Raw genomic sequence first — 57,047 nt, 5'->3', positions numbered from 1 at the left:
TCCGCGGGGCTCGGCGGCGTGTTGTCGAGCGCCTGCTGGCGAAGGCGCGGATAGGCATCGAAGGGATGCTCGTCGCGCTTGAACTTCTCCTGGTCGGCGAGCTTCTTGCCTGCCGCGATGACCTTGTCCTGCGCCTTGATGTGCACGGCATCTGGGCCGGTCGGCTCGGCATTCGCCTTGCCGCCGCCGCCACCAAGGCCGCGGCCGACGCGGCTGATCTGCAAGCCGGTCGTGAAGCCTTCGAGATAGCGTTTCTGCTCGTCGGTAAAGTCGACTGAGACCGTATCGATTTTCATGGTCGGTAACGAAGCTCCTGCGGCCACCTCGGTGGTATCGACGGAAAATTGCGCGACCCGCGGGAAACTCAGCTGGCTCTAGAGCCTGCTTCGCAACCCGACGGTCCAATCAGCTTCGTTGCTGCGGGACTTGGCTCAGCAGGCACCAATGACAAGCTGGCCGCAGTGCAACATACAAGTTGCGTGCCAGCTTTCCTGAAAGAGAAACTCTTGATCTTTCAATGGAATAAAGGCGGCCCCGGAAAATGCCGATCCCGGAGCTCACTCGAAATTCGAGCACTCGGCCCAAAATTTAGCCGCTGCCGCCCATTGCTCAAAAACGATGCAGGGGACGAATCAGGCCTTCCAGCGGCCGACCTCGAAGGCCTCGAGGTGCCCCCGGATGTTGTCGGGATCGAAGACGGGTCCAGCGAACGCGCCGAAGGCTGTGGGAGCCTCGGCGGGCGGTTGGCGGCCGACGGCTGCGTCGTAGAGATCCGGCCTGAACACGGCCATGGCGGTCTTGACGCCGTCCGGCGTCAGCGCCGTCTGCCCCCAACGCACCATCTGGGCGTAGAGCCAGGCGGCCTGCACCGGCTCGGGGCGCCCTGCTCCTTCGCGCCCAACGAGGAGATAGCGGCCGCTTTCGCGGAGCGTGCCATCGGGCGAGATCTTCAGGCGTCCCGTGAGGGTCCGCTGGATGACCTCGGCATCGACGCCGATCCGCTCGGGCTGCGCCAGAATCTGCGCCGCCTCGGTGAGGTTCGCAGGCTGCTCGATGAACTCGGCGCCCTTCACGGCCGCACGCACCAGGGCTGCGACAACGTCCGGATTCTTGTCGGCCCAGACCTGACGGACCGCCAGTACCTTCTCCGCCGCGCGCACCAGGATATCGGAGACAAAGTGCAGAATGTGCCCGATGCCGAGATCGACCGCGACCGAATTCCAGGGCGCACCGACGCAGAATGCGTCAACATGGCCGCTCTTGAGGCTCTCGACCATATAGGGCGGCGGCAGCACGACGAGACGCACGTCCTCGTCGGGATCGACGCCGGCCGCCGCCATCCAGAACCGCAGCTGATAATTGTGGGTCGAGAACGGGAAAGTCATGCCGAAGGTCAGCGGATCGGCACCTGTCTTGCGGCGCTTGGCAACGACCTTCGCCAGCGCCTTCGCGGTGACAAGCGGATCGAAGCGGTCGCCGTCGATTTCCTCCATCAGCGCCGCATGGAGCGTCGGCGACACCGTAATCGCATTGCCGTTGATGCCGAGGTTGAAGGGCGCGGCGATCGGCACCTTGACGTGGCCGAGCCCGAGCGAGGACGCGATCGCGACGGGCGCCAGCAGATGCGCGGCATCGAACAGGCCGATATTGAGCTTGTCGCGCACGTTGGACCAGGACACCTCGCGCACCAGTTCGACGTCGAGCCCCTCGGCGGCAGTAAAGCCCTTGTCGACGGCAACGATCAGGGCTGCGGCATCGACCAGCGGGATAAACCCGATGCGGAGCGGTGCAGTCATTTCAACATCTCCGATGCGGTGATGATCGACTGGGCGATCTCGCCGATTTTCTTCTTCTCGCGCATCGCAGTCGAGCGCAGCAGCACATAGGCCTCGTCCTCGGTGAGGCCCTTCACCTTCATCAGGATGCCCTTGGCGCGCTCGATGATCTTGCGGTCCTCGAGCTGCGACTTGGTGCGCTCGAGCTCCTCCTGGAGTTTCGCGAAGGCGTTGAAACGGGACACGCAAAGGTCGAGGATCGGCTTGATACGCTCCTTCTTCAGCCCGTCGACGATGTAGGCCGATACCCCCGCCTCGACCGAGGCCTGGATCGAGGCTGAATCGCTCTGGTCGACGAACATCGCGATCGGCCGCTTCACGGCGCGGCTGACCTGGAACATCGCCTCCAGCACGTCGCGGCTGGGGTTTTCCAGATCGATCAGGATGATGTCGGGGTCCACCGCATAAATACGGGCGAGCAGGCTCTGCATCTCGCGGATATGGACGACCTGGGTGAATCCGGCCTCCCGCAACCCCTCCTCGAGGATCGCAGCCCGGATCGGGCTCTCGTCGACAATCACGATTTTGGGCGACTGTTCGGCGCTCATGGCTCACTCACGGCAGGTGATTCATCCATAGCACGCCGGGGGGCGATGCAAAGGGTTGTAATTATGGGCAATTGGGACTAGCTCAGGCCGGTCAATCAGGCAGATCAGATATGGATCAGACGGCTGCGCCCAAGGTCAGCTTCGTGTCGCTCGGGTGTCCCAAGGCATTGGTGGATTCCGAGCGCATCATCACGCGCCTGCGCGCGGAAGGGTACGAGCTCGCCCGCAAGCATGACGGGGCCGACATCGTCATCGTTAACACCTGCGGCTTCCTCGACAGCGCCAAGCAGGAATCGCTGTCGGCGATCGGCGAGGCCATGGCCGAGAACGGCAAGGTGATCGTAACAGGCTGCATGGGCGCGGAACCCGAGCAGATCGAGCAGGCCTATCCGGGCGTGCTCTCCATCACCGGCCCGCAGCAATATGAGAGCGTGCTCGACGCCGTGCACCGCGCGCTGCCGCCGGCGCACAATCCGCATCTCGACCTGGTGCCGCCGCAGGGCATCAAGCTGACGCCGCGCCACTACGCCTATTTGAAGATCTCCGAGGGCTGCAACAACCGCTGCACCTTCTGCATCATCCCGAAGCTGCGCGGCGACCTCGTCTCGCGCCCGGCCAATGACGTGCTGCGCGAGGCCGAGCGCCTGGTCGGCGCCGGCGTCAAGGAGCTCTTGGTGATCTCGCAGGACACCTCGGCTTACGGCGTCGATCTGAAATATGCCGAGAGCCCGTGGAAGGACCGCCAGGTCCGCGCCAAATTCCTCGACCTCGCGCGCGAGCTCGGCGAGCTCGGGGCCTGGGTCCGGCTGCAATATGTCTACCCCTACCCGCATGTCGACGAAGTCATCGCGCTGATGAATGAGGGCAAGGTGCTGCCCTATCTCGACATCCCGTTCCAGCATGCGAGCCCCGAGGTGCTGAAGGCGATGAAGCGTCCGGCGGCGCAGGACAAGACGCTGGCGCGGATCAAGCGCTGGCGCGAGGAATGTCCCGATCTTGCCTTGCGCTCCACCTTCATCGTCGGCTTCCCCGGCGAGACCGATGCCGATTTCGCCTATCTGCTCGACTGGCTCGATGAGGCCGAGATCGATCGTCTCGGCTGCTTCAAATACGAGCCGGTTGCGGGCGCGACGTCGAACGCGATCGAGAATCCCGTGCCGGAAGAGGTCAAGCAGGAGCGCTACAACGCGCTGATGGCGCGCCAACAGAAGATCTCGGCGCGCCGGCTCAAGCGCAAGGTCGGCACGCGCCAGCAGATCATCATCGACGAGGTCGGCCCGACCGTTGCGAAAGGCCGCTCCAAGGCCGATGCGCCGGAGATCGACGGTGCGGTGTACCTCACGAGCCGCCGCCCGTTGCGCGTCGGCGAGATCGTCACCGCCAAGATCGAGCGCGCCGACCAGTACGACCTGCACGGCAGCGTCGCGGGGTTCTGAAGCACTCCGTCATTGCGAGCGTAGCGACGATAGCTCCATCACCGTCATCCTGATGCGCTCGCTCTGCGGCGCAACCGCGCCGTAGAGCGAGCCTCGAAGGACGACGGCCCCCGGCTGCATCGCGGCCGCTCATCCTTCGAGGCTCAGCTTACGATGCTTTCGCATCGCAAGCCTCGCACCTCAGGATGACGGGGGATGGATTTGCATTCGCTGCACCCGCAATGACGCTGTGGAGGCAATCACGCCCACTATTTCGGCACCCAGCGCTCCGGCCTGGATGCGCGGGCGAGATCGGCGCGCTTCGTCATCTCGCTTCTCGCGCGGAAAACACCTCCTTGGCTGCGAACAGCCCGTTCACCGCCGCCGGGAAGCCCGCATAGACGGCCATCTGCATGATGATCTCCACGATCTCGCCGCGAGACAGCCCGACGTTCAGACCCGCATCGATATGCACTTTGAGCTGAGGCGCGGCATTTCCGAGCGCCGTCAGCGCGGCGATCGTCGCGATCTCTCGATCGCGCAGGCCGAGGTCCGGTCGGCTGTAAATGTCGCCGAAGGGAAACTCGATCACGTAGCGTGCGAAATCCGGAGCGATGTCGGCGAGAGAGGCGACGACCTTTTCGCCGGCTCTGCCGTCAATGCGTGACAGGGCCCGCTGGCCGCGATCGAAGCGGCTTTCGGCTTGTGTTTGGGCGTGCGTCATTTTCCTTCGTCCTCTGTTCGTCGCCGGCATAGCCGGCGATCTTGGTATCAAGGACGAGCAGGCATTCCTGGAGTTCGGCAATCTGCGTGCGAACCTGTTCCCGGTGGATTTCCAGCATCTGCCGCCGGGCTGGCCCGGTGGCTTCGCCTTCATCACGAAGCGCCGCATAACGCAGCATGTCCCGGATCGGCATTCCCGTGGTCTTGAGCCGACCGATGAATGTGATCCATGTGAGGATCGATGCGTCAAAGTCACGCTGGCCGGAACGATCCCGGTCTGCGTATGGCAGCAGCCCGATGCGCTCGTAATAACGCAACGTGTGCGTCGACAAGCCGGTTCGTTTTGCGAGGTCGCCGATCTTCATGTGTGCCCGTTCTCGTACTGACGCACGTACAGATACCCCTTCGAGCGCACTCTAAGTCAAGGGGGATCGAAGGTGCCGTGCCCGAGAGGTCAAGATGGCACGACAGCCGAAGATTTCGGCGCGCCGGCCGGGCGGCAGCATCGGGGGATTCCAGGCTTCAGGATGCCGCCAGCCATTTCGGCACCCAGCGCTCCGGCCTTGGTGCGCGGGTGAGATCGGCCTTGGCCTCCGACAGCTTCGCCGGTTCGCCGTCGATGGTCGGGCGCAAATCGTACTCGAAGCTCGGCATGACGCGGCCATCGGCATAGAGTCCGAAATTCATCACGTACCACAGGCCAAGCTCGGGCTGCGCGCGGCGCATCTCCTCGCGCAGATCGCGCAACAGGGATTCGATCGAGGCGGCTTCCTCGAACGGCTGCGGTCCGCGCGTCAGCACGCGAGCCTGGTATTGGCTACCGACGATCGCGATCTCGAAACGCGTCTTGTCCCAGGGATTCTTGCCCTTGGGCAGATGGGCGGCAAGCCGCCAGCCGAGCTCGGCCATCAGCCGGTGGTTGGCCCAATAGTCCTCGCGATCCCGGCTCCATTTCTCCACGAAGCCCCGGAAGTCGGGCAGCTCCGATGCGCCGTCGTCCAGCGCAACCGTCTCGCCGATCGGCCGTTCGGCCAGCCATTGCGCGAGCTCGACCGTCTGGCACTCGACCTCTTCGTGCGGCTTGAGATCGCTCCAGGCCTTGTCGAATTGCTGCGACGTCAATTTTGCGAGCAGCCCGTCGAGGCTCGGTGCGAGCAGCTCGTAATCGCCCTCCGATCCCAGTCCGACGATCGGCGGGTTGTCGCGGTCGAGACCGGCGCCATACCAGCCGCCGACGGCCGAGCCGTCGGGCAAGCGCATGAAAAGCGAGAACCTGTCGCGCAACGGACTGCCGTCGACGATCGGCGCGGAATCGGAGAACTGGCCCTGCAGGGAGAAGCAGCCGACGCTGCCCCAGGGACGCCCCTTGAGCCAGGTGGCAAAGTCGACCAGCAGCGTCGGCGCTTCAATTCCCGGCGGAAACGCGCCGCGAATGCTGTCGAGATCAATCGGGTAAGGGGTATCGGACAAGGCTGAAAACTGTCTGGTTGGTCCCGTCTCCCTTGGTCTGAGCCGAGTCGCGTTCGGTTCGAACCAATTGGCGTCCGTTGATCACAAACGCGCTAGAGGCTCAATGGTTTCTACGCGGTGATCGATGAAATACAATCACAAGGCTGGTATCCGGAGCGGGCTGTACGCGATTGGCACAGCATTGATCCTGCTCGCGCTTCCCGCCGCTGCCCAATCCCCGTCACCCACGCAGGCGCGGCAATGGTGCTTTGCCACCGACGAGGTCAGCGACGAGCAGCGCCTCGCCGGCTGCTCGGCGGTGCTGCGAACCAACCCATCCCATGCGCGGGCGCTTGCCAACCGCGGCGAAATCTTCCGGCGCAAGGGGGACAGGGAGCGCGCTGTGGCCGACCTCAACCGCGCCATCGACCTCGATCCGAAGGACGCCATCGCCTGGTATAATCGCGGCATTGTCTATGACGATCTCGGCGATCGCGACCATGCCATCGCAGACTATACGAGCGCGATCCGGCTCGAGCCCAATGACGCGCAATACTACAACAACCGCGGCAATTCATACTCCGGCAAGGACGATTACGCGCATGCGATCGCCGATTACGATCGGGCCATCAAGCTCGATCCGAAATTCGCGCTGGCTTATTACAACCGCGGCTCGACCTATCGCGAGCACGACAAGGCCGATCAGGCGCTCGCCGATCTCGACATGTCGATCAAGCTCGACCCGAATTACGGCCCGGCCTACGGCAACCGTGCACGCGTCTATCGTGACCGCGGCGACCGTGCCCGCGCGCTGGCCGATTTCGACAGGTCGCTTCAACTCTCTCCCAACAACGACCTCGACGCCTACGCGCGCGCGAGCATGTATTTCGAGACGCATGATTACGCGCTGGCGCTGGAAGATTACGACCGCGCGATCAAGGCCAATCCGATCTATTCCGGCGTGTTCAATTCGCGCTGCATGACGCGCGCGATCCTTGGTCGATTGCAGGAGGCGCTGGCCGATTGCGAGCAGTCGCTGCGGATGGCGCCCAACGACCCTGATACGCTCGACAGCCGCGCCCTCACTTATCTCAAGCTCGGCAATCTCGACGCGGCGATTGCCGACTATGACGCAGCGCTGAACGCAAGGCCGCAGTTCGACAGCTCACTTTACGGCCGCGGGCTTGCGAAGCGGAAGAAGGGCGACAACGAGGCCGCCGAGCGCGACATCGCAGCGGCGAAAGCGGTCAACGCCGGCATCGCCGATGTGTTCGCGCATTACGGCGTTCAGTGAAGAACTTCGACATCGCCGATGCAAGCCAAGCGGGCGTTGCGCAAAACGCCCGCTTGACAAGTCCTGCCATTCGGCTGTAGGCACGCGCCCCATGATCAACTCTCGGACCCATCTGCGCCAGGCCATGCGTCGTCGCTCCCGCGACGATGATGGGTTGCGCCATGTCCGACGACGCCGCTGAACACCTGAATTCAGCACAGTTTTCGAGAAGGCCGCACCCGCAAAGTGCGGCCTTCTTGCTTTTTGCGTCCCTTCTCCACCCGCCTCCAGAGGAGTTCGACATGACCACCGCCACCCATCCGTATGACGCGCTGATGGACATCACCGCACGGCCCAAGGCCGTGTTCGTCCGCGGCGCGGGCTCCTACCTCTGGGACGACAGCCGCAAGCGCTATCTCGATTTCGTGCAGGGCTGGGCCGTGAACTGCCTCGGCCACTCCCCGTCCGTCATCGCGGATGCCCTCGCCGCACAGGCAAAACGGCTGCTGACGCCGAGCCCGGCTTTCTACAACGAGCCGAGCCTGAAGCTGGCTGAGCAGCTTGTCGCAAACAGCGCGTTCGACCAGGTGTTCTTTGCCAATTCGGGTGCGGAAGCCAATGAGGGCGCGATCAAGCTCGCGCGCAAATATGGCAGCCTGCACAGGAACGGCGCGTTCGAGATCATCAGCTTCGAAGGCGGCTTCCACGGAAGGACGCTGGCGACGATGTCGGCCTCGGGCAAGAAGGCGTTCGAGCCGTTGTTCGAGCCGAAAGTCGCCGGCTTCAAGAAGGCGAAGCTGAACGACATCGCATCGGTCGAGAAGCTGATCAACGCCAACACGGTGGCTGTGATGCTCGAGCCGATCCAGGGTGAATCCGGTGTGTGGCCGGCGACCGACAAGTTTTTGCAGGAGCTGCGCGCGCTGACCGAGGCACGCGGCCTGCTGCTCATCTTCGACGAGATCCAGACCGGCATGGGCCGGACCGGAAAGCTCTTCCACTATGAGCACGCCGGCATCGCACCCGACATCATGACGCTCGGCAAGGGCATTGGCGGCGGCGTGCCGCTCGCAGCGCTGCTTGCGACCGAACGCGCCTCCTGCTTCGAGCATGGCGACCAGGGCGGCACGTTCAACGGCAACCCGATCATGTGCGCGGCTGGGCTTGCGGTGCTGGAGGAAGTCTCCAAGCCCGACTTCCTGAAGTCGGTCACCGAGACCGGCCTGCTGCTCGAAAGCGAGCTGCAGAAGGTCTCGGCCCGGCACGGGCTCGGCGGCGTCCGCGGACGCGGCCTGCTGCTGGCGCTCGATCTCAAGCTGCCGATCGCGCCAGGGATCGTCGCGCAGGCGTTCGAGGCCGGCGTGCTGCTGAACGCGCCGCATGTCGACACGCTGCGCTTCATGCCGGCGCTGAATGTCACGAAGGCGGAGATCGCCGAGATGATCGATTGTCTCGATGGCATCTTGACCAAGGCCGGCGCGGCAAGACGGGTGGCATAGTGCCGTAGGGTGGGCAAAGCGAAGCGTGCCCACCTTTCAAACCGTCGTTACGAAATGGTGGGCACGGCGCTTTGCGCCTTTGCCCACCCTACGACAGCTGGCCGATGCGATGGACAGCTGAAGTACCAACCCCAATGCGCCCTGCGCACATTGGGGCCATATGGGTTCCGTAGCTCAAGGGATAGAGCACCGCGTTGCGGACGCGGAGGTTCGAGGTTCGAGTCCTCGCGGGACCACCACTCTTACGGCTTCAAGATCGACGCGCCCGTGGTCTTGCGGCTTTCGAGATCGATATGGGCCTTCGCGGCGTCCTTCAGCGCGTAGGCATGGTTGATCGGCACGTGCAGCTTGCCGTTGATGACCGCGGCGAACAGCGTGTCGGCGCCTTCCAGCAGCTCCTTGCGCGTACCGATATAGTCGTTGAGCTTCGGCCGGGTCGCAAACAGCGAGCCGTGATTGTTGAGTTCGGCGATCGAGAACGGCGGCACGGGGCCGGACGCGTTACCAAAAGAAACGAACATGCCGCGCGGCTTCAGGCAGGACAGCGAGCCCGGGAAAGTCGCTTTGCCGACGCCGTCATAGACGACGTCGCAGCCCTCGTTGCGGCTGATCTGCTTGACGCGGGCGACGAAGTCTTCCTCGTTGTAGAGGATGACGTGGTCGCAGCCATTGGCCTCCGCGAGCTCGGCCTTCTCGCGCGAGCCGACGGTGCCGATGACGTGGGCGCCGAGCGCGCTCGCCCATTGGCAGGCGAGCAGGCCGATGCCGCCGGCGGCGGCGTGGATCAGCACGCGATGGTGCGGCTCGACCCTAAAAGTCTTGTGCAGCAGATACCAGACCGTCAGCCCCTTCAGCATCAGCACGGCGCCCTGCTCGTGCGTGATGTGGTCGGGCAGCTTGACCAGCTTCTCCCAGGGGAGGTTGCGCTCGCCGGTATACGCGCCGAGGTTGTGGTAATAGGCGACGCGGTCGCCGGGATGGAAATGCGTGACGCCGGGCCCGACCGCAACCACCTCGCCCGAGGCTTCGTTGCCGGCGATGAAGGGCAGCCCCGGCGCCTTGTAGAGGCCGGTGCGGTAATAGACGTCGATGAAGTTGAGGCCGACCGCGTGCTGGCGGATGCGCACCTCGCCGGGGCCCGGCGCCGGCACCTCGACGCTCTCATAGACCAGGGCTTCGGGGCCTCCGACCTTGTGCACACGGATGGCTTTGGTCATCACCTGACCTCCTCTTCTCCAAGGCTGAGCGAAAGACATCGCGCCCGCCTTGTCAACTCGACGCCGACGGGACGGCTATACCGACGGCTTGCTCGCCTTCCTGCGGTTGCGCTTGGCCAGCACGTTGAAGAATTCGACCGCCGCCGAGAACGCAATTGCGAAATAGATGTAGCCGCGCGGGATGTGGAATTTGAATCCGTCCGCGACCAACGCGACGCCGATCAGCACCAGGAAGGCCAGCGCCAGCATCTTCGTGGTCGGATGCTCCGCGACGAATCGCGACACCGGCCCGGACGAAATGTACATGATCAGGCAGGCGATCACGACGGCCGCGATCATGATCTCGATGTCCTGGGCCATGCCGATCGCGGTGATGATCGAGTCCAGCGAGAACACGATGTCGATGATGATGATCTGGACGATCACCCAGAAGAAGGCACTGCCGCCGGATTTCTCATCGCCGTCCTCGTCATCGACCTCGACCTCGGCGTGGATCTCGTGGGTCGCCTTCGCGATCAGGAACAGGCCGCCGCCGATCAGGATCAGGTCGCGCCAGGAAAACTCGTAATCTGCAAACGAGAACACCGGCGCGGTGAGGCCGATCAGCCAGACCAGCACGCTGAGCAGGATGATGCGGAAGATCAGCGCCAGCGCGAGCCCAATCTGGCGGGCGCGGTTCGCCTGCTGCTCCGGGATGCGCGAGACGATCACTGACAGGAAGATGACGTTGTCGATGCCGAGCACGATCTCGAGCGAGGTCAGGGTCAGCAGCGCGGCCCATGCCTCGGGGCTGGTGATCAGATGCATCATGCGAAGGATCTTGCGAGGCGGATCAAGGCGTCGCTGAAGCTGATCCAGAGTGCGATCGCGCATAGCGCAACCGTCACGCCGGGGCCAACGCGAAAGTCCATGTCCAGCGTGTAGAGGGACAGCAGCGCCCAGATCGCGATCAGCGACATGGTCAGCCAGCGCAGCCGCACGACCCGGACCGGATGCAGCACGTGGAACGGCACGAATGTCAGCACCACCAGCGCCGCGACCAGCAGCGTGGACCACAAAGGCGACCAGTGCAGCAGGAACAGGTAGAACGCCGCCGCATTCCACAGCGCCGGGAAACCGCGGAAATGATTGTCGTCGGCCTTCATGCGCAGATCGGCGAAATATAATGCGCTGGTGACGATGATGGCGACGCCGAGCAAGGGCGCTGCGACCGGCAACAACAGCCCGCTCGCCACGATCGCATAGGCCGGCACGAACACATAGTTGACGAAGTCGACCACGAGATCGAGCACGTCGCCCGACCAGTTCGGCTGCACGTTCTTGACGTCGAGCCGGCGCGCGATCGGACCGTCGATCGCGTCGATGATCAGCGCGACGCCCAGCCACTGAAACATCGCCGCCCAGTGCTCGCGCACGGCCTCCAGCATCGCGAGCAGCGCGATCGCCGCACCGAAGGCGGTGAAGATATGCACCGAGAACGCCGCGGCGCGGATCGCGGGTGTCGGCTTCAGGGAATCCTCTTGGCTGTCCATGGCTTCTGCTACCAGAATGAGACCGGTTTGCACATAAGCCATTGCGGCGCCCGGTCGCACAATTCGCCATAAACCCTAGGAAAAATAGGTGGGCTTGAATTTGCCGCGGGGCGTGTCATTTGTCGTTCCATGACAGACGCATCGACACTTTTTGACGCAGCCGTGATCGGCGGCGGCCCGGCCGGACTGGCAGCGGCGATCGCACTGGCGCAGGCCGGAGCACGGACCGCGCTGGTGGCACGGCGCCTGCCCTATGCCGACAATCGCACCACCGCGCTGCTGGGCGCCTCCATCGATCTCCTGGAAAGCCTCGACGTCTGGCAGCGCTGCAGGGACAAGGCGGCCGCGCTGGAGGTCATGCGGCTCGTCGACGACACCGGGAGGCTGTTCCGCGCGCCGGAGGTCCGTTTCTCCTGTCACGAAATCGGGCTCGACGCCTTCGGCTACAACATCGACAACCGCTCGCTGATGCTGGCGCTGGAAGAGCGAGCGGCGGAGCTGCCCGGGATCGTCCGTTTCGACGGCGAGGCCGAAAGCGTCGTCATCGAAGCCGATGATGTCGCAATCCGCACGGCTTCCGCACAATTCCTCTCGGCCCGGCTCGTGGTCGGCGCCGACGGCCGGCATTCATTGTGCCGGGAGGCCGCCGGCATCGCAGTTGCGCGGCGCGAGCTGACGCAGACCGCGCTCACCTTCAACGTCGGCCACACGCGGCCACATCGCAACGTCTCGACCGAGTTCCACACGCCGCACGGGCCCTGCGTATTCGTGCCGCTGCCCGGCGACCGCTCCAGCATTGTCTGGGTATCGGCGCCCGCGGACGCCGAGCGTCTGCGTGGCCTCAGCGACGAGGAGCTGTCCGCCGCGATCGAGAAGCAGTCGCATTCGATCCTGGGACGCATGACGGTCGAGCCCGGGCGCAACCTGTTTCCGCTGGCGATCGAGCGTCCAAAATCCTTCGGCCGCGACCGTATCGCGCTGGTCGGCGAGGCCGCCCATGTGGTCCCGCCGATCGGCGCCCAGGGCCTCAATCTCGGCCTGCGCGATGCCGCCGACATTGCGCGGCTCGCGGGCGAGGCGATCGCAGCGGGCCATGATCCCGGCGCGGACGAGGTGCTCAAGCGCTACGACCGCGCCCGGCGTCCGGACATCCTGAGCCGGACCTTCGCGATCGACATCGCCAACCGCTCTTTGCTCAACGACTTCCTGCCGCTCCAACCGGTCCGCGCCGTCGGCATGCACCTGCTCGGCGCCATCGGCCCGCTCCGGCGTTTTGCCATGCGCGAGGGCCTGACGCCGACCTGGCGGCGTTAGCTTGGCGGCCCCTCGACCCCGATCAGATCGGGCGAAGGGACCGCTTCAAGCTACTGTTTTAACATAGTTTTTTCGGTGCAACTCGCCGTCAGGCTGCTGCCTTCGGGGCAAGCTGACGTCAGCCCGCGACGCGCAGGATGGAGCGATCGATGGTGCTGAGCGGACGGCAGCCGGTTTCGGTGACGATGACGGTCTCGCTGACGCCGACGGTGAATTGGCCGAAATCCCGCATTGCGACCGGGAGGTGAAACGTCATGCCGGGGCGCAATTCCGTGGTCACGCCCGTGTACAGGCTGAGCACGCCGCCCTCGCCCCAATCGGGCGCGAAGGCGATGCCGATGCTGTAGCCAACCCGCTTCTTGAAGTTCTCGGTGTAGCCGGCGCGATCGATGATCCGCTGACAGGCGAGATGCGGCGCTTCGCAAAGCGCGCCCGGCTTGATCGCCTCGAGCGCTGCGGACAGCCCGTCCTGACAGGTCTTCTCCATGTCGATCGCACGCTGCGGCATGGCGCCAATCCAGGCGCTGCGCATCAGCGCCGCGTGGTAGCGATCATGGCTGGCGGCCATTTCCAGAAACGCAGGATCGTTCGCGCCGATCCGGCCCCGCCGCCAGGTGCCATGGGGCACGCCGGAGCGGCGGCCGACGGAGACCAGCGGCTCCATGCCGACATATTCTGAGCCCGCAGCGATCGACGTTCCCACCATGGCGGAGACGAGATCGTTCTCGCTCGCCCCATACTTGACCGCGGCAAGGCCTGCGCGCATGCCGGCCTCGACATAGGACGCCGCGGTGGCGATCTTCTCGAGCTCAGCCGCCGATTTCACGATACGAAGCTGTTCGATGATGCCGGCGCCATCGTGCACCGTCCCAAGCTTGTCCTGGAGCGCTTCATAGGTCGCCACAGGCAAAAACCAGCCGCGCTTGTCGATTGCGATGCGCTTCGATGCCCAGCCGCGGTCCTTGATGACGTTGACCAGGAAGTTCACCGGCTGGTCGCCGTCCTGGTAGACTTGCGCATTGGCGATGAACGTATTCGCGATGAAGTTGAAATATTCGAGCTGGCGGACGACGAAGGCCGGCTCGCCCTCGACCGGGAGGACCAGCGCCTGAAACGTGTAATAGCCCGGCGTCTGCTGCCCCGTGAGGTAGAAGATGTTTTCGGGCCCGGTGACGACCATGACGTCGATCCCGGCCTTGGCGAGCAGCGCACGCGCACGCGCGACCCGCCCGTCATATTCCTGCTTGGGGAAGGCTGATTCAGAGCCCTGCTGGACGGCGTCGCTAGTCATATCTGTAGTCTCCGATGAGCTTGGTGGTGGCGGCGTCGAACTTCACGCCGAGGCCAGGGGCGCGCTCCGCATGGATTGCCCCGTCGGTGTAGGAGATGCCGGAGACCGGATCATTGACGAGCCCGTCAGCTCCGTAGAGCTCGGCGAATTCAGGGCTGGTCGCGCAAGCGACATGCAGCGCCGCCGCTGTGGCAGCGGCGCCCTCGTTCATCTGACCGATCATGAAGGGCACGCCGGCAGCAGACAGCTTCCGCGCAGCCGCGACGGTCGGCGCTATGCCGCCGAGCTTCACGAGCTTGAGATGCGCAAAGACCCGCCCGCGATAGGTGCACACCTGTGCGATATCGTCGGGCGAGGCGATGCTCTCGTCGAGCATCACGGGAACAGGGCTCTTCCGCGCGAGCTCATCGATGCTTGCCCAGTCGCCGGCCGGCACCGGCTGCTCGACATAAGCGAGATCATACGCGGCGAGCGCCTCCAGCTTGGCCAGCGCCTCATTGGCCGTCCAGCGTCCGTTGGCATCGGCTGCAATCTTCACCCGTCCGCCAAAGCGCTGGCGCAGGGCCGCGACCCGTCGCAGATCCTCGGCAAAATCGCCGACGGCGATGCGCACCTTGAGATCGCCAAAGCCGCGATCGACATAGGCCTGTGCCTTGGCAAGGAAGTCTTCATGCGAGGACCAGAACAGGGTCTGGTTGGTCTTGCAGGTCACATCCTCATTCGGCGCGCCAAGCCAGGCGGCCAGGGTCTTGCGCTCCCGGCGCGCGACGAGATCGTGCAATGCGCAATCGATCAGCGTGCGGACCGGCGCGATGTATGGCACCTCCCAGAGCGTCATCATCGCGATCAGATCGAGCGGATCGCGCCGCCAGTCGACCTCGCGAACAGCGGCGATGATGGCGTCTACCACGGTCCGCTCGTCATAGCCGTTGAGATAGGCGATGTTGGCCCTCACCTCACCGACGCCGACCGTCTCGCCGTCATCGAGCCGCAGATAGACTTCCGCCAGGGACGGAATGCTGCCCGACGATGCCGTGTGCAGGACGAGCCCGCCGCCATAGTGCAGATCGGCCAGATGCAGTGAAACGCGCAAGACGCTCGGTCCTAGTTGCGCAGCATGGCTTTCGCCACGTCGCGATAGATCAGGCTGGACGTGATGAACTCGTCGGTCGGCACGAACTCGTCGGGCTTGTGGGCAACGGCGAGATCGCCAGGACCGATCACGACTCCTTGCGCGCCGACGCCCGTGAAATGCACGAGGTCGCAAGCGCCCTGGAAGCCGAACGGACCCGGCTTTGTCACACCGTGCGCCCGGCTTGCTGCAAGGCTCGCCTGCACGATCGCGCTGTCCTGCGCCGTCTCCGTCGCCCCGCCCGTCGTCGCTTTGTAGTCGACGACCTCGGCGCGCAGGCCGAAGCGTTCGCGCGCCACGACGAGAAGCTCGTCGATCTCGCGCTTCACGGCGTCCTCGTCCTCCCCGGGCACCATCCTGCGATCGAGCAGAAGATCGCACGCGCCGGGCAGCACGTTGTCGGCATGGCCACCGTTGATCCTGGTGACCGTGAGGCTGGCGGCTCCGACCAGGGGATGGTTGCGGTGACGGACGACCTTGTCGTGATGCTCGGCGACGAGGCCCAGCAACTCGCCGGCCCGGTAGATCGCGTTCTCGCCGAGATGCGGCGTCCCGGAATGCGCGGAGACGCCGTGCACCCGCACGACGGGCCGCAGGCTGCCCTTGTGCGCGGAGAAGACGGCATTCGAGGTCGGCTCGCCGACCACGGCGGCGTCGATCCGAGGATGGCTCGCGGCATAGAATTTGGCGCCTTCGCTCGCGATTTCTTCATCCGCGACGAAGACGCCGAGCAGCGTTCCCGACCATGCCGCACGATCGGTCGCGAGCATCCGCATGGCCTCCAGCATCGCCGCCAGCGGCCCCTTGCAGTCGCAGGCGCCGCGGCCATAGAGCCGGCCGTCCTTCTCGGTCAGGCTAAGGGGATCGGAGGACCAGCCTTCGCCGACGGGCACAACATCCATATGGGTGTTGAAGGCGAAGACGGGGCCGGCGCCATTCTCTAGCCGCGCCACGACGTTGACCCGTCCGTGCCTGTACTCCTGCAAGCCGACGTCGAAGCCATCGGTGACCAGCAGGTCGTGCAGATATTGCGCCGCCGGGGCTTCGTGACCGGGAGGATTTTGCGTGTCGATCGCAATGAGCCTTGCGAGCTCCCGCTTCATGCGGGCGACATCGGGAGAAGTGGACATCGAGGGGCTCCGGATATCGGGGTCAGTGAAGGATCTGATCGAGAAAGCGGCGCGTCCGGTCGTTGACCGTGCCGCCGAAGAACTGGTCGCTCGGCGCGCTCTCGATGATCTCGCCGCTTTCCATGAACACAATTCTGTCGGCTGCGCGCTTGGCGAAACCCATCTCATGGGTGACGACGATGCTCGTCATGCCCTCGGCGCTGAGGGTCGTCATGACATCGAGCACCTCGCGGATCATTTCCGGATCGAGCGCGGAGGTCGGCTCATCGTACAGCATCAGCTTGGGCCGCATCGCGAGCGCGCGCGCAATGGCGACGCGCTGCTGCTGACCGCCGGACAGTTCGTCCGGGAAGGCGTCCGCCTTCTCGGGGATCTGCACCTTGCGCAAGAGGTCGACCGCGATGTCATGGGCATCGGCGCGGCTCATTCCCAAAATCTTCACGGGCGCCAGCATGACGTTCTCGGCCGCCGACAGATGAGCGAACAGCTCGAAATTCTGGAACACCATGCCGATCTGCCGGCGCAACAAATGCGCGGTGCGCCGGGCTCGCGTGATGTTCTCGCCTTCGAAGAAGATGTCGCCGCTGTCGACCGTCTCCAGCAGGTTGACGCAGCGCAAGAGCGTCGACTTGCCGGACCCTGATGGTCCGATCACGACGAGCGTCTCCGACGGATCGACCGTCAGCGTGCAGGTCTTCAGAACCTGCGTCGCGCCAAAGCTTTTGTTGATGCCGACGATTTCGAGAAGATGCTGCATCCGCGTTATCGCACCGCCAGCGCCTTCGATGTTCCGAGCATCCGTTCGGTCAGCGTCAGCCGCCGCATCCGCTGCCGCTTCTTCGGGTCGAGCACGGTCTCGAGTAGGATCTGCAGGCCCATGAAGGCCGTGGTCATCGCGAGATAATAGATGCCGGCGGTGGTCAACGCCTCGAAATAGCGGAAGTCGGCGCTCGCCGTCTGGTTCGCGACCAGCAGCAGCTCCTCCACCGCAATCACCGAGACGAGCGCGCTGAGCTTCAGCATGCCGATCATCTGGTTGCCGATTGGCGGCAGCACGATCCGCGCGGCCTGCGGGATCACGACGTAGCGCATCATCTCGGTTCGGGTCATGCCGAGCGCGAGACCGGCGGTACGCTGTCCTTTCTTCACGGCCTGAAGACCCGAACGCAGGATCTCCGCCATGTAGGCGCCCTCGTTCAGCGACAATGCCAGCACCGCGCAGACGAAGGCCGAAAGCCTGATGCCGAACGACGGCAGAACGTTGTAGATGAAGATGATCTGAAACAGCACCGGCGTGCCGCGGAACAGCCAGAGATAGGCCAGCGTCACGACGGTGCCGATCCGGGTCTGGCTCTCCTGGATCAAGGCAAGCACGAGGCCGATCAGGACGCCGAAGATCAGCGAGGCGACCGTCAGCAGCAGGGTCATCTCCGCACCGCGCAGGAAGTTCGGCGAGGTCAGGTACTTCAGGACGAGTTCGATGGACACCGGCAGGCTCCTTTAGTCGAACAGCGACACCGAGGCAGGAAACTTCCAGGTTTCAATCAGCTTCTTGTAGGAGCCGTCGGCAACGATCTCCTTCAGCGCGGCCTCCATCGCCGACTTCATCGCGGTGTCGCCCTTGCGCACGGCCATGCCGATCTGCGTGTTGGCTTCGAACTCCGCCCCCGCCACGGCGTAGACGCCGGGCACCTTGTCCATCAACTCGACCACGCCGGGCGTGGAATTGAACAGGACATCAGCCCGCCCCTGCCGGAGCGTCAGCGCCGAATCCTGCGCGGTCGGCAGCGTCATCACGTTGATGGCGGCAAGCCCCTTGTCGCGGCAGCGCTTGTCGTCCTGCCGCGCATAGGTTTCCTGGATTCCGCCGAGCGTGACGGCGATGGTCTTGCCGCAAAGGGAATCGTCGCGACCGGTGATCTTGGCGGGATTGCCCGCCTGCACCACGACGAGCGTGCCGATCTTGAGATAGGGGACGAAGTCCACCTGGGCCGCACGCTGCTCGTTGATGTACATGGCCGAATTGATGATGTCGGCGCGGCCGCCTTGCAGCGCGACGATCAGCCCCTTGAACTCCATGTTCATCGGCTTGGCCTCGACGCCGAGCTTCTTGCTCAGAAGTCCGATCATATCGATGTCGAAGCCGGAGAGCTTGCCGTCCTTCTGAAACTCGAACGGCGCGAAGGTGCCGGCAACGCCGTAGGTCAGTGCGCCCTTTTCGACCAGCGTGGCCGACGAGAGGTCAGCCGCCATCACCGATCCGGACAGGCAAAGCGACAGGATTCCGCAGGCAAGGCGTAAACGAGACATGGGGTACCCCTGTGGCTTGATTGTTTTATTGTTGGCTAATATACAATCCTTGCCGCCTTTTACGTCAAGCCTGATCCGCGAGCATCCGCTGTCTAAGCTTTAGTCAGATGGATTTTGACCGGGATCTCAGCTCAAGCCATTGTATCGCAAGTAACAACTCGTACTTCAGGACGGATCCCAGAGCCTCCCGCCATGGCGCGGTCAACCCAGCAAACCCGCTTTCGCCTCGCCAACCAGATCCTGGATGTCATCAGGGACGCCAAGCTGGAGCCCGGCCATCATCTGCGCGAGCAGCAGCTCGCCGATCTGATCGGCGTCTCGCGGACCCCGATCAGGTCGGCGCTGGACCTGCTTGCCGAGCGCGGCATCGTCGAGACCAGGAAGAACCACGGCTTCTTCCTGCGCAAGCCGTTCGATTCGCTGCATCGTATCGAGATCGAGGTGCCATCGACGGCGGACGAGAAGCTCTACGCAAGGCTCGTTCGCGACCGGCTCGAGCACCGCATTCCCAGCTCCATCACCCAGAGCGAGATCGCGCGCCGCTATGACGTGGACCGCGTCGCGCTGGCGCGCACCCTCTCCCGTCTTGCCGAAGACGGCCTGATCGCACGCAAGCAAGGGCATGGCTGGGCGTTCCTGCCGACGCTCGACTCCGTCATCTCGCTGCGTGCCAGCTACGAATTTCGCCTGACGATCGAGCCCTCGGCGTTTCTGCTGGCGACTTTCAAGCCGGATCCCGCCGCCATCGAACGAATGCGCCTGCAGCACCTTTACCTGGTCTCGCACCCCGACATCGCATCGGTCTCCAGCACGCAATTGTTCGAGACGGACGCCGCATTTCACGAGATGTGCGCCGAGTTCTGCGGCAACGCATTCTTCGCCCAGGCGGTTCAGTATCAGAACCGGCTGCGGCGCCTGCTTGAATTCGGCAGCTATTTCGACAGCCGGCGCGTCCGCGAATGGTGCCGGGAGCACCTCGCGATCATCGAGGCCATTGCCGACGGTGACGCGCCGCTGGCCTCGACCCGCATGCGCGCCCACCTGGAGCAGGCATTTCTCGCCGCGCGGACCGCAGCATCGTGACGGAAGAACCGCCCGTCAGGTCTTGAACGGCCTGACCACTTCCCTCACGGAAACACGAGCCGGCCGGTCTGGATCGCCCACATCACGCTGGTCAGCGTGACCACCGACGCAAACGTCCCGAGCAGCACGGCGACGGAGGCGGATTCGATCCAGGCATCGTTCTGCCGAGCAATGACGAACACGTTGAGCGCCGGCGGCAGCGAGGCCATCAGCACGGCGGTCGCGGCCCAGGGCTGCGCGAACGGACCGAACGCCAGCATCAAGCCGAACGCCGCGAGCGGATGGATCAGGAGCTTCACCGCGATCACGCCGGGCACCTCCCACGGCACACGGTCGAACGGACGGAGCGCCACGGTCACGCCGAGCACGAACAGCGCGGTCGGCGCAGCCGCGTTCTGGAGGAAGGTGATGGTGCGGTCGAGCGCGACCGGCAGCTCGATGTGGAGCGCGGCCACCGCCGCGCCAAAGCAGGCCGACATGATCAGCGGGTTGAGCACGATCTGCTTCAGCACCACGCCGAAGGCGTGCACGATGGAGGGATGGTCGCGATCGGAGAGCTCGATCAGGAGCGGCACGATCGTGAACAGGAAGATGCTGTCGCAGCAGAAGATCAGCGCGGTCGGCGCCGCGGCCTTGGTCCCGAGCACGGCGAGCGCCAGCCCCGGTCCCATATAGCCGATATTGCCGTAGCCGCCGGAGAGGCCCGCGAGCGTCGCCTCGCGCAATGTCAGGCGTCCCAGCACCTTGCCGACGACCAGCGCCAGGGTGAACGCCACAACCGTCGACAGCGTGGTCGCGACCAGAAACGGCGGGTTGTTCAGCTCCGCGAACGGCGTCTTCGACATGATTGCGAACAGCAGCGCCGGCAGTGACACGTAGAGCAGGAAGAAGTTCATCCAGGCGAGGCCCGATTCCGGCAGGGCCTTGACCTTGCCGCAGGCGAAACCAACGAAGATCAGGCCAAAATAAGGTAGAGCCAGATTGAGGATATCGAGCATTGATGAAGTGTTTTCTGAAGACTTGGGGGCTATCCGCCCCGGACGCGAAGGTTAATTCCAGATAAGGCCACTAGCATCGGCCACAATCCTGGTCTATCGACGGGGGATGATTAAAGCGCGGACAGCCAAATTCCAGATCGGACAGGTCGTGCGCCACCGGATCTTCTCGTTCCGGGGCGTGATCTTCGACATCGATCCGGAATTCAACAACACCGAGGAGTGGTGGCTGTCGATTCCCGAGGAAGTGCGGCCCCACAAGGACCAGCCGTTCTATCACCTGCTCGCGGAGAACGCGGAGTCGGAATACGTCGCCTACGTCTCCGAACAGAACTTGTTGCCCGATGATTCCGGCGAGCCGATCCGGCACTCGCAGGTCGCAGAGATCTTCATCAAGAACAAGGATGGCGGCTACCGCCCCCGCAATCCGTCGCTGAACTGAAGTTTCACCGCCGACATACGACCAGCACAAGCCGACATACGGCTAGCAAAAAAGGCGCTCGAGATGAGCGCCTTTTTCATGCCCGGGATTTGAGCCCCGATTACTTCTGACCGGTCGGCGCCGCACCGGGCGGCGTGCCCTGCTGCTCGAGCTTCTTGCGCTGCTCGTCAGCCTTCTTCTGAAGCTCTTCCTGGAGCTTCTTCTGGGTTTCCTCGAACACCTTCGGATCGGTCGGCGGACCGTCATAGGCCTTCTGGAATTCGCCGGCGAGCGGCAGCGGCAGGGTCAGCGGCGCGCCGTTGGCGTTGATCGCCTGGACAACGAGGTTCTGGCCCTTCTTCATGCTGTTGATGAGCTCGGGCGTGGCCTCGTAGTCGGACATGCAGCCGTTCTGGAAGCAGATCACATACGGCTGCTGCAGCGGTGCGTTGCCATCCACGATGATCCGGGTGCCGTGGACCAGCTGCATGCCGAGCGGCAGCGTCACGCGCAGGATCTTCTTGGGCTCGCCTTCCGGCTCGATGATGACGGCGGCAATGACCGGCTGGCCCGATTCGATGCGACCGTCCTTGCCGGTGAAGCAGACCTGCTTGGCGTTGGCGTCCTGGCCCTTGAGGCAGAACTTGGTCCAGGGAGCGTAGATCAGCTGGATCTGCTGGTCGGCGGGCTGGGCCGCGCCCTGCTGCGCCGGAGCGCCCTGGGCAGGAGCTTGAGCGGGGGCCTGGGCCGCCGGTGCGGGAGCCTTGGGGGCAGCCTTCGGAGCCGCTTTCGGAGCCGGAGCCGCCTTGGGCGCCGCGGGCGCGCCGGGGGCCGGAGCCGGGGTCTGGGCTTCGGCAGCAAACGGAACGGCCAATGCCGTCGCCGTCAACAAGGCGAGAAGTCGCCCGCGCGGCCGGACGGACGCGGCCAAGTAACGGAAATTCATTGCAGAAAACCCTTTCTGAACGGGAAGTGCCCGAACCGCTCCGAAGCACCGAACCAAGCCGCCTTGGGCGCGGCTCTCTCCCCGTCAATTGAGGCGGATACGTGACGGGCTCGGCGCTCTTGCGCGATTGGGTGCCTTCTTAGCGTGGCCGACGAAAAGATCAATGCCGACAAGCGTCTTTGACCACATCCGCAGCTGCGCCCAGTGAAATTCCCTGTGATAGGATTCGGGCTCGCCGGTCCTCGAATCAACGTGTGCCGATGTTCATGTTCCAGCGCCTCTTCGAGGGCCCCGGTCTCCGCCTCTGCGTCCTTGCCTTTGCGCTCGCCGCTGGCCCGTCGACCGGTGCTGCACGCGCCGAAGAAGCCCATGCCATCGCCATGCACGGCAAGCCGGCGATGCCCGCCGATTTCACCCACATGCCCTACGCCAATCCCGATGCCCGCAAGGGCGGCCGGCTGACCTGGGGCATTCTCGGAACCTTCGACAGTCTCAATCCCTTCATCGTGAAGGGATTGGCGGTGCAGCCGGTCCGCAGCTACGTGGTCGAGAGCCTGCTTGCGCGCGGCCAGGACGAGCCATTCACGCTTTACGGCCTGCTTGCAAAATCGGTCGAAACCGACGACGACCGGACCTTCGTCACGTTCCGCCTCGATCCCCGCGCCCGCTTCTCCGACGGCAAGCCGGTAACGGCCGAGGACGTGCTGTTCTCCTGGCAGCTGCTGCGCGACCACGGCCGCCCGAACCTGCGGCAATACTATGCCAAGGCCGCGAAGGCTGAGGCAACCGACCCCCTCACCGTCCGCTTCGATCTTGCCGGGGCCAACGACCGGGAACTGCCGCTGATCCTCGGCCTGATGCCGATCCTGCCGAAGCATGCGATTGACGTTGCGACCTTCGAGGAGACGACGCTGACCGGGCCGGTCGGCTCCGGCCCCTACCGGGTCACGGCAGTGAAACCCGGCGCCAGCGTGACGCTCACGCGCAATCCCGATTATTGGGGCCGCGACCTCGCCGTGAATCGGGGCCTGTTCAATTTCGACGAGATCAGGCTCGATTATTTTCGCGAGGCGAACGGCCAGTTCGAAGCCTTCAAGCGCGGCCTCTACGATTTCCGCGTCGAGCACGAGCCGCTGCGCTGGCACGACGGCTACGATTTTCCGGCCGCCCGAAGCGGCGAGGTGATCCGCGACACGGTCAAGCCGGGCGTGCCGCAACCGTCAGAATTCCTGGTGTTCAACACCCGCCGTCCGGTCTTCGCCGACATCCGGGTGCGGAAGGCCCTGACGCTGTTGTTCGATTTCGAGCTGGTCAACCGCAACTACTTCTTCGGCCTCTATTCGCGCGTCGCCGGCTATTTCGCCGGCTCCGAGCTGTCGGCCTATGGCAGGCCTGCGGATGCGCGCGAGCGCGAGCTGCTCAAACCCTTCGCAGCGCAGATTGCGCCCGAGATATTGGAGGGCAGCTACCGTCTGCCCGTGACCGACGGTTCGGGCCGCGACCGCACCACGCTGCGCGCCGCGCTGAAACTGTTGTCGGAGGCCGGCTACGATCTCGACGGCACGGTGCTGCGCGGCCGTACGACCAAGGCGCCCTTCACCTTCGAGATCATGGTCACGACCCGCGACCAGGAGCGCATCGCGCTCGCCTTCCAGCGCGACCTCAAGCGCGCCGGCATCGAGGCCAGCGTGCGCGCGGTCGATCCCGTGCAATTCGACCAGCGCCGGCTCGCCTACGAGTTCGACATGATCCAGAACCGCTGGGACCAGTCGCTGTCGCCCGGCAACGAGCAGTATTTCTATTGGGGCAGCGCTGCCGCCGACAATCCGGGCACCCGAAACTACATGGGCGCCAGGGATCCCGCCATCGACGCCATGATCGGCGCCCTGCTGGAGGCCCGCGAACATACGGATTTCGTCTCGGCAGTGCGCGCGCTCGATCGCGCCCTGATCGCGGGCTTCTACACAATCCCGCTGTTTAACGTATCCGAGCAATGGATCGCGCGCTGGAATCGGATAGAACGACCGAAGGCCACCGCGCTGTCCGGCTACCTGCCGGAGACCTGGTGGTCGAAGGGTGAGCCTCAAGCGACGCAAACGAAGTGACGCCGTGAACCAGCCAGCCGTATCGCCGACGCTCGACACGCTGTTTCAGCGCACGCTGATGCGGCAGCCGCACGCGACCGCCCTGCTCGATCCCCTCAACAAGGCGCGCGTCACCGGGCATCAGCCGCGGCGGATGAGCTATGCCGAGGCCGACACGGCCATCGAGGCCCTGTCGGCCCATTTCGTCGAATCGGGCCTGCCGGCCAATTCCGTCATCGCGATCCAGTTGCCCAACACGGTGGAGTTCGTGCTCACCGTGCTCGCCGCCCATCGCGCCGGCCTCGTCGTCGCCGTGCTGCCGCTGCTGTGGCGGCACGCGGAACTGACCGCGGCGCTGAACCGCACCGCGGCACGCGCCATCGTCACCATGAGCACGGTCGACGGCGTCAGCTATGCCGACCTCGCGATGCACGCCGCCGCCGAGGCGTTCTCGATCCGTCATGTCTACGGTTTCGGGCGCGACCTGCCCGAAGGCATGGCCTCGCTCGACGACGTCCTGGCCCGTCCGCCCGGCACCACGCGCGCCGTGATCCAGGACGGCCGCAAGGCGGCGATGATCTCCTTCGACGTCACGGCGGAGGGCTTTCGCCCGGTGCCGCGGCCGCATTTCAGCCTGATCGCCGGCGGGCTTGCGATGTCGCTCGAAGCCGACATCAAGCAGGGCGCGACCGTGATGGCGGCGTTCACGCCGATGTCGTTCGCAGGCCTCGCCTCTTCGCTCGCGGTGTGGTTGCTGTCGGGCGGCACGCTGGCGCTGCATCATCCGTTCGAGAACGACGTGCTGGAGCAGCAGATCAACGAGCACGAATGCGAGGTGCTGATCGCGCCGGCGCAGCTCGCGCTGCGGCTCGGCGACGCCGATCTCGCGGCACGGATGCCGACGTTGCGCAACGTCATCGGCCTGTGGCGCGCGCCGGAGCAGGTCGCGGCGAGCGATGCCTGGATCGCGCCGCATGCGCCACTGACGGATGTGTATCTGTTCGGCGAGGCCGGATTGTTCGGCGCCCGCCGCGGCGAGGACGGCATGCCGGTGCCGGTGATGCCCGGACCGCACGGCGCGCCGCGCGAACAGGCCGGCTCCTCCATTGCCGGCGAGATCCTCTTGACGCCGAAGGGCACGCTCGGCCTGCGCGGGGCGATGGTGCCGATCGCGGCCTACGCCCCGCCGCAGCCGGTCGGCGAGGCACTGATCGCGCAGCCGCCGCGCGACTATGTCGATACCGGTTATGCGGCGCGGCTCGACCGGGCGAACGGCGCAATCTGTATCACCGCACCGCCCTCCGGCATCATGGCCGTCGGCGGCTACCGCTTCCTCTCCAACGACCTCCAGGAATGGGCGCGCCGGCTCGGCCAGGGCGCCCTGCTCACCGCGCTGCCCGACCGCCTCTCCGGCCACCGGCTGGCAGGACGGGCCCAGGACAATGCCCGCGCCCGCGAGGCGCTCAGCGAGCTCGGGCTTAACCCCCTGATGGTCGAGGCTTTTCGCGACCGCTCCGGGCCGGCCTGAGCACAGTTTCAAGGGCTCCGTTGACGCCGCATTAAGGCGGCCAAACTAGATTGCGCGGCACCTGTTGCGTGATCAGAGTTTTTCGATGTCCCAGGCGGGCCCGATCCTGTTTGTGTCCAATGCCGAGCGCCCCGCCGTCGTTGCGGCGCTGGACGAAGCCCGGCTCTTCCCCGTGGTCGACACCGACTGGGCCAGCGCGACACGCGCGGTCGAGCAGGTGCAGCCGGCCGCGGTGCTCGCCGCGATGCACAGCGGACATGAGCCGCATCTGGCGCTGCTCGCCAGGAAGATCGCCGACCAATCGCCCTACCTTCCCTTCGTGGCCCTGGATGCGACGGGCACGCTGCCGCACAACGCCCTGCCCTTCGCCTCGCGCGACGGCCATCCCGAACGTCTGAGCGCAAGGCTGCGTGCCGCGCTACGCGTCCGCACCCTGCATTCGACCGTGCTGCGCCGGCTGCCAGAGGCCAAGGTCGTGCTGCCCGAGGGCGACCCCTCGCGCGATGCCACCGTGCTGCTGATCGGCCGCGGCGCCGCCTATCCGGCCCTCTCCGTCGCACTCGGCGAGCGCGTCGGCGTGGTCGGCGCGCTCTCGATCGAGGCCGCGGCGAAACATCTCAACACCCGCGATATCGACGGCGTCGTGCTCGCCGAAGGCTTCACCGCACGCGTGACCGATGCCTTCCTCACCGTGCTCGCCGAGGACACCCGCTTCCGCACCCTGCCCGTGGTCGTCACCGCGCACCAGCTCGTGCAGAGCTACGACCTGCCCAATCTCGAGCTCATCGCGGGCGAGCCGACGAGGATCGCCGCCAACGCGCTACCGCTGATCCGCCAGCACGCAATGGAGGCGCAGCTGAGCCGCACGCTGCGCTCGATCGATGCCGGCGGCTGGCTCGATCCGCGCAGCGGTCTGCTCACCACGGAAGCCTTCGCCCGCGATTTTGCCAAGGCGGTCGAGCAGACGCTGGCCCGCGGCGGCGGCCTGTCGGTGGCGCGCTTCGCCTTCGATCCCAACAATCCCCGCGCCCAGCTCGATGCCGCGCGCATTCTCAGCCGTCTGATGCGGCAGATGGATTTTGGCGCGGTGCAGAAGGACGGGTCGGTGATCGTGGTGTTCGCGGAGACCGACTTCCGCACAGCGCATATGATCGCCCGCCGTTTGTCGGCGGTGATGCGGCACACCTCGAACGGCAAGCACGAGATGCGCAGCGATCCCGTCATCAGCGTCGACTCGCTGTCGCCGTCGGACACGGCAAGGTCGCTGCTGGCGCGGCTGTCGGCGGATGCGTCAAGGGCGGCGTCGTAGTTACGCCCCCGCTGCCGTAGGGTGGGCAAAGCGACTTGTCCGCCGTAGCTCGAAGAGCGAAGGCGGAAGCGTGCCCACCACATCCCTCGTTCTGGAAAAATGGTGGCACGGCGCAAGAGCGCCTTTGCCACCCTGCGGCACTGCCGTTGCAGTGCATCTCGCTCTCATCTATCAAATTGAACGAGCCGGCAGAACTACATCATCCACGTCGCAACGCCCCGGTCTTGCGCCGACGCTTTGCAGCGACGCGCTGTTGCGCGTTGGCCGAGGACTCTGAGATGCATCCCACCGATCTGCCTGTCCAACCCGGCGTCGTTCGTCCCGGCGCGATCGGTCACAGCCGTGCTGTCGTCGGCCGCAATTTCGCGTTCATGCCGCCTGAAGGCGTCTTGAAGAGCCGGCTGCCGGCGTGGGCGTCAACAACCGTGCGCTTTCTGGCGGCGCCGAGCCTCGGAGCCGATTTTGCCCAGTTCATGCTGGAGATCGAGCCCTCGGGCGGCACGGCCCAGCCGATCTGCGTGGATGTTCAGCACTTCTTCTACGTCGTTGCGGGGGCCGTCGACATCAGCATAGGCAGCGAAGGCCCGACCTCGCTGACAGCAGGCGCCTTTGCCTACGTTCCGGCCAGTACGTCCTTCACGATGAGCTGCCATCCCGGTGCTGCCGCCCGCGTTCTCGCCGTCAAGAAGCGTTATGAAACGGCTGACGGCATCGCGTCACCGACGGCAATCATCGGTCAGCAACAATCGATGCCGATCACGAACCATACCGGACTGGAGGGGCGCGGCTTCAAGCACCTGCTGCCGATGGGCGACCTGCGGTTCGATTTCGAGATGAACCTGATGTTCTTCCAACCCGGCGTCTGCTTTCCAGCCGTCGAGACCCATATCATGGAACACGGGTTGTTCATGCTGGAGGGGCAAGGCCTGTATTATCTCGGCGATAGCTGGCACGAAATCTGGGTTGATGACTTCATCTGGATGGGCTCGTTCTGTCCGCAACAATTCTATCCCACCGGTTCGAGCCGCGCGGTCTATCTTCTGTACAAGAACGTCAACCGGGACGTGGTCCTCTGACGGGGGACGCAGGGCAGCGGCGAGCACACGCACCGTAGGGTGGGCAAAGGCGCGTAGCGCCGTGCCCACCATCTCTCCGCCATGACGGAAGCGGTGGGCACGCTTCCGCCTTCTCTTCGAGCTACGGCGGACAAGCCGCTTTGCCCACCCTACGAGATCTCGCTTCGCCGCTACGCCGCCTTCTTGCTCGCCGCGAGCTGCGCCAGCTGGCGCATGATCTCGGTGGTGCCGACGAGACGATCTTCCGGCGTTTCCCAGTCCTGCAGGAACACCACCTTCATGTCGGGCCGCACCTTGGCGGCCTGGCCATAGCTGCGGATGAACGACACCAGGCGGTCGGGATAGGCGAAGGAATTGTCGCGGAAGACGATGACGGCGCCCTTCGGGCCGGCGTCGATCTTCTCGACATTGGCCCTGCGGCAGAACGCCTTGATCGCGGCGACCTTGAACAGGTAGCGCACTTCGTCCGGCAGCACGCCGAAGCGGTCGCGCATCTCGGCGCCAAAATTCTCGATCTCCTCCTCGGTGTCGAGATCGGCCAGCCGCCGGTACAGCGACAGCCGCACCGAGAGGTCGCTGACGTAATCCTCGGGGATGAGCACCGGCATGCCAATGGTGATCGACGGCGACCAGCGGTCGGCGGCGGGCTCGGAGACGCCGGCCTTGAGGTTGACGATCGCCTCCTCCAGCATCGACTGGTAGAGCTCGAAGCCGACCTCCTTGATGTGGCCGGACTGTTCCTCGCCGAGCAGATTGCCGGCGCCGCGGATGTCGAGGTCGTGGGATGCGAGCTGGAAGCCGGCGCCCAGCGTCTCCAGCGATTGCAGCACGGTGAGCCGGCGCTCGGCCTGCGCGGTGATCTTCTGCTGCGCCGGCAGCGTGAACAGCGCGTAGGCTCGCAGCTTCGAACGGCCGACGCGGCCGCGGAGCTGGTAGAGCTGGGCGAGGCCGAACATGTCTGCGCGGTGCACGATCAGCGTGTTGGCGTTGGGGATGTCGAGACCGGACTCCACGATGGTGGTCGATAGCAGGATGTCGAATTTGCCGTCATAGAACGCGGTCATGATGTCCTCGATCACGGCAGGCGGCATCTGGCCGTGCGCGACAGCGACCTTCATCTCCGGCACGTTCTTGTCGAGGAAGTCCTTGACCTCGGCGAGATCGTCGATGCGCGGCACCACGTAGAACGCCTGGCCGCCGCGATAGCGCTCGCGCAGCAGCGCCTCGCGGATCATCAAGGGATCGTGCGGGGCGACGAAGGTGCGGACCGCAAGGCGATCGACCGGAGGCGATGCGATGATCGAGAGCTCGCGGACGCCGGTGAGTGCAAGCTGCAAGGTGCGCGGGATCGGCGTCGCCGACAGCGTCAGCACGTGCACTTCGGAACGCAGCGCCTTCAGCCGCTCCTTGTGAGTGACGCCAAAGTGCTGCTCCTCGTCGACGATGACGAGGCCGAGATCGCGGAATTTGATGGCCTTGCCGAGCAGCGCGTGGGTGCCGACGACGATATCGACCGAACCGTCGGCAATGCCCTTCTTGACCTGGTTCAGCTCCTTGGTCGCGACCAGGCGCGAGGCCTGCGCCACGTTCACCGGAAAGCCCTTGAAGCGCTCGGTGAAGGTTTTTGCGTGCTGGCGCGCGAGCAGCGTGGTCGGCACCACGACCGCAACCTGCTTGCCTTCGAGCGCAACGGCAAACGCCGCGCGCAGCGCCACCTCCGTCTTGCCGAAGCCGACGTCGCCGCAGATCAGCCGGTCCATGGGACGGCCGAGCTCGAGGTCTTTCAGGGTGGATTCGATGGCGCCGAGCTGATCCTCGGTCTCATCATAGGGGAACCGCGCGCAGAACTCGTCATAGAGGCCCTGCTGCACCGGCAGCTTAGGTGCCTCGTGCAAATGACGCGCAGCGGCGATCTTGATCAGTTCGCCCGCGATCTCGCGGATGCGGTTCTTCAGCTTCGCCTTGCGGGTCTGCCAGCCCGAGCCGCCGAGGCGATCGAGCTCGACCGTGGTCTGGTCAGAGCCGTAGCGGGACAGAAGCTCAATGTTCTCGACCGGGAGGAACAGTTTTGTCTCGGCGGCATAATGCAGTTCCAAGCAGTCATGCGGCGCACCGGCTACATCGAGGGTCTGCAGGCCGATGAAGCGGCCGATGCCGTGATCAACATGGACGACGATGTCGCCGGCGGTGAGGCTCGTCACCTCCGATATGAAATTGTCGAGCTTGCGGCTCGCCTTGCGGGGCCGCACCAGGCGGTCGCCCAGAATGTCCTGCTCGCTGATGAGCGCGATCTCGTCGGTCTCGAAACCACTCTCCAGGCCGAGCACGGCGAGCATGGTCTCGTTGCGCGGGGTCGCCTGCACCGTCCGCCAGCTGTTGACGCTGGTGGTATGGGCAAGCTTGTGGTCGCGCAGCATCGAGGTCATGCGATCGCGCGAGCCTTCCGTCCAGAGCGCGATCACGACCTTCTTGCGCTGGGCTTGCAGCGCCATGACGTGGCTGACGACGGACTCGAACACGTTGACGGTGGTGTCGTTGCGCTCCGGCGCAAAGTCGCGGCCCTTGCGCGCGCCGGCATCGACGACGCTCGTCCCGTCCGCCGGAACCGAGAACTGCGTCAACCGCACCAGCGGCATCCCGCTTTCGCGCTTGGTCCACTCCTCGTCGGTCAAATAGAGCCGGTCTGGCGGCAGCGGCTTGTAAATAGCGCCACCGCCGGGATGCTCCATGGCGTCGCGGCGGGCCTCGTAATAGTCCTGGATCTGCTTGAAGCGCTCGCGGATTGCATCCTCGGCCTGCGGCTCGATCGCAACGGCGGCCCCTTGCAGATAATCGAACAGCGTGTCCATCCGGTCCTGGAACAGCGGCAGCCAGTGCTCCATGCCGGGATGGCGGCGGCCCTCGCTGACCGCCTCGTACAGCGCATCGTCGCGCTCGGGCGCGCCGAACTCGGCGACGTAGCCCATGCGGAAACGGCGAATGGTGTCGGTGACGAGCTGGAATTCGGAGACCGGCACGAGGTCAAGCGAGCGCATGTCGAGCAGCGTGCGCTGGGTCTCGGCATCGAAGGAGCGGATCGATTCCAGGCTGTCGCCGAAGAAGTCGAAGCGGACCGGCTGCTCGAGGCCGGCCGGAAACAGGTCCAGAATGCCGCCGCGCACGGCGTATTCGCCGGGCTCGCGCACGGTGGAGGAGCGGTTGTAGCCGTTGTGCTCGAGCCAGGCGACGACGGTGTCCATCGGCACGACATTGCCCGGGGCAACGGACAGCGCCTGCGCGGCGACGAGCTCGCGCGCGGGCACGCGCTGCACCACCGCGTTCACCGTGGTCAGCACGATCAGCGGCTTGTCGCTGCCGGTGAGCGAGGCGAGCCGCGCCAGCGTGGTCAGGCGCTGCGCGAGAATGCCGCCATGCGGCGAGACGCGGTCATAGGGCTGGCAGTCCCAGGCCGGAAAGGTCAGCACCGGCAGATCGGGCGCGAAGAACCGCAGCGCGCGTTCGAGCTGCTGCATGCGCCCGCCGTCGCGGCAGACGACCGCAAGGCTGACGGCCGGCTTCTTCGGCCGCGCCGCGATGGCACGGGCGAGATCGGAGACGACGAGGCCTTCCGCGCCCTCCGCGACATTGGCGAGCGTCAGCGCGCGGCCGGGCGTGAGCAGCTCGGCCGGCGATTTCATCCCCTGCTTCATGCGCTGCCGTCCGCGATCGGAAACGCCTTGATGCGGGCGAACAGCGCGCCGGTGACGTCGGCCGGCAGCACCTTGTCGCCGGTGATGGCGGCATAGAGATCGGGGTCGTTGACCTCGAGCAGGGCCTCGAGCTGATCAAGCTCGGCGTCGGACAGGTTGCCGATCTCGGCGTCCGCGAAGCGGCCGAGGATCAGGTCCATCTCGCGCGTGCCGCGGTGCCAGCAGCGGAACAGAAGCCGCTTGCGGCGGTCATCCAGCCCGCTGCTCGATCGTGTCGTTCCCGTCATGTCTCAAATCCAGTCAAACGCAGAAAGCCCGGACGTGCCGGGCGGGGCTGATATAGGCCCTGCGCCTTGGAAAGTCAGCAGCATTCCCCGCGCCAGTCCGTGCAAAAATAAGGGGTGTGGCTTGCAGGCCCGATCAGGCGTGCTCCGCCTCCAGCCGGACTCCACGCCCGGCCAGCGTCATCACCTGTGATTTGACCCGTGACTTGCGGCTTTTCGATTTCGCCGCTATGTGTCTTGCCGGTTCCGTCGCCCCTATTCGTGCGACCATCAGGGAGAAGGCTCGATGACGATCATGTCTCGCCGCCCCGTCGAGGGCATCGCCTAAACTGCGCGTGCGTTGGCCGCGCCGTTAGGGAAACCACGCGCGTCCCTGCGCGTGTCGACATCCCTACCTTCTGAAAGCTTTTTAATGGGCACTTTTCCCAACGTGGACGGCCGCGCGCCGATCCACATCTTCGCCTCGTCCAAAACGTGGATCGAAGGCAACGCAACGCTTCAACTTGAACACGTCGCTGGGCTGCCTGGAGTCCGGGCGGTTGCCGCCATGCCTGATCTTCATCCGGGCAAATATGGTCCGGTCGGCTGCGCCATTCTGTCAGACCGGATTCACCCGCAACTGGTCGGCTCCGACATCGGCTGCGGCATGGGCCTGTTCGAACTGGACATCGCCGCGCGCAAGCTACGGCTCGATCATCTTGCCGAACGCATGCACGCGCTCGACCACCCCTGGAATGGCGACGTGGAAAACGCGCTGGCCGACGCAGACCTCGGGACCACCACCTTCGATGCCGCGCTCGGCAGCATCGGCGGCGGCAATCATTTCTGCGAGCTGCAAGCCATCGACGAAATCCTTGCGCCGGACGCAGCCGCGAGAGCTGGCCTCGACCGGAGCCTCTCGTACGTCCTGGTTCATTCCGGCTCGCGAGGCCTTGGCTTCTCGATCCTGGAGCGGGCTTTGCGGGGCGGACAGGCCCCCCTTTCCATCGGCAGCGACGAAGGAGGGGCCTATCTGGCAGAACATGATCACGCCGTGCGATGGGCGAAGCTCAATCGCCGCATCATCGCCGAGCGGACCGCCGCGGCGGCGCGCGCCGGCCTGCGTGCGGTGAGCGACCTCGCGCACAACATGGTCGAGTATCGGCGTGCCGCAACGGGTGATGTCCTGGCACTGCATCGCAAGGGAGCGGCTGCCGCGGATCGCGGACTGGTGCCGGTGCCAGGATCGCGCGGAACGCTGTCGTACCTGGTCGAGCCTCTGGCGGACATGCAAGCCGAAGCGCTCGCATCGCTCGCGCACGGCGCGGGCCGCAAGTACGACCGTGCGTCCATGCACGGTCGCGTCCGGGTCAAGCGGTCCGACATCGCAAGGCTGGAACGCAATCCGTTCGGCGGCATCGTCGTCTGCGGAGATCGCGGCCTGCTCGCGGAGGAAGCGCCGGACGCCTACAAGAGCATCGAGCGCGTCATCGCCGACCTCGTGGAGTTCGGCCTCGCGCGCGTGGTGGCCACCTTCCGGCCGCTGCTAACCTTCAAGAAGGCCCAGTCCAGCACCGCGGCGAGCGGCAAGCGCGACAAAAGCTGGAAGGAGGATCGCCGATGATCCGGCTTCTGTTCACCAGCGGACGCGGCCCGGCGGAATGCCGGATCGCGGTCGCGAATGCAGTTGCAGCTCTCGTCGCCGAAGCGACCTCGCTCGGATTCGACACCGACCATCTTGAAGGACCCAGTCCCGACAAGCACGGTCCGGCATCGGCGCTCGTTGTCGTCCATGGCGATGGCGCAGCCGCCTTTGCGCGCCCGTGGATTGGTGCGGTCCAATGGACGGCGCAAAGCCCGCTCAGGCCGCATCACAAGCGAAAGAACTGGTTCATCGGCGTTTTCGAGCTTCCGGCGCTGCCCGACGCGCCGAAGGCCATCAGCGCCCAGGATGTTCGCTTTGAAGCCTTCCGGGCCGGTGGCCCGGGCGGCCAGCATCAGAACAAGACCGAAAGCGCCGTGCGGGCCGTCCACGTTCCAAGCGGGCTTGCGGTCGTGGCGCGCGAAGAACGTTCGCAACATCGGAACAAGGCGCTGGCACTGGAGCGGCTGGCGGCCCTGCTCAGGCTGCAAGGCGAACTGGCCGCGATCGCCGCCCGGAACGAGACCCACGCGGCACACGATCAGCTCGAGCGCGGCCGGCCGGTCAAGCGGTTCAAAGGCGCCGCATTTCGAGCCGCATAGCGTGGCCAAGCTGGATCGGCAGCGTTCTGCCGGTCCAGGCGGCCCCATCATGGTCGGGACGGAATAAAGCCGTGGACGTCCCGCACAAAACTGGCCATCACGGTCACGAACAGTTCTAGTTTTCGCCAATGCGCCCCAGCCTGCTCAATCCGCTGTTTGCTCCCGTGACCAGCCTGCCCGGCGTCGGTCCGAAGCAGGACAAGCTGCTGCAATATCTGCTCAGCCGGAGCGAGACGCCGCGACTGGTCGATCTGCTGCTGCATCTGCCGAGCCAGGTCATCGACCGCCGCGCCCGGCCGAAGATCCGCGATGCGGCCGTTGGAACCATGGTGACGCTGGAGGTCACCGTCGATCGCCACCGCCCGCCCCCGCCGCGCAATTCGCGCGCGCCGTATCTGGTCTATGCCAGCGACGATACCGGCGATGTCGTGCTGACGTTTTTTCGCGCCAAGCCCGGCTATGTCGAGAAGCTGCTGCCGATGGGCGAGAAGCGCTACGTCTCCGGCACGCTGCAGATGTATGACGGCATTCCGCAGATCGTGCATCCCGACCGCGTGCTCGACGAGGAGGCGATCTCAAAGCTCTCCGGCATCGACCCGATCTACCCGCTGACGGAAGGCCTCGCGCTCGGCTCGCTCCGCCGCGCGATCGCGCAGGCGCTGCAGAAGCTCCCCGCATTGCCGGAATGGATCAGCCCCGAGGTGCTGCGCCGCTGCCACTTCCCGCCAATCGCTGAGGCCCTCACCCGCGTGCACCAGCCGGTCGAGCTCACGGACATCCTGCCCGACCAGCCGTTCTGGTCGCGCCTCGCCTTCGACGAGCTCCTGGCCGGCCAGCTCGCCCTCGCGCTGATCCGCGCGCAGCTGCGCCGCCCCGCCGGCGTGCGCAATGCCGGCGACGGGCACCTGCGCAATGAGATCATCGACGCCCTTCCTTACGCGCTCACACCCTCCCAGCGCAGCGCCGCGGCCGCCATCGCCGAGGACCTGAAGCAGCCGGTGCGCATGCTGCGCCTGCTTCAGGGCGACGTCGGCTCGGGCAAAACGGTCGTGGCGCTGCTCGCGGCCGCCGCGGTGGCCGAAGTCGGCAAGCAGGCCGCGCTGATGGCGCCGACCGAAATCCTGGCACGTCAGCACATTAAGACCATTGCGCCGCTCGCCGAACGCGCCGGCCTGCGCGTCGCAATCCTCACCGGCCGCGAAAAAGGCAAGGAGCGGCGCGAGATCATCGCCCAGCTCGCCGAAGGCGAGATCGATCTGCTCGTCGGCACCCATGCGCTGATCCAGGACGACGTGATCTTCAGGGACCTCGCGCTCGCCATCGTCGACGAGCAGCATCGCTTTGGCGTCCGCGAGCGCCTCGCGCTGACGTCCAAGGGCGAAGCCGTCGACGTGCTGGTGCTGAGCGCAACACCGATTCCGCGCACGCTGGTGCTGACCTATTTCGGCGACATGGACATCTCCGAGCTGCGCGAAAAGCCCGCCGGCCGCCAGCCGATCGACACCCGCGCGGTGCCGATGAGCCGGATCAGCGAGGTCATGGAAGGTGTCGGCCGCGCACTCGAAGCCGGCAAGCTGGTCTATTGGATCTGCCCGCTGGTCGAGGAATCCGAGGCCGAGGGCACCGAGCATCTGACCAATGCGACAAAGCGTTTCGAGAGTCTCCAGAAGCGCTTCGGCGAGCGTGTCGGCCTCGTCCACGGCCAGATGAAGGGCACCGAGAAGGATCGCGTGATGGGCCGGTTCGCCGCCCACGAGATCGGGCTCCTTGTCGCGACCACGGTCGTCGAGGTCGGCGTCGACGTGCCGGCCGCCACCATCATGGTGATCGAGAATGCCGAACGGTTCGGCCTTGCCCAGCTGCACCAGTTGCGCGGCCGCATCGGACGCGGCTCGGAAGCGTCGACCTGCATCCTGCTCTATGGCGAGCCGCTCGGCGAGATGTCGAAGGCACGGCTGAAGGTGATTCGCGAGACCACCGACGGCTTCCGCATCGCCGAGGAGGATTTGAAGCTGCGCGGCGAAGGCGACGTGTTAGGGGTGCGCCAGAGCGGCCTGCCCGGCTATCGCATCGCGCGCTCGGATGTGCACGGCCAGCTCATCACCCAGGCTAGAGACGAGGCGCTGCGCATCCTCAAGGACGATCCGAAGCTGAAGGGCGAGCGTGGCGAGGCGCTACGGTGCCTGCTGTATCTGTATGAGCGCGACGAGGCGATCCCGCTGATCGGCGCGGGTTAGCCCCCTGCCCTTCGCCGCCCGACCTCGTAGGCCGCCACATGCGCGCGGGCGAGATCCAGCAACGGCGTGTCGATGCCGAGCGTGCGGGCGCGATTGGCCATGTCACCGAGGATATGCTCCGCCTCGGTGATCGAGCCGCGCTCGATGTCGCGCAGCATCGAGGCCTTCAGCGGCGAATCCAGCGTGGTGAACAGTTTTCGATCGAACTCGATGAACGGCGCACGCGGCTCGAAGCCTGAAGCCGTCGCAACAGTGCAGCATTCCGCGAACAGGCGAAAAATCGACTGCTCGCCGTTGGGCACGGCCAGGATGTCTCCGATGCTCGCGCGCATCAGGCAGGTGATGCCGGCGAGCGTGCTAAGCTGGACGAATTTCTCCCACATGTCCAGCATGATCGCTTCGCTGGCGCGCACGTCGATGCCGGGGACCTGGAGCAGCTTTTCCAGGGCGAGCGTACGCTCGCTCAGCGAACCCTCGATCTCGCCGAAGACAATGGTCTGATTGGCCATGAACTGGACGACACGACCATCCGCATCGAGCCCGGCACTGACATTCGCGAGCCCGCCGAGGACGCGCGCAGCGCCGAACCTCGCGGTCAGGGCGTCGAGATGTTTCAATCCGTTCAGGATGGGAAGAATCATCGTGTTGGGGCCGACGGCGGGCGCAAACTGGCTCACGGCGTCGTCGAGCGAGTAGGCCTTCACGCCGACGAGCACGACGTCGAACGGCTCCTTGAGATCGCTGGCCAGAACGATCTTCGGCTGCACGGCGAAGTCGCCGTGCGGGCTTACGACCTGTAGTCCATCCCGCCGCAATTGCTCGGCCCGCTTCTCGCGCACCAGAAAGGTCACGTCGCGGCCCGCTCGGACGAGGCAAGCTCCGTAATAGCCGCCGAGCGCCCCCGCGCCGATGACAACCACTCTCATTCGAACTCCCATGCGCCTGCTTTCGCAGAATACTAACAGATGGGGATCGCGACGTCTCCGTCATTGCGAGCGAAGCGAAGCAATCCAGAGTCCCTTCGCGGAAAGATTCTGGATTGCTTCGCTTCGCTCGCAATGACGATGTGGGTGGAGCTCGGCACACGTTGTACGCTTGAGACGCGACCGGGACATCCAGGGCTTTCCGGAGCCGGTTTCGGCAGCTCCGGACGACTAGGCCTTCTTCTGCGCGATGCTTGCAGCGAAGGCCTTCATCAGCGCGGCATCCACGGCATCGCCATTCGCATCCTCCGCGAGGTGCTCGAACCAGCGTGCAAAACCCTCGTAGATCTGGCTGGCCGGGTGATCGGCTCCGAGGAAGCCGGAAATCTCCCGCATCTCCGCGACCCAGCGATACGCTTTTGGAATCATATCGGGCAGCGCCACTTCGAGCCGCGCGAGGATCGCAGGCTGGCTCAGCGCCAGCTCGTCGCGCAGCGCATCGGCCGCGCCCGCTTTCGTCGCCGCCACCACCATGGCCGAGCCGATGCCGGCGAGGCCCTTGACGATGCCGGCGTAGGACATTTTCAGCGCGGAGGCGGCACCGACCGGGCCTTCGACGATCCGCACGTCGAGGCCGAGATCCCTGAGCACCACGACGTCCTTCGCGTGCTCGCCGGACATGTAGAAAGCCGGGCTCTTGCCGCCGGGTTGCGGCGGAAAGCCGATGATGCCGCCGTCGACGAAGGGCGCCTGCGCCGAGCCGATGATCTCCTCGATCCGTTGCACGGTGTCGACATTGACCGCGTTGCAATCGACCACGACCGGCTTCTTCGCACGCCGGACGATCAACGCGGCCAGGCGTTCGGCGAGCGCGACGGCTTCGCCCGGCGGCACGATCGAAAGGATAATGTCGGCATCTGCGATCGCATCGTCCTCGGCGCCGATCATGCCGGCGTCGGCAGCCCGTTTCAGCGTCGCCTCGCTGCGGCCCTTCAAGGAGGTCAGCACCCGCGCGCCGTTTTCGCCGAGGCGGCGGGCCACGGCGCTGCCCATGGCGCCGGGCGCGAGGATCGCGATCGTTTTGGACATCGTGCACTCCAGGTCGAATTGCGAGCGAGGCGCTCAATTCAACCGGAACACTAGCAGAGGACGAAACTGCTTGCGTGAATGCGGCCATCCAAAACGGGAATGGCCCTACTCCACCTTCGCAGGTTGAGGCTGGAGCGTCGAGGCATTGGCAATGCGCGCGGCATTCGCCATGCCCGCGAGCGCCGCGGCCTTCTTCGGGTCGGGCGCGGAGCCCGGCTGCACCACGCCGGCCGACATGATCAGCGTTGCGGCGTCCTCGGCGCTTAGGTCGACCTCGATGATCTTGCTCTTGGGCACATAGAAGAAGAAGCCCGTGGTCGGGTTCGGCGAGCACGGCAGGAACACCGAGACATGCTCTTCCTGCCCTGGCAGGCTACGGGCAATGTCCTCGCTCGGCGATTGCGAGATCAGCACGATCGACCACATGCCCGGCGATGGAAACTCGACGAGGCCGACTTTGCGGAAGCTCGAGCCCTTGCCCGAGAACAGCGTCTCGAACACCTGCTTCAGCCCGCGATAGATGGCGCGCACCGCCGGGATGCGGCCGAGGAAAGTCTCGCCGACATCGACCAGCGTGCGGCCGATCAGGTTCGCGGCGAGGAAGCCGACCAGGGTCAGTGTGAAGAATGCGACAATCAGTCCCCAGCCGGGGACGCCGTAGGGCAGATAGGTTTCGGGCCGATAGGCCAGCGGCACGAACGGCCGCACCACGCCGTCGACCCAGGTGACGAACCACCAGACCAGATAGAGGGTGATCGCGATCGGCCCCGTCACCACGAGGCCGGTCAGAAAATAGTTGCGAAAGCGGCCCATCAGGCCGGTATGCGGTTCCGGAGCGGGATCAAGCGGCGCGGGGACGTCGTCGCGGGTGGTCATTCGGGTTCCAGGTCAGTCGCTGCACTCAAGCTAGGGTCTTCTAGCAGGTTTTGGAAGAGTGCAGCCCCGATCCCTTCTGCCTATTCCACGGTCACCGATTTCGCGAGATTGCGCGGCTGATCGACGTCGGTGCCCATGATGACAGCCGTATGATAGGCGAGCAGCTGCACCGGGACGGCATAGACCATCGGCGTGAACGCCGCCGCCATGTCGGGCATGATGATGGTGACGAGCGATTCGACAGTCGCCTCCTCCGCGCCCTTGGCGTCGGTCATCAGGATGATCCTGCCGCCGCGGGCGGCGACCTCCTGCATGTTCGAGACGGTCTTCTCGAACACCCGGTCATAGGGCGCGATGACGACGACCGGCATGGTCTCGTCGATCAGCGCGATCGGGCCGTGCTTGAGCTCGCCGGCGGCGTAGCCCTCGGCGTGGATATAGGAGATCTCCTTCAGCTTCAGCGCGCCTTCCAGCGCGAGCGGGAAGCTGGTGCCGCGGCCCAGGTAAAGCACGTCGCGCGACTTCGCGATTTCGCGCGAGAGCTTCTCGATCTGCAGCTCGGTGGTGAGGGCATCCGACATCAAACGCGGGACCTCGACAAGGCCATGGACCAGTTTGGTCTCGTCCTCATCGGACAATACGCCTCTGGCCTTGCCGGCCGCGATCGCAAGATTGGCGAGCACCATGAGCTGGCAGGTGAAGGCCTTGGTCGAGGCGACGCCGATCTCGGGACCGGCCAGCGTCTGCAGCACGGTCTCGCTCTCGCGCGCGATGGTCGAGGTCGGCACGTTGACGACGGCGATCGTGTGCACACCCTCGGCCTTGGCGTAGCGCAGCGCCGCCAGCGTGTCGGCGGTCTCGCCCGACTGCGAGATGAAGATGGCGAGATCGCCCTTGCGCAGCGGCGCCTCGCGGTAGCGGAATTCGGAGGCGACGTCGACCTCGACCGGCACGCGCGCAAAGCGCTCGAACCAGTATTTGGCGGCGAATCCGGCATAGCTCGCGGTGCCGCAGGCGGTGATGTTGATGCGCTGGATATTCTTGAAGTCGAACGGCAGCTTGACCGGCAGCGCGACGCGCTCGGTCGCCATGTCGACATAGCGCGCCAGCGTGTGGCCGACCACCTCCGGCTGCTCATGGATCTCCTTGGCCATGAAGTGGCGGTAATTGGCCTTGTCGACCAGCGAGGTCGAGGCCGCATGCTTAATCTTGTCGCGCTGGACGGCGTGGCCGTCCTTGTCGAAGATCGTCGCGCTCTTGCGGGTCAGCACGGCCCAGTCGCCGTCCTCGAGATAGCTGATCGTGTCGGTGAACGGGCCGAGCGCGATGGCGTCGGAGCCGAGATACATCTCGCCGTCGCCATAGCCGATCGCGAGCGGCGGGCCGTTGCGCGCGCCGATCATGAGGTCGTCGTCGCCGGCGAAGATGAAGCCGAGCGCGAAGGCGCCGCGCAGGCGTCCCAGCGCCAGCTTCACCGCTTCCACCGGCTTGTTGCCGCGCGTCAGCAGATCATCGACGAGATGCAGCACGATCTCGGTGTCGGTCTCGGTGTGGAACACCGTGCCCTTCTTTTCGAGCTCCTCGCGCAGCTCGCGGAAATTCTCGATGATGCCGTTGTGGACCACGGCGACGCGCTCGGTCGCGTGCGGGTGCGCATTGTTGACGGTCGGCTTGCCGTGGGTGGCCCAGCGGGTGTGGCCGATGCCGGTCGTGCCCTTGAGCGGCTCGGCTTCCAGCCGCTTCTCCAAATTCTTCAGCTTGCCCTCGGCGCGGCGGCGCTCGAGATGCTTGCCTTCGAGCGTGGCGACGCCCGCGGAGTCGTAGCCGCGATATTCAAGACGTTTGAGCGAATCCACCAATTGCTCTGCAACCGGTTCGCGCCCGAGAATGCCGACAATCCCGCACATGCGGATCAATATCCCCCAAATCGTCGAAAAATCGCCAAAACGACGCGCTCAGTTTTTAGCGAAATTCCGAGGGAACCATATACTCAATAATTATTGCTGATTGAGACAGCGTTCGCCTGCAACACGCCAAGCCTGCGTCGATGTGGCCGGCCTTTAATCCCGGACGTTAACTTGTTGTCAACACGTTTGACCAACGATTCCGGCCAGGAGAACAAGGCCATGAAAGGCTCATCCGACCGCAAAGGTCTGTCGTCGTTGTATCTGCGTGCCAGCGAGACCTCGGGCACGAACCTCGCCCATTGGCCGCCGCCCCAGCGCGGCAAGGAAAGCAAGCCCGTCTTCATCAAGCATAAGCAAGGCGAACCGGCCAAGCGCGCCAAGCCGCGCGGCTGGCGCCTGACCCGCGCGATCTTCTCCGAATTCGCCGACGACGAATAGCGCGTCCTATTTCTCCGGCTTCTTGCCGCCCGTCTTCATCTCGCGATAGCGCGCCGCGCCGCCTTCCCGGATGGTCTGCTGGTTGCGCTCCAGCGCCATGGCGTCGTCGGGCACGTCCTTCGTGATCACCGAGCCGGAGCCGATATAGGCGCCGTTGCCGATTCTGACCGGCGCGACCAGCGAGGAGTTGGTGCCGACGAAGGCGCCCTGCCCGATGACCGTCTTGTGCTTCTTGAAGCCGTCGTAGTTGCAGGTGATGGTGCCGGCGCCGATGTTGGAATTGGCACCGACCGTGGCGTCCCCAATGTAGGAGAGATGGTTGACCTTGACGCCGGCTTCCAGCGTCGCCGCCTTGGTCTCCACGAAATTGCCGATACGCGCACCGTCGCCGAGCGAGGTGCCGGGACGAAGCCGCGCATAGGGGCCGATCGAGACCTTCTTGCCGAGCGTGGTCTCGACGATGTGCGAGAAGGAATGGATCACGCTGCCGTCGGCGATCGACACGCCCGGGCCGATCACGACGAACGGCTCGATGGTGACGTCCTTGCCGAACACGGTGTCGGCGGAGAGATAAACCGTGTCCGGCGCGATCAGCGTGACGCCGGCCTCCATCGCAGCCTTGCGCAAACGCGCCTGCATCACGGCTTCGGCCTCGGCGAGCTGCGCCTTGGTGTTGATGCCGCGCACTTCGTCCTCGCTGGTTTCGATCACCACGGACTCCCATCCCTGCTTGCGGACGATTTCAACCGCGTCCGTCAGATAATATTCGCCCTTGGAATTGCCATTGCCGATCTTCTCGAGGATGTCGAGCGCACGGCGTCCGTCGATCGCCATGACGCCGGCATTGCACAGATCGATCTTGCGCTCGGCTTCGCTGGCATCGGCCTGCTCGCGGATTGCGACCAGGCGGTCGCCCTCGACGATGAAGCGGCCATAGCCGGTCGGATCGGCGGCGCGGAAGCCGAGCGCGGCGATCGCGGCACCCTTCGCGAGCGGCGCACGCAGCCGCGCAAAGGTCTTGGCCGAGATCAGCGGCGTGTCGCCGAACGCGATCAACAGATCATCCGCGCCGCGCGCGATGGCCTCGCGTGCCGCCAGCACCGCATGCGCAGTGCCGAGGCGTTCGCCCTGCACGAAGGTGAGCGCGTCGGGGCGGATGCGCTTCGCCTCATCCGCCACCGCCTGATGGTCCGGACCGATCACGACGGCGAGCGAGGTGCCGGTTCCCTTCGGCGCGGCGGCGAGCACATGGGCGAGCAGGCTCTGGTGAGCGACGGGATGCAGCACCTTCGGCAGGCTCGATCGCATCCGCGTGCCTTCACCGGCGGCGAGCACGATCGTGAGGCTGGAACGGGCGGTCATCGCAATCCTGTCAGATACGGCCGAATCAATTGGCGCGGCAGGCGGCAGGCCGCCCTTGTGAGCTGCCGCCTTGCTACCCCCGCAAACGCCCGGAATTCAAGTGCGACCGAGTTTTCCTGTTAATGTTCCCTGATTGATTCGGGGAAGCCGGACAGGGCTGGGCATTTAACGTTCATGGCAAAGGATTCCGACCCACTGGCGGACGCCTTCGGCACGAAGGAGACCGGCGGGCTGTTCTCCGGACTTTTGGCCGAGGAAAGCGCGTTCGACCGCCGCATGATGTGGCGGCTGGGCTCGTGGGGCGCGGCTGCCGTCGGCGCCGTCGTCGTCGCCGTGATGGCCAACCAGGCCCAGCTCGGCTGGCGCCGTGACCAGGTTGCCTCAGCCGATCTTGCACGTCAGGCCGACCGGCTGCAGCTGCTGACCAAGGAAAGCCAGAACGAGGCCCGCCGCCTCGCCGCCGCCATCGAGACGCTGAACACCGATCGCGACCGGCTCTATTCGCGCGTCACGGTGCTGGAGCAAGGGCTCGATTCCGTCACCGGCGCGATCGCCAGGCAGAGCGCGAAGCCGCAGGACGCGCCGGCCCCTGACGCACAGCCCGCGGCGGCTGCGCCCAGCGTCGGGCCGGTGGCCTCGGTGCCGGCGCCATCGAGCGACAAGCCGCGCGCGAGCGCCAAGGACCAGGTGAAGGAGCCCGCTAAGGACGCAGCCAAGGACATAGCGAAGGAGCCGGCAAATCCGCCGCCGCAGACCGCGGCTGCCGCCTCGCTGGTCTCGCAGGCGCCGGCCACGACCTCGGCGCTGCCGATGCTTCCGCTGGTGCCGTCCAAGTCAATCATGGCGCCGCCCGATCCCGCCGCATCCAAACTGGTTCAGCCCGAGGCAACCGAGAAGAAGCCCGAGGCGCCGCCCGCCCCGACCGAAGTGGCCGCGGTCACACCGGCCAAGCCGCCGGAGGCCGCTGAAAGCGAGGCGCCGGCGATCGCGGTCCAGCAGACGCGCTTTGCGATCGACCTCGGCGGGGCCAACTCGATCGACGGCCTGCGCGCGCTCTGGCGCGGCTTGACCAAATCCAATCCGGAAGTCGCAGCGCTGCGTCCGATCATCATGATCAAGGAAGGCGGCAACGGCCTCGGCATGCAGCTGCGCTTAGGGGCCGGCCCGCTGATCAATGCCGCCGCCGCCGCAAAGCTCTGCGCCGGGCTATCCGAGAGCAACCGTCACTGCGAGACCACCGTGTTCGACGGCCAGCGGCTGTCGATGCGTCGCAGTTCGGAGAAGGCGCAAGAGAAGGGTCAAGAGAAGTCCCAGGACCGGGTCCAGGAGAACAACTCCGAGAAGACGCAGGACACCGCGCCGCAAGCCGAGACTGCGCCGGCGCCCGCGCCAACTGCAAAACCGGACAAGCGCCGCCGCAGCTATTCCTCCAAGCGCTCATCGAAGCGCGAGGAGCCCGCGCCCGCACCGGCGCCGCAGCAGCCCGCGCCGCAGGCAAAGCCGGAGGCGGCGTCGGCGGGATCGACGCTGACGTCGTTCTTCAGGCGGTAGAGAGCCTTCCTCTCAGGAAGCAGAAAGTCGAAGAGCTGGCGACGGAAACAGATTCGCACCGCGAATTTTGTTCCGGATTTTCTCAGGCAGACTTGCCGAAAACCTCCACCTCCCCTGTTGCCCCCTCCCTTCATCCCGACCATATTGCGCCCATGACAAAAAAGCCCTTCCGCCTCACGCCCTACCAGGTGCAGTTCCTGATCGTCGTCGGCTTCGCATCCGTCGGCTATGCGCTTTATCTGCGCTATCTCGGCATCGAGCTCTCGACCGTCGGGCTCGCCTGCGACGCCGGCCTGCAGACGCTGATCTGCAAGGCGCGCGCGGTGTCGACCGTGCTGTTCAAGAATTCGGTGTTCGGCATCGTCGCGCTGGTGGTGGCGACGCTCAACCTGATGCGGCCGTCGATCGTGCTTCTGACCGTCGGCATCATCGCCGCCGGCCTTGGCATCGTGCTCTACAATGTCGTGCTGTCGGGCCTTGCGATCGGCCTGTTCATTCTTGGATTTGCTCGGCCCGCGCCCGCCACAGCGTGAGCGCGAAAAGAAGATAAATCGAGCAGGTCCACAGCGACTGCCAGTTGTCGCGCCCCTCGTTGAACAGCACGTAGATCGCCGACAGCGTCAGCACGCCGGCGAACACCGCTTCGGCGATCGGACGCTGGCCGATTTGCGGACGGTTCAGCATCAATAGCGCGAAGGGCACCACCGCCATCGTCAGCGAGGCGTAGGGGAAGTCGTGGTAGCGCGGATCGAACACGAAGCCGAGCGCGGTCTGCGCCGCGATCACCGCGGTCACCGCCAGCGTCAGGCCGAGCACTGCGGTGAGCTTCGACCATTTGCGGCCCTCGCGCGGGCCGAGCAGATCGAGGAAGGTCGGAAGACTGCGGCCGATCACCATCGCCTGGGCGCAGAAGATCGGCGACAGGATGCCGGCCAGCAGCAGCGCCCCCCAGAGCAGCCAGCCGCCGATGCCGTAGCTCTCGTAGTACATCTTGTCGGCGCCGATGCCGAGCAGGATGCCGGCCGACGTCGCCGAGATGGCGACACCGAGCCAGGCCGAGAAGCGCGGCGTCCACGGCCGCCGGCGCAGCGTGATCAGCGCCACCGCGAACACCAGCACGCACAGACCCATGCCGGCGCCCATGTACCATTTCCAGAACGGGAAATTGCTGATCGGCTGCCCCGGCGGATATTTCAGGTTCCGGCGCACGGAATCATAGAGACCCCAATAGCCGCCGACGGTGCCTTCGAGCTTGCGCTTCCAGGGCTGGTCGTAGGACTCGATCAGGTTGACGCGAAACTTCTGCGCCTTCGCAAGGCTCAGGATTTCCGAGACCACGCGCGCCTGGTTGGTGCGCGACGGCAGCGCGCCCTCGCGCATGCGCCCCGCGCTCGGCCAGCCGGTCTCGCCGATCAGGATCTCCTTGCCGGGGAATGCCACCGCCATGCGCTCGCGGATCGCCTCGACATGCGAGGCGGCGAATTTCGCCTTGACCGGGAAATCCTCCCAATAGGGCAGGATGTGGATGGTGACGAAGTCGACGGCGTCATAGACCTCGCGGTTCTTCAGCCAGAATTCCCAGACGTCGGCATAGGTGACGGGGACGCTGACCTGCGCCTTCACCGAGCGGATGATGGAGACGAGGTCGGCGGTCGTCATCTCGCCGCGCAGCAGCACCTCGTTGCCGACGATGATGCTGGTGACGGTGCCGGGGAATTCCTTCGAAAGGCGGACGGCGAGCGCGGCCTGCTCGAAATTCTTGGTGCGGTTGCTGGAGAGCCAGATGCCCTGCAGCACCTTCAGCCCGCCGACCTTGGCGGCGATCGCCGGAACCTGGTCGAGCCCATTCTCCATGGAATAGGTGCGGACGCAGTCGGTGATCTCCTTGAGCTGGCGCAAATCCTGCTCGATCTGGTCGGCCTCGATATGCGTCCATGCGTTCAGCGGCGACTGCTCGCCGCGGAATGGCGCATAGGAGACGCATTGAACCTTGTCGGCGGGATCGATCGGGGCGCGCGCGAGCGTGATCGGCGTGGCCAGCCACCACCACACGGCAGCAATCACCCCCAGTGAAACGAGCAGAAGCGCCAGTGGCGTACGAAGAGAAATCGGTTCCGTCCTCCGCGAAGGGCCGTCGATTACCTGCTCGCACGCCGTCTGCCAAGGGGGCACTCCGGATGGATCCCCCGCTCCCCCAATGAATTTACCTGCGGCCGTTCGACAGAGCCCTAGGATCGTGACTTTGCTGGACAAAATTCGAAATACAGGTCATGGGACTCGGCGGGAATTTTCCGCCGCATTGGAGACCCATTTGGACGCCATCAGGACGCGTCCGCGGGATCCTGACGCGGGCGGTCAGTGGAGAAGTTGGGGAATTCATGCGGCAACGGGTGCGTCAGTCACGAAATGCGGTCCTGCGGCAGTTCGCCGCCACCTTGGCCGTCTCCGCCCTTCTTGGTCTGGCCGGCCTTAATGGTGCCTCCGCCCAGAGCGGCACGCCCGCCCCCGACCAGGGCAAGGCCGCCGCCCAGCCCGCCGATGCCGCCAAGGACGCCGCCCAGAACCAGCGCCGCACCGACGAGTTCGCCGAAGCCGCCCAGGTCATCAACGGCCCGGCCGGCAATCCTGAGTGCGTCTGGCTCGGCCGGCGCGTGGTGCGGCTGATGTGGCGGGATGACCTCGATACCGCATTCCGCCATCTCGACCTCTACGACCGCTTCGGCTGCCCCGGCGGCCATATCCAGGCGGCTTTCCGCTGCCTGACCCGCTTCGGCGGCCAGATCGATCCCAAGGTCGCCGAGACCCTGGACAGCCGTGTCCATGCTTGCTGGATCAACCCGGCCTCCCAGCCGCAGCAGGCAGCCGCCGCGGCCTCCCAGCCGGCAGCGCCGACCGCCGGCAATGCGCCTGCCCCGCAGCCGGCTGCGAGCCCCTCGCCTGCGGCAAGCCCGACACCGGCGCCCCAGAAATAGCCGCTGGTCGTTTCAGCTCTCGTTCAGGAACGATCGGCCATAGAAGCGGTTGGCACTGCCACGCGTTGCTCGAAAAGCCCATGCCCTCATAAGGACATGAGCCCATGACAGTTGTGAAACCGCGCGGCAGAGGTATGCTCCATTTGCCGCGGACTCGGTCGGATCTCGGGGTCGGATCCGCTTCCCTGCCACCTCAGCCCCTTTTGGTTTAGCCGCGATGCGCGTTGTCGCCGCCGTTCTGTTGCTCGTTTCCGCGCTTCATGCTGGGCTCTGGGGAGTCTTGCGCGACAAGGAACCCGCTCCCGATTTCAGGGGTCTGTTGCCCAGCGTCTCCTACGCGCCGTTCGAAGGCTCGGCCCACCCCGACATCGACAACATCCCGAGCGTCGAGAAAATCCGCGCCGACCTGAAGACACTGTCGACGATGACGCGGGCGATCCGCCTCTATTCGTCCACGGGCGGCGTGGAGCTGGTGCCGCCGATCGCGGCCGAGTTCGGCCTCAAGGTCACCGTCGGCGCCTGGATCGACAAGGACAAGGATCGCAACGAGCGCGAGATCAAGGCCGCCATCGAGCTTGCCCGCAAGAACAGCAACGTCGTCGGCGTCGTGGTCGGCAACGAGGTGATCTACCGCGGCGAGCAGAAGGTCGAAGACCTCATCGACATGATCAAGAAGGTCAAGGGCTCGGTCCGCGTGCCCGTTACGACCGGCGAGATCTGGAACATCTGGCGCGACAATCCCGACCTTGCCTCCAACGTCGATTTCATCGCCGCCCACGTGCTGCCCTATTGGGAAAACTTCCGCTCGGACCAGGCGGTCGACCAGGCCGTCGACCGCTACAACCTGCTGCGCAACCTGTTCCCCGGCAAGCGCATCGTGATCGCCGAGTTCGGCTGGCCGAGCCAGGGCTACAACTTACGCAACGCCGACCCCGGTCCGTTCCAGCAGGCGCTGACCCTGCGCAACTTCGTCAGCCGCGCCGAAGCCATCGGCATGGAATACAACATCGTCGAGGCCATCGATCAGCCCTGGAAGTTCTTCGAAGGCGGCGTCGGTCCGTATTGGGGCATCCTCGACGCCAGCCGCGAGCCGAAATTCGCCTGGACCGGTCCGGTTGAGAACCCCGACTACTGGAAGCTGATGGGAATCGCGCTCCTGGTCGGCGTCCTCCTGTCGCTGCCGATCCTGCGGCTCGAAAAGCCGACCGCGAAGCAGGCCTTCCTGCTCTCGGCGACCGCCAACGGCGTCGGGGCCTGGACGGCGACCGTGTTCGCGTTCTGGAACAGCCACTATTTCATCTTCGGCTCGGCCTTCGCGCTGACGCTCGGCATGATCCTGCTTGTTCCGCTGGTGCTGATCGCGATGGCGCGCATCGACGAGATCGCGGCGGTCGCCTTCGGCCGCGCGCCGCAGCGGCTGCTCGCCAAGGGCAAGCCGGTCGAGAACGTGCCGGAGAACTACTATCCGAAGGTGTCGATCCACATCCCGGCATACTTCGAGCCGGTCGACATGCTGAAGCAGACGCTGGATGCGCTGTCGCGGCTGAACTATCCGAACTACGAATGCGTCGTCATCATCAACAACACGCCCGATCCCGCCTTCTGGCAGCCGATCCAGGACCATTGCCGCGCGCTCGGTGAACGCTTCAAGTTCATCAACGCCGAGAAGGTGCAGGGTTTCAAAGCCGGCGCGCTGCGGATCGCGATGGACCGCACCGCCGTCGATGCCGAGATCATCGGCATCCTCGATGCCGACTATGTGGTCGAGCCCGACTGGCTGAAGGACCTCGTGCCGGCGTTCGCCGACCCGCGCGTCGGCCTGGTGCAGGCGCCGCAGGAGCATCGCGACGGCGACCTGTCGATCATGCACTACATCATGAACGGCGAATATGCCGGCTTCTTCGACATCGGCATGGTCCAGCGCAACGAGCTCAATGCCGTCATCGTGCACGGCACGATGTGCCTGATCCGTCGCGCCGCGATGGACATGGCCGGCGGCTGGTCAAGCGACACGATCTGCGAGGACTCCGATCTCGGCCTTGCGATCCAGGAGCTCGGCTGGGTCACGCACTACACCAACCACCGCTACGGCCAGGGCCTGCTGCCCGACACCTACGAGGCCTTCAAGAAGCAGCGCCATCGCTGGGCCTATGGCGGCCTCCAGATCGTGAAGAAGCACTGGCGCCGCTTCCTGCCGGGCGCGAGCCGGCTGACCTCCGACCAGAAGCGCGAATACGGCCTCGGCTGGCTGAACTGGCTGGGCGCCGAAAGCCTCGGCGTCGTCGTGGCGCTGCTCAACCTCGTCTGGGTGCCGATCGTCGCCTTTGCCGATATCGCCATTCCCGACAAGATCCTGACGCTGCCGATCATCGGCGCCTTCATCGTCTCGCTGGTGCACTTCCTGTCGATGTACCGCGCCCGCGTCGCGATCAAGCCGGGTCAGATGCTCGGCGCCATGATCGCGGCGATGAGCGTACAGTGGACGGTGTCGCGCGCGGTGGCGCAAGGGTTGATCACTGAGCACATCGCCTTTGCCCGCACCTCCAAGGGCGGCCTTAGCCGGATGTCGATCGAGTTCCAGGCGTTCTGGGAGGCCGTGATCGGCACCCTGCTCCTGATCGGCGCCGGCGTGCTGGTCGCCTCCAACAGCTTCCGGCAGATCACCGAGATCTACGTCTTCGCCGGCGTGCTGGTGCTGCAAAGCCTGCCGTTCCTCGCCGCCGTGGCGATCGCCATCCTCGAGCTCAGCCGCATCAACTCGTTCCAGTTCTGGCGCGACAGCGCGATCCGCACCGCCGAGCTGATCGGCCTGCGCCCGGTCGCCCTGCCGACCCCCGCCGGCACGCCGCAGCCGGTGCCGAACGAGGTCCGGCGCGAGGCGAACTGACGGACCCAAGACGTCGCGGCGCGGGCGAGCCCCCGCGCCGGCGGCCCCATAAGGCAGTTCGGCGTGGATGACGGCCCGCCAATCGGGTTGAAAATTCCTCCTTAAGGTGCGGACGCCGCAAGCAAATCCCCGCTGCTGCCGCGAGTTTCGGCAACCACCCCCGCTATTGACCTCCGCATCCACTCCCCCTACACAGCGCGGGCCGAAAGCATGATCCGGAAACAGCCGGTTTTCCCCGCGACGCGAGTTCAGCGTGGCGGCAAGACATGCTTCTCGAATGTCCGAAGACGATGGCGATCTCTTTATCGAAGCCATCAGCGGCCATGGGAGCGCGTAGCTCAGCCGGTAGAGCACGTGACTTTTAATCACGGGGTCCTGGGTTCGAGCCCCAGCGCGCTCACCAAGCTAAATCAAAGACTTAGCGTCAGAAGAGGACGCCCGTCAAAGTCTCCAAGGTACGCCATAGGTACGCAGACCGCTTCGCTGACCAATAAGAGCGGTGCCCGACAAAGCCGGCAGGTATCGACTATGGAAGCGGTATGCTCCGTCTCCGAGATGTGCAACCATCAGTATCTATGGGGCACACCTCACCACTAAAAACCAATGGCCTTGTGATGCCGGTCGATTTTCCGACCGACCATTACAATGCCGTCTATGACCGCACCTTGGCGCAAGTGTCGGCATCAGCGACCGTGCACGATCAATTTGCTGGCGCTTGGAATGCAATCGCCTACCGCTTTTTGGCCATGACAGACGAGGAGCGAACATTTGCTTCTCTGGTCGCAAACACCGCGCCCGAACCGTCAATTCGCTATCAACAGGAACGGTCATTGTTTGGCTTCTTCAGCAACGGCTTCTCGGTCTTTGAATCTGCGTTTTACGCGGTCTTCGCGCTTGGGACGATTTTATCGCCTGCTCACTTTCCTATTGCTACAGCGAAGGACCAACAGCGGATATCTCCTCAATCCGCATCAGCAGCGTTTGCGAAAGCCTTCCCTACTGATCCGTTGAACGCGGCTATGAGCGCCCTGCTGACCGATAGGCACTTCATTGAGTGGCGCGAAATTCGAAACGTTCTCACGCATCGCGCAGCGCCAGGACGAACCTTCTTCGTTAGCATCGGCGACGTCGGCGACGCCCCGCTTCCCGATCAGTGGAAGATAAAGGGAATCTCTTTGGATGCCCAAATGGCCGCCAATCGGCGAGTCGAGCTGTCACAACAACTTGAGCGACTTCTCGATGGCATCCAAACCTTCACGTTTCGATATTTCTAAGGAATTTCATGCCCAAGAACTTTCGCCGCATCCCGCCGGAGATCCTTCGTCGATTGGAAACATTCGCCCTTGATGACGTAGTCGCCGCCTGCGCAAAACGGATTCGCTCCGGTGAAGTCGACAAATATTCTCATCTTGGGCTGAAAGTTGTCGACGGTGCGTTGATGATCCCGGCGCCTGCCGTGCCACACGCTGCGGCAGGAAAATACTCAAAGTACAATGTTGAAGGAAAAGACATTGTTCGGAAAGACCTTCCGAAAACGACGAAAACCTTCTCATTCTACGCGCCAAACTGGGGCGATAGTTATTACGGCACGCATCTAGTGAGTCACGTTCGCGAAGTCTATCAGCGCGAATTCATCCCCCCAAAAGAAGTTGAACTGTCCATTACGTTGCTTGAGCACCAAGGGGATACTTGGATAGTGAAGTTTGCAATAGACCAAGTAATCAGTCGGTCCGCGCCAGACTTTGAAAATGATCTATTGTACAACTTGAACATTCTTCAAGAGAATGTTGCGACAGCCGACGTGTTTGAAAGCACGGCGACTATGGAGGATTACGCCGCCACTATTCGGGTCGATTGGGAATTGCTGCCCACAGGGCAAATTGGGCCCCGCGAGTTCGCTGAACGTCTCGTTGCGCGAGCGAAGGCCCCTACAGAGCTACAGAAGACAACCATTCTTTCTCGCCTCCAAACGTTTGAGAAGCTGACGCCAACTCACTTCATTTCTGGCACAAGCGGCTTTGCTCGGTACTTCGGAGCCAAATACGGCGACGACTTTGTCGTTTTCGAAAATATCCGATATGGAAATGCGATCTACGTCATGTTTGAGGACTGGCAGTCTCTCAGCCGGAAAAGCCGGATCGATCTGCTCAAAGGTGAGAGAGAGGGGTTCGAGCGAATCGAACACCGCGAGGGCTGGGAAGACAAGCTCCGGGCGATGCTTGAGCATTATCGTAATGAAGCTAAGCGTCGACTACGGTGAATATCGTTGTGTTTGCCGCAAATTGAGCGCACCGCGCTTCGGAATGCGACTACCTAAGGACCGCGTAAATGTTCAGCCAAAGTCTCGAACACGTCTGCGGGGAATATCTCTTTTATTATGGGGTCAGACCACTCGACGGCTTCCTCTGTGACCACGACTTTTGCTGAAATATTCACGGGCGTAGAGAGGTTCCCAGCTTCGACGTGCAAACGAATACCGAACTCCGCTGGCAAGTCGTCCGGAGTTAATACGAGCAAGGTGTCGGTAAACACTCGGGTCGCACGAAATTCCTGACACTGGCGAGCACTGTGGCTCGCCACAATTTCGGGACGCTTGAACCAATAGAACGCGACTGGATCACGCGGGGGCTCGCTGAATTCTCGGAGTGGAATGTTAGCGAGATAGTCATAAGGACGTGGCGGCTCCGGAGGCTGCGGCATTTTCAACGTGCTGCCGACGTATGGAGATGCTTCCTCCCGGTCAGCTAACAGCGAGCCCGCGCCTTCAAGGTCAAACTCAACCCGAAGGCCGTGAGCGGCCACACCGCTGTCATTTCTAACCCAGTAGTTGATCGCAACAACTGCCCCCATGGTTCGGACGCGCTCGTGAAGATTCGAGTAATAGTCACGGACGTTCTGCTCGAATGATGCATATTCAGCATAATATTCTTCGACTTGATGTTCTGTTACGTCATGTAGCGGGGAGCTTATCCCCCACGGCGACGTCGTGGAAAACACTTCACGGCAAGGATTCCTACCCAGGTATTCAACCACGAATCGGTCCACCAACTCTGAATCGAGTGGCTTGAGCACCGGTCTGATCGCGTGGATTTCAGACGTGGTCTTATCGAATTGGCCGAAGCCGGCAACGATGGAAGGAAATTGGACTAGCGCGCGTTTAAGCTCGGCTTGCAGCTTGGTAATTGTTCGCTGATCGTCCGTTTGCTCAGCCGGCAGAAGCCAATCCTCTGCGGGCTCGTACGCCTCCAACCCAGCAATTCGTGCACGAATGCGCGGACCCGTATCGTGTGAGAAAACGGCAGCATCCCGACCGAAGGACAATGCCTCAGCTACAAGCTGGTCATCGGCTTTTCCCGGATCGAGATGCGCATGCTCAGCCCAGTTGACGCGGGGCGCCGTGGAGATAACGATGCGCACCCGAATGGGATCTTCTCTTAGCACCAGTGCACGATCGAGAGCGCTGGATGCGGCATCGATCTGGCGTAAGGCCAGCCGGGCTCGATCGCGTCGCCGCTGGTTGCCGCTGACCTTGTGCCTATCCAGTTCAGCAATGATACTCGGCGCAACCATTACATCGACCGCATTCGCCGATGGGAAGAGCTTCTTCCAAGGTATATCCTTTAGGTCTCGAACCTGAAGAAATCCGTTAGTGTCGATGAAGAGTATTTTGGTTCCGGCGCCAATCTCGATCATTTGGAATTGTCTCTCCCCACAAAGAGCCAGGTGCAGGGACACCCATAACCACCAATTACCAAGGGCGTGTCCGCGCTATCGATCAATGCTTTCTCAATTCTGCAACTGCTCCCTGAGTTGTTCGATTGTAAACCACGGCCTGCGAGCGTGCACCATCCGGTGACAGTTTGAGCAGAGCAATGCCAGATCGCCGAGCGTCGTTTTCTGGCCAGGCAAAAGCGTGTGAATCGGCTTAAGATGATGAACTTCTATGAAGCCCGCCCCGCGCTCTCCATAAGCGGCTTCGAACTCGAACAAGCATACTTCGCAAGCTAGCTTGCCCGTCGATTTGATGACGGCAAGCTTTTTCTGTTGAACGAGTTTCTGGTTACGTTCGCGCGCTAGGTGCACGCGAGTGAGTATCCGGCCTTCCTCTGCCTCGAAATCTTTATCCGTGTCTGATGTTGGTTCGATAGGTAAGCCCACATCCACGTTTGCGCGAATGGCCGTCGCCGTCTCCGACAGGAGGTGGTGATCGCTCGCGAAGGCATTCCATATCTCGCCTTCAAGTTTTCCGCCCCTCTCCAGCCCCTTCTTGCCCTGCGCCCTGTAGGCGGGATCGAAGCGGCGGAAGTTCATCGTCTTCATGTAGACGCCGTTTGGATTGCGAAAGTCTGGATTGCCTTTCGACAATTGACCGCTGATCTTGTTCAAGAGCTTCGAAAGGTTCACGACCTCGCTACTGCTCTTGCCAGGTGGATTGCCTTGATGACGTAAATAGAGGTCCAAGGCTAAGATCAACTCGTCTCGCGTCCAATTCGGATTCCGCTCTGATTTAGGCATGGGTGACTATCGTTCAATCGTTACACGCCATATTCGCGTTAGTCGCTGTCCTTCTGCCCGTTCCACAGACGTCATCTCACGATATAGCCGGTCCCTCGTTTCCGCTGCCATTTTTCGGTTTACTGCATCGAGGCCGTACGAAATTTTGTCGGGAAACTGAGCGCTATCGGGAGGCCTTTTCGGCAATGGTCGCGCAGCAGCGATGTTGAGCCATTTATATGCGAGGACCCGATCTTGGGGGACCCCCTGCCCATTCTCGTAAAGGATACCAAGCATCAACTGTGCATCCGAACTACCTTGGTTAGCTGCCCTCTCAAACCAGGTTGCAGCGAGACTATCGTTTTTCTCAACACCGTCCCCGGAATGGTAAGTGAACGCCAGAGTTGTTTGCGACAGTATGTGCCCACGTTCTGCTGCACGTGAGTACCAATTCTCTGCTCGTCCGAAATCCTTCGGAAACTTGCCCCGGCCGCGGTGATAAATATTGCCGATATTCCACATTGAATCGAGATCGCCTTGTGCAGCTGCCTTTAGAAACCATTTTTCAGCTTCGTCGTAATCTTGTTGTACTCCTCGACCGCTAGCGTACATGGTCCCGAGCCGCCTTTGGGCGCTCGCGTTGCCTTGCTGAGCAAGCGTGCCAACCTGAACGAATTCAGCTGTATAGTCTCCTCGCTTTCCTGCCGAATCGGCATCAGCGATCGGGTCAGCAAATGCTTGAGAGGCAATCGCCATGCCGACTGACAGCAGGACCATCCAAGTGTATCGCTTCATAGTGAGGCTCTCACTCTTGCTTCATGCGCGGTTCACAGACGACAAACTCAACTGTCGCGACCAAATTTCGAAACCTTCTCGCGTCGACTCTCAGGGGAGCATAGTCGACGCCGCGCAATTTAATTTTGGGCCTACCCTGGGGTCGGCTAGTCCAATGTAGCGGCCCGAATGTCGTGCAGCACCGCCAGGGTCATATCGTTCACGCCACCCTTCCGACTCTTCACCATTTCCATGTAGACGCCGAGTGCTTCGGGAAACTGTCCCGGCAAAAGCGCGTCACTTTCCTCCAGGCAATTGATGAGCACTTGGAATGCCGCGACCATGGCGGCGCCATAGGCGGCGATTACTTCGGCTTCAGGCGAACGCTTTTCCCTGGGCACAGATCCCTCCCGCACCAAGCTAGACAATTCCGTTCGTGCCGCTCGGCTCGGCTATCGGCGCCTTTTCGTTGGCGGCACAATTAGCTCGTAAGGCTCGACGCCAAGCACTTTTGCAAGCTTCTCAAGGATTTTCAGACTAGCGTAGAAAGCCCCTTTTTCAAGCTGGCTCAAATAGCTACGACTCACCTTTGCCTCATAGGCAAGATCGTCCTGCGCAAGTCCCCTTTCATTGCGCAGACGGCGGAGGTTGGCGGCGAGTATGTCGCGGAGGTCCATTGCGAGAATGGACGATTTCTGCTCGAAATACGCACCTCGATATATTGGACAAAAGCGCGTAGTGTAGCGCGGTTCGCCATTGCTCAGATGAGGCGGCTAATGGTTTGGCTGGTTAGAACTCTAGTTGTTATCGTTTTCGCTTTGGACGGTCCGATTTTCCTAGCGGCAACAAATCGCCATTCGGTGGTCTTAAACATCATTATCGGGCTTTTGACAGGCCTGGTCGTTGTCTGGCTATCCTCAATGGTCGGCAAAACAATTCGGGGCAATTACTCCCAAGGTGCGCGGCGTATCGGCATTGCGTTGTATCTGGTTGGCGCGTCTATCGCCGTCCTCAGCTTAGGCTTTGCCGCATTCGCTGTTTATGCTGGTAGTAGTCGGGGGTTCATCGTGGTGCTAGCGAGCATATCCATAATCTATTGGGCTGCCGGCTGGGGGCTGTACCGCTCATTGGTCCCTAACGCCGATAACAGACCGGTCGACCGAAAGGACGGCGAAACCCCGGATGCGTTGGTTTCCCGGACCGATTGGGCTGCGTTCGCAACCGTTGGTAC

At 64.1% G+C, this 57,047-nt stretch carries 51 protein-coding genes and 2 tRNA genes (2 of these 53 running past the window's edge); 23 read left to right on the top strand and 30 right to left on the bottom strand.

The genetic code is table 11. The features are described 5' to 3' along the window. The 3 genes from JQ603_RS03030 to JQ603_RS03020 all read right to left on the bottom strand — a co-directional run. Positions 1-296, bottom strand: partial view of a NirA family protein gene (locus JQ603_RS03030; protein ID WP_212336376.1) — the start only. The gene continues 1,486 nt to the left of window position 1, outside the view; only the first 296 of its 1,782 coding nucleotides appear in the window; the start codon lies at positions 294-296; its stop codon lies beyond the left edge, outside the window. A gap of 336 nt (positions 297-632) precedes the next feature. Continuing rightward, positions 633-1,796: a CmpA/NrtA family ABC transporter substrate-binding protein gene (locus JQ603_RS03025; RefSeq protein WP_212336374.1), complete on the bottom strand. Its 1,164-nt coding sequence runs from the start codon at positions 1,794-1,796 to the stop codon at positions 633-635. Further along, positions 1,793-2,383, bottom strand: a complete 591-nt coding sequence (locus JQ603_RS03020) for an ANTAR domain-containing response regulator (RefSeq protein WP_008564898.1) — start codon at positions 2,381-2,383, stop codon at positions 1,793-1,795. The genes JQ603_RS03025 and JQ603_RS03020 overlap by 4 nt, the downstream gene beginning before the upstream one ends. Before the next feature lie 110 nt (positions 2,384-2,493). Here JQ603_RS03020 and rimO point away from each other — a divergent pair, with 110 nt between their 5' ends. Then, positions 2,494-3,819 carry a 30S ribosomal protein S12 methylthiotransferase RimO gene (gene rimO, locus JQ603_RS03015; RefSeq protein ID WP_212336373.1) on the top strand — a complete coding sequence of 442 codons (1,326 nt, stop codon included), beginning with the start codon at positions 2,494-2,496 and terminating at the stop codon, positions 3,817-3,819. A 304-nt stretch (positions 3,820-4,123) separates the two neighbouring features. Here rimO and JQ603_RS03010 read toward each other — a convergent pair whose 3' ends face one another. The 3 genes from JQ603_RS03010 to JQ603_RS03000 all read right to left on the bottom strand — a co-directional run bounded on the left by JQ603_RS03010 (position 4,124) and on the right by JQ603_RS03000 (position 5,991). After that, positions 4,124-4,522 carry a carboxymuconolactone decarboxylase family protein gene (locus JQ603_RS03010; RefSeq protein WP_212336371.1) on the bottom strand — a complete coding sequence of 133 codons (399 nt, stop codon included), beginning with the start codon at positions 4,520-4,522 and terminating at the stop codon, positions 4,124-4,126. Next, positions 4,455-4,886 carry a MerR family transcriptional regulator gene (locus JQ603_RS03005; RefSeq protein ID WP_212336369.1) on the bottom strand — a complete coding sequence of 144 codons (432 nt, stop codon included), beginning with the start codon at positions 4,884-4,886 and terminating at the stop codon, positions 4,455-4,457. The genes JQ603_RS03010 and JQ603_RS03005 overlap by 68 nt, the downstream gene beginning before the upstream one ends. Before the next feature lie 157 nt (positions 4,887-5,043). Continuing rightward, entirely contained in the window at positions 5,044-5,991 is a 948-nt protein-coding gene (locus JQ603_RS03000; RefSeq protein WP_212336367.1) for a hypothetical protein, read from the bottom strand. A 124-nt stretch (positions 5,992-6,115) separates the two neighbouring features. On the opposite strand from JQ603_RS03000, the gene JQ603_RS02995 reads away from it, so the two are divergent. The 3 genes from JQ603_RS02995 to JQ603_RS02985 all read left to right on the top strand — a co-directional run bounded on the left by JQ603_RS02995 (position 6,116) and on the right by JQ603_RS02985 (position 8,981). Further along, on the top strand, positions 6,116-7,264 hold the full coding sequence (locus JQ603_RS02995) for a tetratricopeptide repeat protein (RefSeq protein ID WP_212336365.1): 1,149 nt from the start codon (positions 6,116-6,118) through the stop codon (positions 7,262-7,264). A gap of 281 nt (positions 7,265-7,545) precedes the next feature. Continuing rightward, complete coding sequence (locus JQ603_RS02990) at positions 7,546-8,742, top strand: acetylornithine transaminase (RefSeq protein ID WP_212336363.1); 1,197 nt, start codon at positions 7,546-7,548, stop codon at positions 8,740-8,742. Between the two features lie 163 nt (positions 8,743-8,905). Then, positions 8,906-8,981: transfer RNA gene (locus JQ603_RS02985), tRNA-Arg, on the top strand. Positions 8,982-8,984: 3 nt separating this feature from the next. Here JQ603_RS02985 and JQ603_RS02980 read toward each other — a convergent pair. From JQ603_RS02980 to pcsA, 3 genes are all read right to left on the bottom strand, one after another. Next, complete coding sequence (locus JQ603_RS02980; RefSeq protein WP_212336361.1) at positions 8,985-9,959, bottom strand: quinone oxidoreductase family protein; 975 nt, start codon at positions 9,957-9,959, stop codon at positions 8,985-8,987. Positions 9,960-10,034: 75 nt separating this feature from the next. Further along, positions 10,035-10,769, bottom strand: coding sequence for a TerC family protein (locus JQ603_RS02975; protein ID WP_212336359.1), 735 nt, complete (start codon positions 10,767-10,769; stop codon positions 10,035-10,037). Continuing rightward, a complete protein-coding gene (pcsA, locus tag JQ603_RS02970) occupies positions 10,766-11,533 on the bottom strand; it encodes a phosphatidylcholine synthase (protein WP_212336357.1) in 768 nt (255 codons plus the stop codon). Before pcsA ends, JQ603_RS02975 begins: the two co-directional genes overlap by 4 nt. A gap of 87 nt (positions 11,534-11,620) precedes the next feature. Here pcsA and JQ603_RS02965 point away from each other — a divergent pair, with 87 nt between their 5' ends. Next, complete coding sequence (locus JQ603_RS02965; RefSeq protein ID WP_212336355.1) at positions 11,621-12,805, top strand: UbiH/UbiF family hydroxylase; 1,185 nt, start codon at positions 11,621-11,623, stop codon at positions 12,803-12,805. Between the two features lie 118 nt (positions 12,806-12,923). Here JQ603_RS02965 and JQ603_RS02960 read toward each other — a convergent pair whose 3' ends face one another. Genes JQ603_RS02960 through JQ603_RS02935 form a run of 6 tightly spaced genes read right to left on the bottom strand, consistent with a single transcriptional unit; the run spans position 12,924 to position 18,668 of the window. After that, positions 12,924-14,096, bottom strand: a complete 1,173-nt coding sequence (locus tag JQ603_RS02960; protein WP_212336353.1) for a M24 family metallopeptidase — start codon at positions 14,094-14,096, stop codon at positions 12,924-12,926. Further along, a complete protein-coding gene (locus JQ603_RS02955; RefSeq protein WP_212336351.1) occupies positions 14,089-15,189 on the bottom strand; it encodes a mandelate racemase/muconate lactonizing enzyme family protein in 1,101 nt (366 codons plus the stop codon). Before JQ603_RS02955 ends, JQ603_RS02960 begins: the two co-directional genes overlap by 8 nt. 11 nt (positions 15,190-15,200) lie before the next feature. Further along, positions 15,201-16,358, bottom strand: coding sequence for a M20 family metallopeptidase (locus JQ603_RS02950; RefSeq protein ID WP_212336349.1), 1,158 nt, complete (start codon positions 16,356-16,358; stop codon positions 15,201-15,203). A gap of 22 nt (positions 16,359-16,380) precedes the next feature. Next, positions 16,381-17,115, bottom strand: coding sequence for an amino acid ABC transporter ATP-binding protein (locus tag JQ603_RS02945; protein ID WP_212336347.1), 735 nt, complete (start codon positions 17,113-17,115; stop codon positions 16,381-16,383). A gap of 5 nt (positions 17,116-17,120) precedes the next feature. Further along, the gene (locus tag JQ603_RS02940) at positions 17,121-17,846 is read right to left on the bottom strand and encodes an amino acid ABC transporter permease (RefSeq protein ID WP_212336345.1); all 726 of its coding nucleotides are present in this window, start codon (positions 17,844-17,846) and stop codon (positions 17,121-17,123) included. A gap of 12 nt (positions 17,847-17,858) precedes the next feature. After that, the gene (locus tag JQ603_RS02935; RefSeq protein ID WP_212336343.1) at positions 17,859-18,668 is read right to left on the bottom strand and encodes an ABC transporter substrate-binding protein; all 810 of its coding nucleotides are present in this window, start codon (positions 18,666-18,668) and stop codon (positions 17,859-17,861) included. Between the two features lie 192 nt (positions 18,669-18,860). On the opposite strand from JQ603_RS02935, the gene JQ603_RS02930 reads away from it, so the two are divergent. Next, positions 18,861-19,751 carry a GntR family transcriptional regulator gene (locus JQ603_RS02930; RefSeq protein WP_212336341.1) on the top strand — a complete coding sequence of 297 codons (891 nt, stop codon included), beginning with the start codon at positions 18,861-18,863 and terminating at the stop codon, positions 19,749-19,751. Between the two features lie 44 nt (positions 19,752-19,795). Here the strand turns inward: JQ603_RS02930 and JQ603_RS02925 are convergent, their stop codons facing one another. Next, entirely contained in the window at positions 19,796-20,749 is a 954-nt protein-coding gene (locus JQ603_RS02925; protein ID WP_212336339.1) for an AEC family transporter, read from the bottom strand. A gap of 106 nt (positions 20,750-20,855) precedes the next feature. On the opposite strand from JQ603_RS02925, the gene hspQ reads away from it, so the two are divergent. Beyond that, on the top strand, positions 20,856-21,188 hold the full coding sequence (gene hspQ / locus JQ603_RS02920) for a heat shock protein HspQ (RefSeq protein ID WP_092290415.1): 333 nt from the start codon (positions 20,856-20,858) through the stop codon (positions 21,186-21,188). A gap of 100 nt (positions 21,189-21,288) precedes the next feature. On the opposite strand, the gene JQ603_RS02915 is transcribed toward hspQ, so the two are convergent. Continuing rightward, positions 21,289-22,113: an invasion associated locus B family protein gene (locus tag JQ603_RS02915; RefSeq protein WP_212336337.1), complete on the bottom strand. Its 825-nt coding sequence runs from the start codon at positions 22,111-22,113 to the stop codon at positions 21,289-21,291. Positions 22,114-22,373: 260 nt separating this feature from the next. On the opposite strand from JQ603_RS02915, the gene JQ603_RS02910 reads away from it, so the two are divergent. The 4 genes from JQ603_RS02910 (at position 22,374) to allE (ending at position 28,110) form a co-directional block, all read left to right on the top strand. Continuing rightward, the gene (locus JQ603_RS02910; protein ID WP_212338135.1) at positions 22,374-24,218 is read left to right on the top strand and encodes an extracellular solute-binding protein; all 1,845 of its coding nucleotides are present in this window, start codon (positions 22,374-22,376) and stop codon (positions 24,216-24,218) included. Positions 24,219-24,222: 4 nt separating this feature from the next. After that, positions 24,223-25,725 (top strand): AMP-binding protein, encoded by a 1,503-nt coding sequence (locus JQ603_RS02905; RefSeq protein ID WP_212336335.1) that lies wholly within the window; start codon positions 24,223-24,225, stop codon positions 25,723-25,725. A gap of 85 nt (positions 25,726-25,810) precedes the next feature. Next, positions 25,811-27,034, top strand: a complete 1,224-nt coding sequence (locus JQ603_RS02900) for a GGDEF domain-containing protein (protein WP_212336333.1) — start codon at positions 25,811-25,813, stop codon at positions 27,032-27,034. 278 nt (positions 27,035-27,312) lie between these two features. Beyond that, complete coding sequence (gene allE, locus JQ603_RS02895; protein WP_212336331.1) at positions 27,313-28,110, top strand: (S)-ureidoglycine aminohydrolase; 798 nt, start codon at positions 27,313-27,315, stop codon at positions 28,108-28,110. A gap of 170 nt (positions 28,111-28,280) precedes the next feature. Here allE and mfd read toward each other — a convergent pair whose 3' ends face one another. Both mfd and JQ603_RS02885 read right to left on the bottom strand, forming a co-directional pair. Then, positions 28,281-31,799, bottom strand: coding sequence for a transcription-repair coupling factor (gene mfd / locus JQ603_RS02890; protein ID WP_212336329.1), 3,519 nt, complete (start codon positions 31,797-31,799; stop codon positions 28,281-28,283). Next, on the bottom strand, positions 31,796-32,086 hold the full coding sequence (locus tag JQ603_RS02885; RefSeq protein WP_212336327.1) for a succinate dehydrogenase assembly factor 2: 291 nt from the start codon (positions 32,084-32,086) through the stop codon (positions 31,796-31,798). Before JQ603_RS02885 ends, mfd begins: the two co-directional genes overlap by 4 nt. 409 nt (positions 32,087-32,495) lie before the next feature. Between JQ603_RS02885 and JQ603_RS02880 the strand changes: the two genes are divergently transcribed. The 3 genes from JQ603_RS02880 (at position 32,496) to recG (ending at position 36,543) form a co-directional block, all read left to right on the top strand. Next, complete coding sequence (locus JQ603_RS02880) at positions 32,496-33,686, top strand: RNA ligase RtcB family protein (RefSeq protein ID WP_212336325.1); 1,191 nt, start codon at positions 32,496-32,498, stop codon at positions 33,684-33,686. Further along, on the top strand, positions 33,683-34,306 hold the full coding sequence (gene prfH / locus JQ603_RS02875; protein ID WP_212336323.1) for a peptide chain release factor H: 624 nt from the start codon (positions 33,683-33,685) through the stop codon (positions 34,304-34,306). Before JQ603_RS02880 ends, prfH begins: the two co-directional genes overlap by 4 nt. Before the next feature lie 128 nt (positions 34,307-34,434). Continuing rightward, positions 34,435-36,543 carry an ATP-dependent DNA helicase RecG gene (recG, locus tag JQ603_RS02870; protein WP_212336321.1) on the top strand — a complete coding sequence of 703 codons (2,109 nt, stop codon included), beginning with the start codon at positions 34,435-34,437 and terminating at the stop codon, positions 36,541-36,543. Here recG and panE read toward each other — a convergent pair. From panE to glmS, 4 genes are all read right to left on the bottom strand, one after another. Further along, positions 36,540-37,469 (bottom strand): 2-dehydropantoate 2-reductase, encoded by a 930-nt coding sequence (panE, locus tag JQ603_RS02865; protein WP_212336319.1) that lies wholly within the window; start codon positions 37,467-37,469, stop codon positions 36,540-36,542. The genes recG and panE overlap by 4 nt on opposite strands. 228 nt (positions 37,470-37,697) lie before the next feature. Then, positions 37,698-38,555: an NAD(P)-dependent oxidoreductase gene (locus JQ603_RS02860; protein ID WP_212336317.1), complete on the bottom strand. Its 858-nt coding sequence runs from the start codon at positions 38,553-38,555 to the stop codon at positions 37,698-37,700. 105 nt (positions 38,556-38,660) lie between these two features. Continuing rightward, positions 38,661-39,431, bottom strand: a complete 771-nt coding sequence (locus JQ603_RS02855) for a DUF502 domain-containing protein (RefSeq protein WP_018642068.1) — start codon at positions 39,429-39,431, stop codon at positions 38,661-38,663. Positions 39,432-39,511: 80 nt separating this feature from the next. Then, complete coding sequence (glmS, locus tag JQ603_RS02850) at positions 39,512-41,338, bottom strand: glutamine--fructose-6-phosphate transaminase (isomerizing) (RefSeq protein WP_212336315.1); 1,827 nt, start codon at positions 41,336-41,338, stop codon at positions 39,512-39,514. A gap of 219 nt (positions 41,339-41,557) precedes the next feature. On the opposite strand from glmS, the gene JQ603_RS02845 reads away from it, so the two are divergent. Next, positions 41,558-41,776: a hypothetical protein gene (locus JQ603_RS02845; protein WP_212336313.1), complete on the top strand. Its 219-nt coding sequence runs from the start codon at positions 41,558-41,560 to the stop codon at positions 41,774-41,776. Positions 41,777-41,782: 6 nt separating this feature from the next. On the opposite strand, the gene glmU is transcribed toward JQ603_RS02845, so the two are convergent. After that, positions 41,783-43,138: a bifunctional UDP-N-acetylglucosamine diphosphorylase/glucosamine-1-phosphate N-acetyltransferase GlmU gene (glmU, locus tag JQ603_RS02840; RefSeq protein ID WP_212336311.1), complete on the bottom strand. Its 1,356-nt coding sequence runs from the start codon at positions 43,136-43,138 to the stop codon at positions 41,783-41,785. A 174-nt stretch (positions 43,139-43,312) separates the two neighbouring features. On the opposite strand from glmU, the gene JQ603_RS02835 reads away from it, so the two are divergent. Next, positions 43,313-44,689, top strand: coding sequence for a hypothetical protein (locus JQ603_RS02835; protein ID WP_212336309.1), 1,377 nt, complete (start codon positions 43,313-43,315; stop codon positions 44,687-44,689). Positions 44,690-44,841: 152 nt separating this feature from the next. Then, positions 44,842-45,222, top strand: coding sequence for a hypothetical protein (locus JQ603_RS02830; protein ID WP_080138510.1), 381 nt, complete (start codon positions 44,842-44,844; stop codon positions 45,220-45,222). On the opposite strand, the gene JQ603_RS02825 is transcribed toward JQ603_RS02830, so the two are convergent. Then, positions 45,182-46,741 (bottom strand): beta-(1-6) glucans synthase, encoded by a 1,560-nt coding sequence (locus JQ603_RS02825; RefSeq protein ID WP_271581102.1) that lies wholly within the window; start codon positions 46,739-46,741, stop codon positions 45,182-45,184. The two genes, JQ603_RS02830 and JQ603_RS02825, sit on opposite strands and share 41 nt — an antisense overlap. A gap of 326 nt (positions 46,742-47,067) precedes the next feature. On the opposite strand from JQ603_RS02825, the gene JQ603_RS02820 reads away from it, so the two are divergent. From JQ603_RS02820 to JQ603_RS02800, 5 genes are all read left to right on the top strand, one after another. Then, a complete protein-coding gene (locus JQ603_RS02820; RefSeq protein ID WP_212336308.1) occupies positions 47,068-47,661 on the top strand; it encodes a beta-1-3, beta-1-6-glucan biosynthesis protein in 594 nt (197 codons plus the stop codon). A 217-nt stretch (positions 47,662-47,878) separates the two neighbouring features. Continuing rightward, the gene (locus JQ603_RS02815; RefSeq protein ID WP_212336306.1) at positions 47,879-50,548 is read left to right on the top strand and encodes a glycosyltransferase; all 2,670 of its coding nucleotides are present in this window, start codon (positions 47,879-47,881) and stop codon (positions 50,546-50,548) included. Between the two features lie 327 nt (positions 50,549-50,875). Then, positions 50,876-50,951: transfer RNA gene (locus JQ603_RS02810), tRNA-Lys, on the top strand. A 136-nt stretch (positions 50,952-51,087) separates the two neighbouring features. Beyond that, entirely contained in the window at positions 51,088-51,822 is a 735-nt protein-coding gene (locus JQ603_RS02805) for a hypothetical protein (RefSeq protein WP_212336304.1), read from the top strand. Positions 51,823-51,830: 8 nt separating this feature from the next. Continuing rightward, a complete protein-coding gene (locus JQ603_RS02800; RefSeq protein WP_212336302.1) occupies positions 51,831-52,808 on the top strand; it encodes a hypothetical protein in 978 nt (325 codons plus the stop codon). A gap of 53 nt (positions 52,809-52,861) precedes the next feature. On the opposite strand, the gene JQ603_RS02795 is transcribed toward JQ603_RS02800, so the two are convergent. From JQ603_RS02795 to JQ603_RS02775, 5 genes are all read right to left on the bottom strand, one after another. Next, positions 52,862-54,241: a PIN domain-containing protein gene (locus JQ603_RS02795; RefSeq protein WP_212336300.1), complete on the bottom strand. Its 1,380-nt coding sequence runs from the start codon at positions 54,239-54,241 to the stop codon at positions 52,862-52,864. Positions 54,242-54,334: 93 nt separating this feature from the next. Beyond that, positions 54,335-55,063 carry an HNH endonuclease gene (locus JQ603_RS02790; RefSeq protein ID WP_212336298.1) on the bottom strand — a complete coding sequence of 243 codons (729 nt, stop codon included), beginning with the start codon at positions 55,061-55,063 and terminating at the stop codon, positions 54,335-54,337. Positions 55,064-55,069: 6 nt separating this feature from the next. Beyond that, positions 55,070-55,819 (bottom strand): tetratricopeptide repeat protein, encoded by a 750-nt coding sequence (locus JQ603_RS02785; protein ID WP_212336296.1) that lies wholly within the window; start codon positions 55,817-55,819, stop codon positions 55,070-55,072. Between the two features lie 164 nt (positions 55,820-55,983). After that, positions 55,984-56,217 (bottom strand): hypothetical protein, encoded by a 234-nt coding sequence (locus tag JQ603_RS02780; protein WP_212336294.1) that lies wholly within the window; start codon positions 56,215-56,217, stop codon positions 55,984-55,986. Positions 56,218-56,268: 51 nt separating this feature from the next. Next, a complete protein-coding gene (locus tag JQ603_RS02775; protein WP_212336292.1) occupies positions 56,269-56,493 on the bottom strand; it encodes a helix-turn-helix domain-containing protein in 225 nt (74 codons plus the stop codon). A gap of 99 nt (positions 56,494-56,592) precedes the next feature. Here JQ603_RS02775 and JQ603_RS02770 point away from each other — a divergent pair, with 99 nt between their 5' ends. Further along, on the top strand, positions 56,593-57,047 hold the 5' portion of the coding sequence (locus JQ603_RS02770; RefSeq protein WP_212336290.1) for a hypothetical protein. Its footprint extends 397 nt past the window's final position; the window shows 455 of its 852 coding nt (coding positions 1-455); the start codon lies at positions 56,593-56,595; its stop codon lies off the right edge, out of view.

Origin of the sequence: Bradyrhizobium liaoningense, from assembly GCF_018130825.1 — a bacterium.
GTDB lineage: Bacteria > Pseudomonadota > Alphaproteobacteria > Rhizobiales > Xanthobacteraceae > Bradyrhizobium > Bradyrhizobium liaoningense_B.
The sequence above is the reverse complement of the archived record's forward strand: the minus strand, read 5'-3'. Positions and strand labels throughout refer to the sequence as shown.

Bases quoted from the DNA above. Each gene is read 5' to 3' on its own strand.
- JQ603_RS02880 (WP_212336325.1), top strand. From the start codon at position 32,496: ATGGGCACTTTTCCCAACGTGGACGGCCGCGCGCCGATCCACATCTTC.
- JQ603_RS03025 (WP_212336374.1), bottom strand. From the start codon at position 1,796: ATGACTGCACCGCTCCGCATCGGGTTTATCCCGCTGGTCGATGCCGCA.
- JQ603_RS02815 (WP_212336306.1), top strand. From the start codon at position 47,879: ATGCGCGTTGTCGCCGCCGTTCTGTTGCTCGTTTCCGCGCTTCATGCT.
- rimO (WP_212336373.1), top strand. From the start codon at position 2,494: ATGGATCAGACGGCTGCGCCCAAGGTCAGCTTCGTGTCGCTCGGGTGT.
- JQ603_RS02945 (WP_212336347.1), bottom strand. From the start codon at position 17,115: ATGCAGCATCTTCTCGAAATCGTCGGCATCAACAAAAGCTTTGGCGCG.
- JQ603_RS02860 (WP_212336317.1), bottom strand. From the start codon at position 38,555: ATGTCCAAAACGATCGCGATCCTCGCGCCCGGCGCCATGGGCAGCGCC.
- JQ603_RS02900 (WP_212336333.1), top strand. From the start codon at position 25,811: ATGTCCCAGGCGGGCCCGATCCTGTTTGTGTCCAATGCCGAGCGCCCC.
- JQ603_RS02855 (WP_018642068.1), bottom strand. From the start codon at position 39,431: ATGACCACCCGCGACGACGTCCCCGCGCCGCTTGATCCCGCTCCGGAA.
- JQ603_RS02845 (WP_212336313.1), top strand. From the start codon at position 41,558: ATGAAAGGCTCATCCGACCGCAAAGGTCTGTCGTCGTTGTATCTGCGT.
- pcsA (WP_212336357.1), bottom strand. From the start codon at position 11,533: ATGGCTTATGTGCAAACCGGTCTCATTCTGGTAGCAGAAGCCATGGAC.
- JQ603_RS02995 (WP_212336365.1), top strand. From the start codon at position 6,116: ATGAAATACAATCACAAGGCTGGTATCCGGAGCGGGCTGTACGCGATT.
- JQ603_RS03010 (WP_212336371.1), bottom strand. From the start codon at position 4,522: ATGACGCACGCCCAAACACAAGCCGAAAGCCGCTTCGATCGCGGCCAG.
- JQ603_RS02830 (WP_080138510.1), top strand. From the start codon at position 44,842: ATGACAAAAAAGCCCTTCCGCCTCACGCCCTACCAGGTGCAGTTCCTG.
- JQ603_RS02965 (WP_212336355.1), top strand. From the start codon at position 11,621: ATGACAGACGCATCGACACTTTTTGACGCAGCCGTGATCGGCGGCGGC.
- glmS (WP_212336315.1), bottom strand. From the start codon at position 41,338: ATGTGCGGGATTGTCGGCATTCTCGGGCGCGAACCGGTTGCAGAGCAA.
- JQ603_RS02835 (WP_212336309.1), top strand. From the start codon at position 43,313: ATGGCAAAGGATTCCGACCCACTGGCGGACGCCTTCGGCACGAAGGAG.
- JQ603_RS02910 (WP_212338135.1), top strand. From the start codon at position 22,374: ATGTTCATGTTCCAGCGCCTCTTCGAGGGCCCCGGTCTCCGCCTCTGC.
- allE (WP_212336331.1), top strand. From the start codon at position 27,313: ATGCATCCCACCGATCTGCCTGTCCAACCCGGCGTCGTTCGTCCCGGC.
- JQ603_RS02930 (WP_212336341.1), top strand. From the start codon at position 18,861: ATGGCGCGGTCAACCCAGCAAACCCGCTTTCGCCTCGCCAACCAGATC.
- panE (WP_212336319.1), bottom strand. From the start codon at position 37,469: ATGAGAGTGGTTGTCATCGGCGCGGGGGCGCTCGGCGGCTATTACGGA.
- hspQ (WP_092290415.1), top strand. From the start codon at position 20,856: ATGATTAAAGCGCGGACAGCCAAATTCCAGATCGGACAGGTCGTGCGC.
- JQ603_RS02935 (WP_212336343.1), bottom strand. From the start codon at position 18,668: ATGTCTCGTTTACGCCTTGCCTGCGGAATCCTGTCGCTTTGCCTGTCC.
- JQ603_RS03020 (WP_008564898.1), bottom strand. From the start codon at position 2,383: ATGAGCGCCGAACAGTCGCCCAAAATCGTGATTGTCGACGAGAGCCCG.
- JQ603_RS02950 (WP_212336349.1), bottom strand. From the start codon at position 16,358: ATGTCCACTTCTCCCGATGTCGCCCGCATGAAGCGGGAGCTCGCAAGG.
- JQ603_RS03005 (WP_212336369.1), bottom strand. From the start codon at position 4,886: ATGAAGATCGGCGACCTCGCAAAACGAACCGGCTTGTCGACGCACACG.
- JQ603_RS02820 (WP_212336308.1), top strand. From the start codon at position 47,068: ATGCGGCAACGGGTGCGTCAGTCACGAAATGCGGTCCTGCGGCAGTTC.
- glmU (WP_212336311.1), bottom strand. From the start codon at position 43,138: ATGACCGCCCGTTCCAGCCTCACGATCGTGCTCGCCGCCGGTGAAGGC.
- JQ603_RS02775 (WP_212336292.1), bottom strand. From the start codon at position 56,493: ATGGACCTCCGCGACATACTCGCCGCCAACCTCCGCCGTCTGCGCAAT.
- prfH (WP_212336323.1), top strand. From the start codon at position 33,683: ATGATCCGGCTTCTGTTCACCAGCGGACGCGGCCCGGCGGAATGCCGG.
- JQ603_RS02990 (WP_212336363.1), top strand. From the start codon at position 7,546: ATGACCACCGCCACCCATCCGTATGACGCGCTGATGGACATCACCGCA.
- JQ603_RS02885 (WP_212336327.1), bottom strand. From the start codon at position 32,086: ATGACGGGAACGACACGATCGAGCAGCGGGCTGGATGACCGCCGCAAG.
- JQ603_RS02980 (WP_212336361.1), bottom strand. From the start codon at position 9,959: ATGACCAAAGCCATCCGTGTGCACAAGGTCGGAGGCCCCGAAGCCCTG.
- JQ603_RS02925 (WP_212336339.1), bottom strand. From the start codon at position 20,749: ATGCTCGATATCCTCAATCTGGCTCTACCTTATTTTGGCCTGATCTTC.
- recG (WP_212336321.1), top strand. From the start codon at position 34,435: ATGCGCCCCAGCCTGCTCAATCCGCTGTTTGCTCCCGTGACCAGCCTG.
- JQ603_RS02960 (WP_212336353.1), bottom strand. From the start codon at position 14,096: ATGACTAGCGACGCCGTCCAGCAGGGCTCTGAATCAGCCTTCCCCAAG.
- JQ603_RS02800 (WP_212336302.1), top strand. From the start codon at position 51,831: ATGCCCAAGAACTTTCGCCGCATCCCGCCGGAGATCCTTCGTCGATTG.
- JQ603_RS02795 (WP_212336300.1), bottom strand. From the start codon at position 54,241: ATGATCGAGATTGGCGCCGGAACCAAAATACTCTTCATCGACACTAAC.
- JQ603_RS02915 (WP_212336337.1), bottom strand. From the start codon at position 22,113: ATGAATTTCCGTTACTTGGCCGCGTCCGTCCGGCCGCGCGGGCGACTT.
- JQ603_RS02805 (WP_212336304.1), top strand. From the start codon at position 51,088: ATGCTCCGTCTCCGAGATGTGCAACCATCAGTATCTATGGGGCACACC.
- JQ603_RS02785 (WP_212336296.1), bottom strand. From the start codon at position 55,819: ATGGTCCTGCTGTCAGTCGGCATGGCGATTGCCTCTCAAGCATTTGCT.
- JQ603_RS02790 (WP_212336298.1), bottom strand. From the start codon at position 55,063: ATGCCTAAATCAGAGCGGAATCCGAATTGGACGCGAGACGAGTTGATC.
- mfd (WP_212336329.1), bottom strand. From the start codon at position 31,799: ATGAAGCAGGGGATGAAATCGCCGGCCGAGCTGCTCACGCCCGGCCGC.
- JQ603_RS02975 (WP_212336359.1), bottom strand. From the start codon at position 10,769: ATGATGCATCTGATCACCAGCCCCGAGGCATGGGCCGCGCTGCTGACC.